Below are 56,415 nucleotides of genomic sequence, written 5' to 3'. Positions count from 1 at the left end.
TCGGGCAGCTCGCGGCGGAGGTCGCGCAGCGTGTCGGTGGTGTACGTCGGCCCGTCGCGGTCGATGTCGACCCGGGAGACCCAGAACCTCGGGTTCGACGCCGTCGCGATCACCGTCATCAGGTAGCGGTGCTCCGCCGGGCTCACCTGGCGGTCGGACTTCTGCCAGGGGTCGCCGGTGGGCACGAAGACCACCTCGTCGAGGCCGAACCAGGCCTGCACCTCCGACGCGGCCACCAGGTGGCCGTGATGGATGGGGTCGAAGGTGCCGCCCATCACGCCGATCCGCCGGGGCCCGTCCTCGGCGGATCGGGCCGCGGTGCCGGGCGTGGGAGGCGGCGAGGCGTCGGACACGCTCAGCTGTGGTCTCGTCCCTTGCCGAACATCAGCAGGACGACGAGCAGGAGCAGCAGGATGGCCAGCACGGTGCCGCCGACGGCGTAGGGGCTGATCGACGTGCTGCTGTGCTCGGTGGTCTCGGCGAGACGGATGACGGCGCTCGACATGGCGCACAGCCTACCGGGCACCGGCCACCGGCCGCCGCGCCCCTCCCCCCGCTCGCGGGTCGCGCACTCAGCGGATGTGGCCGTCTCCGGTGACGACGTACTTCGTCGAGGTCATCTCCGGCAGCCCCATCGGGCCGCGAGCATGGAGCTTCTGGGTGCTGATCCCGATCTCGGCGCCGAAGCCGAACTCACCGCCGTCGGTGAAGCGCGTCGAGGCGTTGACCAGCACCGCCGCGGAGTCGACCGCGGCGACGAACCGGCGGGCGGCGCCCAGGTCGTCGGTGACGATCGCGTCGGAGTGCTGGCTGGAGTAGCGCCGGATGTGGTCGATGGCGGCCTCGAGCGACGGCACCACGCGGGCCGAGATGTCGAGCGAGAGGTACTCCCTCGCGTCGTCGTCCTCGGTCACCTCGACGACCCCGTCGTGGGCCTGGAACGCGGCGTCGCCGTGGATCGTCACGCCCCCCTCCTGCAGGGCCGCCACGACCCGGGGCACGAACTCCGCGGCCACCGACTCGTGCACCAGCAGCGACTCGGCGGCGTTGCAGACCGAGGTGCGGTGGGTCTTGGCGTTGAGCACGATCGCCAGCGCCTTGTCGAGGTCGGCGCCGGCGTCGACGTAGACGTGGCAGTTGCCGACCCCCGTCTCGATGACCGGCACCGTGGACTCCTCGACGACCGAGCGGATCAGCCCGGCCCCGCCGCGCGGGATGAGGACGTCGACCAGGCCGCGGGCACGCATCAGCACCTTGACGCTCTCGTGGGAGTCGCCCGGGACCAGCTGGACCACGTCGGCCTCGAGCCCGGCGGTCACCACCGCCTCACGGAGCGCCTCGACGATCGCCCGGTTGCTGGACCGGGCGCTCGACGAGCCCCGGAGCAGCACGGCGTTGCCCGACTTCAGGCAGATGCCGGCCGCGTCGGCGGTGACGTTGGGCCGGGCCTCGTAGATCATGCCGACCACCCCGAACGGCACCCGCACCTGACGCAGCTCGAGCCCGTTGGCCAGCGTGCCGCCGCGCACCACCTCGCCCACCGGGTCGGGCAGGCCGGCGACGTCGCGCAGCCCCTGCGCCATGGCCTCGAGCCGCTCGGGGGTGAGCCGGAGCCGGTCGATGATGTTGCTCGGGGTGCCCCCGGCCTCGGCGCGCCGGATGTCGTCGGCGTTGGCGGCCAGGATCGACTCCTCGTGGCTCCCGAGGGCGACCGCCATCGCCTCCAGCGCCGCGTCCTTCTGGGCACGCGTGGCGACCGCGAGGGCGTAGCTCGCCGCCCGGGCCCGCTCGGCGGCCGCGATCACCTCGTGCTCGTCGGTCATGGGTCCCAGGGTAGTCACCCCGACACCCGGCGCGGCGGGAGTCCCACACCGCCACGGTGGGCCAGAATCCGGCTCGGACGAGGCAACCGAACCGGTGTGAGGTGCGTCTCACCAGATGACCGTCCGTCACATTCTCAGGGGGAGCCGTGCGCCGATTCCGTCCACTCGCTGCCAGCCTTGCTGTCGCAGCCCTGCCCGCCACCGTGCTCGCCGTCGCGGCGCCCGGTGTGCTGCCGTCCGCCGGCGCCGCTCCCGGCGTCCCGCCGATCACGCTGACCGCACCCGACACGGTCACGGTCAGCAGCTACAACAACTGGATCTACGACCCCCTCGGGGTGCGGGTGACCGCAACCGACGAGGCGTTCGAGGTCTGGTCGCACCGGGCGTCGTACGACGACCCGATCACGTCGGAGTGGCGCAGCGGGACGATGTCGGGCGCCCTCCCCGAGGGCAGCATGACGACGTTCAACGAGCTGTCGCGGTTCTACACCCTGCGGGTCCGCCGCGCCGACGGCACGATGGCCACCCGCCGGACGCCCGGCGCCTGCCTCAACGACGGGGTGACCCGCAACGGTCCGGACTCGCCGCTGGTGTCGCCCTACCCGGAGGGCTGCCCCTACAACCCCTACACCCTGGGCAGCGTGATGGGCATCCAGCGCGGCTGGAGCGCGACGCTCAACAACTGGAGCCACCCGCTGCGCCTCAAGCCCGGCACGTTCACGGTCACGGCCGTGATCGCGCCGGCCTACCGAGCCGCCCTGGGGATCAGCCTGGAGGACGCGCGGACCACGTTCACCATGGTCGTGACGCCCGGCACCGGCTGTCGACCCTCCACCGTCGACCTCCGTGGCTGCCGCACCACCGCTCCGGCGGCGCCACGGCCGGCCGCCGCGCGGCCGCACGCGGCCCGACCCGCGCAGGCGCAGTCCGGCGCCGTCTCCGGACCCCTGATGGACCTGCGCACCCTCCCGGCGTTCGGGATCTCCCTCAACGGCAAGGGCACCGCCCTGCGGTTCGGCGCCACCGTCTGGAACGCCGGCGACAGCCAGCTGCTGATCGACGGGTTCCGCCGGCCGGGTGAGGACGTGATGGACGCCTACCAGTACTTCTTCGACGCCGACGGCAACGAGACCGGCTACCAGCAGGTCGGCCAGATGCACTGGCACGAGGGCAACCACCACCACTGGCACTTCGAGGACTTCGCGCAGTACGAGCTGCTCAACGCCGACATGAGCCTGGCGGTGCGCTCCACGAAGCAGTCCTTCTGCCTCGCGGCCACCGATGCGGTGGACTACACCGTGCCCGGCGCCGACTGGCACCCGTGGAACACCGACCTCTCGACCGCCTGCGGCGGCTTCGAGGCGCAGAGCATCCGCGAGGTGCTGCAGGCCGGCAACGGCGACACGTACTACCAGTTCCGCACCGGCCAGGCGTTCCGGCTCGGCTCGCTGCCCAACGGCATCTACTACATCAGGGTGACCGCCAACCCCGAGGGCAACCTGATCGAGGGCAGCACCGACAACAACACCTCGCTCCGCAAGATCCGGCTCGGCGGGCAGGGGAAGGACCGTCGCGTCAAGGTCTTCCCCGTCGGCCTCGTGGACGAGAGCCTGTCCGGGTTCTTCCGACCGGCCGCGCTGCGAGCGCGCTACGCCGGCTGACGGAGAGCCCGCGCATGACACGGTCCTTCCGGGTGCACCCGGAAGGGCCGTGTCACCTCGACGGGTGGGCGCTCAGCCCTTGCGGGCGGTGACCTTCTCGGTGAGCGCGGGCAGCACGGTGTGCAGGTCACCGACGACCCCGAAGTCGACGAGCTCGAAGATCGGTGCCTCGTCGTCCTTGTTGACCGCGACGATCGTCTTGGACGTCTGCATGCCCGCGCGGTGCTGGATGGCGCCGGAGATGCCGGCGGCGACATAGAGCTGCGGTGACACGGTCTTGCCGGTCTGGCCGACCTGGTAGGTGTGCGGCACCCAGCCGGAGTCGACCGCGGCCCGCGAGGCACCGACGGCGGCGCCGAGGGAGTCGGCGAGGGCGTCGATGGGCTCGAAGTTGCCGCCGGTGCCGCGGCCGCCGGAGACCACGATCGCGGCCTCGGTGAGCTCGGGGCGCCCGGTGGCCTGCCGCGGCTGCGAGGCGATGATCTGCGCCGTCTTGGCCGCGTCGGACACGGTGACGGCGACCTCGGTGACGGCCGCCGCGCCGGCGACCTCCTCGGGCGTGGCGGCGTTGGGCTTGACCGTGATGATCGGAGTGCCCTGGGTGACCTTGGCGGCCACCGTGTAGTTGCCCGCGAACACCGACTGGGTCGTCACCGGTCCACCGTCTCCGGCCTCGACGTCGACCGCGTCGGTGATCAGCCCGGAACCGAGCTTGATCGCCAGCCGGCCGGCGATCTCCTTGCCCTCCGCGGAGGACGTGATCAGGATCGCCGCCGGGCTGGCCGTCGCGGCGACCTGCTGGAGGGCCTCGGCCTTGGGAGCCACGAGGTAGCCGCGGATCTGCGCGTCGTCGATCGCGTAGACCTTCTCGGCGCCGTAGGCACCGAGGGTCGTCGCGGCCGCGGCGGCCTGGCCGGCGGCTCCGATGAACACCGCCGACGGCTCCCCCAGCCGGCGGGCGATGGTCAGCAGCTCGAACGTGGGCTTGCGGACAGCACCGTCGACGTGGTCGACCAGCACCAGGACTTCGGACATGACTGTGCTCCTGCTCGCTCTCGGGCTGCTCAGATGAACTTCTTGGACGCGAGGAAGTCGGCCAGCGCCTGCGCGCCCGAGCCGTCCTCGTCGGGCACGACCTCGCCGGCGCTGCGCGGCGGACGGGCCGTGGTCTCCGCGACCTCGGTCCAGGCCACCGACAGCCCCACCTGCGAGGCGTCGACACCAAGGTCGGCCAGCGAGTAGGTCTCCATCGGCTTCTTCTTCGCCGCCATGATCCCCTTGAACGACGGGTAGCGCGCCTCACCGGTCTGGTCGGTCACCGACACGACCACCGGCATCGTCGCGCCCACCACCTCGGTGGCGGTGTCGCCGTCGCGGCGGATGCGGATCTGGTCGCCCTGGGTCTCCAGCAGCGAGGCGAACGTCACCTGGGGCAGCCCCAGCCGCTCGGCCAGCATCGCCGGCACCACGCTCATCCCGCCGTCGGTCGAGGCCATCCCACAGATCACCAGGTCCGCCCCACCGTTGGCAGAGCCGGCCTTCTTCACCGCCTCGGCGAGCACCAGCGAGGTGGCCACCGCGTCGGAGCCGGCGATCGCGTCGTCGACGACGTGCACGCCCTGGTCGGCTCCCATCTGCAGCGCCTTGCGCACCGCGTCGACGGCCTTCTCCGGTCCGACGCACAGGGCCGTGACCGTCACCTCGTCGCCGTCGCGCTTCTCCTTGACCTGCAACGCCTGCTCGACGGCGTACTCGTCGAGCTCGGACAGCAGGCCGTCGGCAGCGGCCCGGTCGACGGTGTTGTCGGCCTCGAACTTCACCTCACCGGACGCATCCGGGACGTACTTCACACAGACGACGATGTTCAACGGATCATCCAATCGTGCGGCCCGAGCGGGCCGTGTGGTCGGAGGGCCTCGGTCTATGCCGGAGGCCACGGACGTGCTCTGGTGAGGCTACCCGTCGGTATCGCGCCCCCGGTACCTGGCAGCGGGTGGAGTGAGTCACAGGGTCGGCCGTGGCTCAGCGCCCCACGAAGGTCGCCTTGCCGGGGCCGTTCTCGACGAAGGAGCCCATCCCGATGGCTCGGTCCTCGGTGGCGAACAGCGCCGCGAACTGCTGCCGCTCGATCTCCAGCCCGGTGTCGAGGTCGACCTCCAGGCCCCGGTCGATCGCCTCCTTCGCCGCGCGCAGGGCGTACGCCGGCCCGGCCGCGAACTGCCGCGCCCAGGTGAGCGCCTCGCCATGGACCTGGTCGGCCGGCACCACCCTGTCGACCAGGCCGATGGCCAGCGCCTCGTCGGCCGGGACGAACCGACCCGTGAAGACCAGGTCCTTGGCGCGGCTCGGGCCGACCAGCCGGGTCAGCCGCTGGGTGCCGCCCGCGCCGGGGATGATGCCGAGCTGGATCTCCGGCTGCCCGAGCACGGCGTCGTCGGCGGCGATGCGGATGTCGGCGCACAGCGCCAGCTCACAGCCGCCACCGAGGGCGTAGCCGGTCACCGCGGCCACCACCGGCTTCGGGATCCGCGCCACCGCGGTGAACGCCGACTGCAGCACCCCGGAGTGCTTGACCATGTCGGTGTAGGACATGGCCGCCATCTCCTTGATGTCGGCGCCGGCGGCGAACGTGCGCTCCCCGCCGTAGAGCACCACCGCGCGCACGTCGTCGCGCCGGGTGGCCTCGTGGGCCGCCGCCCGGATCTCCTCCTGCATCGCGGCGTCGAGGGCGTTGAGCTTCGGCCGGTCCAGGCGGATCGTGCCCACCCCGTCGGCCACCTCGAGTCGGACGAACTCGCCCATCTGGCTCCACCTCTCACCTGGTCGGCTGTCGCGCCGGGCGGCGTGCCCGGTCCGGTCGCGAGCCTAGCCCGGGGCGGCCTCGTGTCCGCCCGGGCCTGCCGTCGGCCAGAATGTGCCGGTGAGTCCGAACACGTGGAGCTGGCAGAGCCGTGACGAGACCGCTCCCGTGTGGCCGGGAACCCACCAGCAGCTGGGGGCCACCTGGAGTCCCGATGCCACGAACTTCGCCGTCTGGTCGCCCGAGGCGACCGGCATGTGGGTGTGCCTGTTCGACGACGAGGGCACCGAGACCCGCCACCGCCTCACCGAGCACACGCTGGGCGTGTGGCACGGACAGATCCCCGGCGTGCCCGTCGGCCAGCTCTACGGCCTGCGGGCCGAAGGGCCCTGGGACGTCGGTCACGGCCGGAAGTTCAACCCCGCCAAGCTGCTGCTGGACCCCTACGCCCGAGCGGTCACCGGCCAGCCCCGCTACGGGCCCGAGACCCTCCCTTACGTCGTCGGCTCACCCGACAAGCCCAGCCCGCTGGACTCCGCGGCGAGCATGCCCCGCTGCGTGGTCACCCACGACGAGTTCGACTGGGGCGAGGACCGGCGGCTGCGCACCCGGTGGCGCGACACGGTGATCTACGAGCTGCACGTCAAGGGCTTCACCCAGCTGCACAACGAGATCCCCGAGCACCTGCGAGGAACCTACGCCGGCCTGGGGAGCCCGACGGTCATCGACTACCTCAAGGACCTCGGCATCTCCGCGGTCGAGCTGCTCCCGACCCAGCAGTTCTTCACCGAGCCGGCGGTGGCCCAGCGCGGCGATGTGAACTACTGGGGCTACAACTCCATCGGCTTCTTCGCGCCGCACGCGGCCTACTCCTCGTCGGGCGACCGCGGTCAGCAGATCACCGAGTTCAAGCAGATGGTGAAGAGCTTCCACGAGGCGGGCATCGAGGTCTTCCTCGACGTCGTCTACAACCACACCGCGGAGGGCGGCGCCCTCGGGCCGGCGTACTCCTTCCGGGGGCTGGACGACCACGGGTTCTACAAGCGCGCCGGCACGCCGGGCGACGCCTACTGGGACGTCACCGGCTGCGGCAACACCGTCGACACCACCAACCTGGCGGCGCTGCGGCTGATCCTCGACTCGCTGCGCTACTGGGCCGCGGAGATGCACGTCGACGGCTTCCGGTTCGACCTCGCCTCGGCGCTGGCGCGGACCGGTCACGACATCGACATGCGCAGCGCCTTCCTCACCACGATCAGCCAGGACCCGGTGCTGCGCTACGTGAAGCTGATCGCCGAGCCGTGGGACGCGTCGATGGACGGCTACATGGTCGGCTCGTTCCCGCCCCCGTGGGTGGAGTGGAACGACCGCTATCGCGACACGATGCGCGACTACTGGCGGGCCTCCTCGGGCGGCATCCGCGACGTCGCCTCGCGGCTGGCCGGCTCCTCCGACCTGTACGCCGACGACGGCCGGTCGCCGTACGCCTCGGTGAACTTCGTGACCGCCCACGACGGCTTCACGCTGCGCGACCTGGTGTCCTACAACGAGAAGCACAACGAGGACAACGGCGAGGACAACCGCGACGGCTCCGACAACAACCGCTCGTGGAACCACGGTGTCGAGGGCGAGACCGACGACCCGGCGATCCTCGCGCTGCGGCGACGTCAGGCGGCCAACATGATGGTGACGCTGTGCCTGTCCAACGGCTCACCGATGATCACCGCCGGCGACGAGCGCGGCCGCACCCAGCGCGGCAACAACAACGCCTACGTCCAGGACAACGAGGTGTCGTGGGTCGACTGGCGGCCCGACGACGCGTGGCTCGACGTCTATGAGTTCACCAAGGCGGCGCTGCGGCTGCGACGCGAGCACGCGACGCTGCGCCAGCGGCACCACTTCGTCGGCACCCCGACGATCGACGGCGGACCCAAGGACCTGGCCTGGATGCACCCCACCGGGCGGGAGATGTCGGCCAAGGACTGGTACGACGCCGACCTGCACACGGTCGGGATGTTCGTCTCCGGCGACCCGCTGCGCTCCCCCGGCCCGCGCGGCCAGCAGCAGCACGACTGTTCGTTCCTGATGTGGTTCAACAGCGGGCCGGAGCCGGTCGACCTGACGCTGCCGCACAACCAGTGGGTCAACCACGGCGAGGTCGTGCTGTCCACCGACCCGGCCCTCGCGGTCGGTGCCCCCGTGGCCTCCGGGGACGCACTCACCCTGGCCGGCCGGGCGGTGCTGGTGCTCCGGCAGACCGACCACACTCCGTAGGGGTTGCCGCTCAGCCCGGCAGGGCCACCAGCCCCAGCTCGGCGACGGAGGTGAGCGAGGGGTGCCGCGGGACCACTCGGACGGTGTAGCCGAAGGCACCCGAGTGGTCGATCGCCACGGCGGCGTCGAAGCGGAACCGGCCGCCCTCGTAGGTCTCGGCCACCGCCATCGACGTCACCTCGACCGAGTCGTCGAGGAGCAGGTCGTCGGGCGTGGTGGTGCCGGCGACCACCTGGACGTCGACGTCGGCCGGGCCCAGCTCGCCGAGCGCAACGAAGGCGCGGACGGTCAACGTCGCACCCACCTCCGGAGCGTCGCCCACCCCACTCGACTCGACGTGCTCGACCCGCACGCCCGACCATGAGGAGCGGACCCGCTTCTTCCACCCGGTCAGCTCGCGCGCACCGGCGAAGTCGGAGTTCAGGGCTCGCGCGTTGTGGGCGGCGGGGGCGTAGAGGGTGCGGACGTAGTCGCGCACCATCCGGCGCGCCAGCACCTTGGGCCCGAGGGACTTCAAGGTGTGCCGGACCATCTCCAGCCAGCGGGGCGGCACCCCGTCGGCGTCGACGTCGTAGAACTTCGGGGCGACCTCGTTCTCGATCAGGTCGTAGAGCGAGGTGGCCTCGAGGTCGTCGCGCCGGTCGGGGTCGTCCACGCCGTCGGCCGACGGGATCGCCCAGCCGTTGGAGCCGTCGTACCACTCGTCCCACCAGCCGTCGAGGATCGACAGGTTGAGGCCGCCGTTGAGCGCCGCCTTCATGCCGGAGGTGCCGCACGCCTCGTAGGGCCGCAGCGGGTTGTTGAGCCAGACGTCGCAGCCGGGATAGAGCGGCTGCGCCATCGCGATGTCGTAGTTGGGCAGGAACACGATGCGGTGCCGGACCTCCGGGTCGTCGGCGAACCGCACCAGCTCCTGGATCAGCCGCTTCCCGCCGTCGTCGGCGGGGTGCGACTTGCCGGCGATCACCAGCTGCACCGGTCGCTCGGGGTGCAGCAGCAGCGCCTTGAGCCGCTCGGGGTCCGACAGCATCAGCGTCAGCCGCTTGTACGACGGCACCCGGCGCGCGAAGCCGATCGTCAGCACGTCGGGGTCGAGTGCTGCGTCGGTCCAGGAGTACTCCGCGGGGGCGAAGCCGCGCTTGGCGTAGGACTTGGCGAGCCGGCCGCGCGCGTCGAGCACCAGCCGCTCGCGCAGCACCCGCTTGAGGCCCCAGATCTCCTTGCCGGGGATCTTGTCGACCAGGCTCCACAGCTGGTCGGGGTCCTCGTCGACGTCGACGCCGTACTCCGCGGCGAGCTCGAAGATCTCCCGGGCCACCCACGTGGAGGCGTGCACCCCGTTGGTGATGGAGCCGATCGGCACCTCGGCCTCGTCGAAGGCCGGCCACAGCCCGTTGAACATGCCGCGGGAGACGTGCCCGTGCAGCAGCGAGACGCCGTTGGCCCGCTGGGCGAGCCGGAAGCCCATCACCGCCATGTTGAACACGGCCGGGTCGCCGCCGTCGTAGTCCTCGGCGCCCAGCGCCACGATCCGCTCCACCGGCACGCCGGGGGTCGGGCTGTTGCCGCCGAAGTACTGCTCGACCAGCTCAAGCGGGAACCGGTCGATGCCGGCCGGCACCGGGGTGTGGGTGGTGAACACCGTGCCCGCGCGCGACACCTCGAGCGCGGTGTCGAAGTCGAGGCCCGGGCCACCCTCGGCGACCGTGAGCTCGCGGATCCGCTCCAGGCCGAGGAAGCCCGCGTGTCCCTCGTTGGTGTGGAACACCTCGGGGTCGGGGGCGCCGGTGAGCCGGGAGTAGACACGCAGCGCCCGCACGCCGCCGACGCCCAGCAGCAGCTCCTGGCGCAGCCGGTGCTCGCTGGTGCCGCCGTAGAGCCGGTCGGTGACCTCGCGGAGGTGCTGCGGGTTCTCCTCCATGTCGCTGTCGAGGAGCAGCAGCGGCACCCGGCCCACCTGGGCCACCCAGATCCGGGCCACCAGGTCGGGGCCGTCGGGCATCGCGATCGTGACCGTGGCCCGGGAGCCGTCGGCCTCCCGCAGCGGCGTGATCGGCAGCTCGTCGGGGTCGAGCACGGGGTAGGTCTCCTGCTGCCAGCCCTCACGGGAGAGCGACTGCTTGAAGTAGCCGTACTTGTAGAGCAGACCGACGCCGACCAGCGCCACGCCCAGGTCGGACGCCGCCTTGAGGTGGTCGCCGGCGAGGATGCCGAGACCGCCGGAGTACTGCGGGAGCACGTGGGTGATGCCGAACTCCGGGGAGAAGTAGCCGATCGCCGCCGGGGCGTCCTCGCCTCCGCGCTGGTGGTACCACCGCTCGTCGGTGAGGTACGCCGTCAGGTCGGCGTGCGCCGCGCCGAGGGCGGCGAGGAACTCCCCGTCGCCGGCGAGCTCCTCGAGCCGGGCCCGGCTCACGGTGCCGAGCAGGCGGACCGGATCGTGGTTGACCTGCTCCCAGACCTCGGGGTCGACCGTCCGGAACACGTCCTGCGTGGGTGGGTGCCACGACCACCGCAGGTTGGCGACCAGCTCAGCCAGCGGCTGCAGCTCGGCAGGAAGGACGGGGCGGACGGTGAATCGTCGGATCGCTCGCACGAAGGGACGTTAGCCGAATGTTTGGATCGTTCCAAGCCCGTCCCGGGCCCAGGGCGGGATTTTGCCGACCCCGACGGCGGGCGGCCCCGGTCGCCTTGCATCGGGCGTCGGACTTCGCAAGGGTTGTCGCATGGTCGGCCGCATCCCCGTCATGCACGTGACACCCCTCGTCGACCGGGGTCGGCTGCCCGCCAAGGCCACGGTCGGCGAGCCGTTCCCGGTCACGGCGAGCGTGTTCCGCGAGGGGCACGACAAGCTCGCCGCCGAGGTGGTCCTGACCGGCCCCGACGGCAAGCGGCGCGACCCGGTGCGGATGGACCCCGACGGCGGTGTCCCCGACCTCTACCGCGCCTGGGTCACCCCCGACGCCGAGGGTGCCTGGCAGTTCGAGGTGCAGGCCTGGTCCGACCCCCTCGCCACCTGGGCGCACAACGCGGGCATCAAGGTCCCTGCCGGCGTCGACGTCGACCTGATGTTCACCGAGGGCCGGCTCCTGCTCCAGCAGGTCCAGAAGCGCCTCCCCCGCAAGGACGACGCGTGCCGGGCCATCGTCAAGGCGGCCCTCGAGGCGGCGCGCGACACCAAGAGGCCGGTCGAGGCGCGGCTGGCGGCACTGCTGGCGCCCGAGGTGCGGGCACTGATGCGCAAGCACCCGATCCGCGAGCTGGTGACCGTCGAGGGCCCCTTCCCGGCGTACGCCGACCGGTCGCGCGCCCTCTACGGCAGCTGGTACGAGTTCTTCCCCCGCTCGGAGGGTGCGACGCGCGACGCGGCGACCGGCGCCGTGACCAGCGGCACCCTGCGCACCGCCGCCGAGCGGCTGCCCGCGGTCGCGGCGATGGGCTTCGACGTGATCTACCTGCCGCCGATCCACCCGATCGGCGAGGTCAACCGCAAGGGGCCCAACAACACGCTCACCCCCGGGCCCGACGACACCGGCTCGCCGTGGGCCATCGGCAGCAAGGACGGCGGCCACGACGCCATCCACCCCGACCTGGGCGACTTCGACGACTTCGACGCATTCGTCGCCCGCGCCCGCGACCTGGGTCTCGAGGTGGCCCTCGACCTGGCGCTCCAGGCGGCCCCCGACCACCCTTGGGTCACCTCCCACCCCGAGTGGTTCACCACGCGCGCCGACGGCACCATCGCCTACGCCGAGAACCCGCCGAAGAAGTACCAGGACATCTACCCCGTCAACTTCGACAACGACCCCGAGGGCATCCGCGCCGAGGTGCTCCGGATCGTCCACCTGTGGATGTCCCACGGGGTCCGGATCTTCCGCGTCGACAACCCGCACACCAAGCCGGTGGAGTTCTGGGAGTGGCTGCTGGGCGAGGTCCGCCGCACCGACCCCGACGTGGTGTTCCTCTCCGAGGCGTTCACCCGACCGGCCATGATGCACGCGCTGGGCTCGGTCGGCTTCCACCAGTCCTACACCTACTTCACCTGGCGCACCGCCAAGTGGGAGATCGAGGACTACCTCCGCGAGCTCTCGGGCGGCTCCGACCACCTGATGCGGCCCAACTTCTTCGTCAACACCCCCGACATCCTGCACGCGTTCCTGCAGTACGGCGGCCCGCCGGCGTTCAAGATCCGCGCGGTGCTGGCCGCGACCGGCTCCCCCAGCTGGGGCGTCTACGCCGGCTACGAGCTCTACGAGCACGTGGCGGTCCGCCCCGGCAGCGAGGAGTACCTCGACTCCGAGAAGTACCAGATCCGGGTCCGCGACTGGGCGGAGGCGGAGGCCAGCGGCCACACGCTGGCGCCGTACCTCACCCGGCTCAACGAGATCCGCCGCGCCCACCCGGCACTCCAGCTGCTGCGCAACCTCACCGTCCACGGCAGCGACGACGACTCCGTGCTGGTCTTCAGCAAGCGCGCGCCCCGTGACGCCGGCGACGACGACGTGGTGATCGTGATCATCAACCTCGACCCCCACGGCACCCGCGAGACCTCGGTCCACCTCGACCTGCCCGCGCTCGGCCTCGACTGGCAGGACTCCTTCGTCGTCCACGACGAGATCACCGGGCAGTCGTGGACCTGGCACGAGCACAACTACGTGCGGCTCGACCCGCACCACGAGCCCGCCCACGTGCTGACCGTGCGGAGACACACGTGAGCCAAGCCACCGGCCAGACCGGTCTGTCGACGACCGACGAGGACCAGCCGGAGTGGTTCAAGACCGCGGTGTTCTACGAGGTCCTGGTCCGCTCCTTCCGCGACTCCAACGGCGACGGCGTCGGCGACTTCAAGGGCCTGATCGAGAAGCTCGACTACCTCGCCTGGCTCGGCGTCGACTGCCTGTGGGTGCCGCCGTTCTTCACCTCACCGCTGCGCGACGGCGGCTACGACGTCGCCGACTACACCAACACCCTGCCCGAGGCGGGCAGCGTCGACGACTTCAAGGCGTTCGTCCAGGCCGCCCACGACCGCGGCATCCGGGTGATCATCGACTTCGTCATGAACCACACCAGCGACGCGCACCCGTGGTTCCAGGCCTCTCGCAGCGAGCCCGACGGCCCCTACGGCGACTTCTACGTCTGGTCCGACACCGACGACCTCTACCAGGACGCCCGGGTCATCTTCGTCGACACCGAGCCGTCGAATTGGACCTGGGACCCAGTCCGCCAGCAGTACTTCTGGCACCGCTTCTTCAGCCACCAGCCCGACCTCAACTTCGACAACCCCCGGGTCCACGACGCGATGCTGGAGGCGCTGTCGTTCTGGCTCGACATGGGCCTGGACGGCTTCCGGCTCGACGCCGTCCCCTACCTCTACGAACGTCCCGGCACCAACGGGGAGAACCTCCCGGAGACCCACGACTTCCTGCGCAAGGTGCGCTCCTACATCGACGAGCACTACCCCGGTCGGGTGCTGCTCGCCGAGGCCAACCAGTGGCCGGCCGACGTGGTCGACTACTTCGGCGGTCAGCACACCGACGACGGCGCCTGGGTCGGCACCGAGTGCCACATGTGCTTCCACTTCCCGGTGATGCCGCGCATCTTCATGGCGGTTCGACGCGAGTCGCGCTATCCCATCTCGGAGATCCTCGAGCAGACGCCGGCGATCCCCGACGGCTGCCAGTGGGGCATCTTCCTGCGCAACCACGACGAGCTCACGCTCGAGATGGTCACCGACGACGACCGTGACTACATGTGGGCCGAGTACGCCAAGGACCCCCGGATGAAGGCCAACATCGGCATCCGCCGACGGCTGGCGCCTCTGCTCGACAACGACACCAACCAGATCGAGCTGTTCACGGCCCTGCTGCTCTCCCTGCCCGGGTCGCCGGTCCTCTACTACGGCGACGAGATCGGCATGGGCGACAACATCTGGCTCGGCGACCGGGACGGCGTACGCACGCCGATGCAGTGGACCCCCGACCGCAACGCCGGGTTCTCCTCGGCCACCCCGGGCCGACTGCACCTGCCGCTCGTGCAGGACCCGGTCTTCGGCTACCAGAGCGTCAACGTGGAGTCGCAGCTCGAGAACGCCTCGTCCTTGCTGCACTGGACCCGCCGGATGATCCATGCCCGTCGGCAGCACCCGGCCTTCGGCCTCGGCGAGTTCCTCGACCTCGGCGGCTCCAACCCGTCGGTGCTGTCCTACGCCCGCGAGTACACCACCGCCGACGGCCACCTCGACGTCATCCTGTGCGTCAACAACCTCTCCCGCTTCCCACAGCCCGTGGAGCTCGACCTGCGCCGTTACGAGGGCCGCCGGCCCGTCGAGCTGCTGGGCGGCGTGCCGTTCCCCCCGATCGGCGAGCTGCCCTACCTGCTGACCCTCTCGGGCTACGGCTTCTACTGGTTCCGACTCACCCGGCCGGCCGGCGCCGAGGAGGGTGCCACCCCGTGACCGACGACCTGACCCCCTATCTCGAGAACGCCCGCTGGTTCGGCGGCAAGGGCCGGCCTTTCACCGTGGCGGAGCCGCTCCACCTGGGCACCCTCGACGGCGACGCCGAGCCCCTGGTGTCGGTCCACCTGGTGCCGGTGCACTACGACGACGACGAGGGCGGCGTGGACTACTACCAGCTGCCGTTGGCCCTCTACCGCGACCCGCAGCCGCACCTCGACCACGCCTTCGTCGGGTGGTGGGACCGCGGCGACGGTGAGTACGTCCACGCCTACGACGCGGTGCACGACCGGGCGGCGATGGCCAGGTACCTCCACGCGTTCCTCGCAGCGGACCCGGAGGCCGACGGCGGGACCGCACCCGACTCCGGGCTGCGCTTCCGTCGGGTCCCGGGCCACGACCTGGACGCCGAGGCCCGATCGACGCTGTTCTCCGGGGAGCAGTCCAACTCTTCGGTGGCCTTCGGGGACGACTCGCTGCTCAAGCTGTTCCGCAAGGTCACACCGGGCGAGAACCCCGACATCACGCTCCACGAGACGCTCACCCGGGGCGGCAGCGAGCACATCGCCGCGCTCTACGGCTGGGTCGAGGCCGACGGCGCCGGCCGGGCCGAGGCTCCCGACGGGATGATGCACCTGGCCATGCTGCAGCAGTTCCTGCGCACCGCCAGCGACGGCTGGGACCTGGCGCAGGCCAGCGTGCGCAACCTCTACGCCGAGGCCGACCTGCACGCCGACGAGGTGGGCGGCGACTTCGCCGGCGAGGCGGCGCGGCTGGGCGAGGCCGTCGCCGAGGTCCACGCCACGCTGCTCGAGCAGCTCGGCTCCGAGGTGAGGTCGGCCGACCAGCTGGCCCAGCAGATGGTCGCCCGGCTCGAGGCCGCGCTGCCCGTAGTGCCCGAGCTCGCCGCCCACGAGGCGATGCTGCGCGACTCCTATGCCCGCTTCGGCGCGCTGGGCCGGCTGGAGACCCAACGCATCCACGGCGACCTGCACCTGGGCCAGACGCTGCGGACCGTGCGCGGCTGGAAGCTGGTCGACTTCGAGGGGGAGCCCGCCAAGCCGCTCGCCGAGCGCACCCTGCCCGACTCGCGCTGGCGCGACGTGGCGGGCATGATCCGCTCCTTCGACTACGCGGCCCGGGTCGTGGAGCGCACCACCGGCGGCGAGAACCCGGCCAGCGACGACCAGCTCGCCTTCCGGGCAGCGGAGTGGGCCGACCGCAACCGCGACGCCTTCCTGACGGCGTACGCCGGCCGGGAGCTGACCGACGACGAGCACGTGACCCTGACCGCCTATGTCGCCGACAAGGCCGTCTACGAGGCGGTCTACGAGGCCCGCAACCGGCCGACCTGGGTATCCATCCCGGTCGACGCCCTGGCACGGTGGCACCAGCGACGGCCATCCGGGTCGGAGGAACCCCCGCGGAGGAAGAGGGAGTCATGAGCGAGATCCACCCCATCGACCGCGCGGAGCTCGAGCTGGTCGTCCGCGGCGAGCACGGCCACCCCCACGCCGTGCTCGGGCCGCACGTCTACGACGGGGCGGTGACGGTGCGGGTCTTCAAGCCGCTCGCCGCGAGCGTGGTGGTGCGCTGGACCGCGGGCGAGGAGACCGGCGAGGTCACCCTCGCCCACGAGCACGGCGGCATCTGGGCCGGGGTCCTGCCGGTGTCGGAGGTGCCCGACTATCGCATCGCCGTCGCCTACGACTCCGAGCCCACCCTGATCGACGACCCCTACCGCTTCCTGCCGACCCTCGGCGAGACCGACCTCCACCTGTTCAACGAGGGCCGCCACGAGCAGCTGTGGAAGGTCCTGGGTGCGCACGTGCGCACCTACGACTCCCCCACCGGTGCCGTCACGGGGACCTCGTTCGCGGTGTGGGCGCCCGCGGCGCGCGGCGTGCGGGTGAAGGCCGACTTCAACAACTGGGACGGGCGCGAGCACCCGCTGCGCCAGCTCGGCACCTCCGGGGTCTGGGAGCTGTTCGTGCCCGACGTCGGCTCCGGCAGCCGCTACAAGTTCCTGCTGCTCGGCGCCGACGGCGAGTGGCGCGAGAAGGCCGACCCGATGGCGTTCCACACCGAGGTGCCGCCGTCGACCGCGTCGGTGGTCTATGCGTCGCACTACGACTGGGGCGACGACGAGTGGATGGCCCATCGCGGCGACCACGCGGCGGTGCAGCGGCCGATGTCGGTCTACGAGCTGCATCTGGGGTCGTGGCGCAAGCCGTGGGGGACGACGCTCAACTACGGCCAGCTGGCCGACGAGCTGGTCGCCTACGTCGTCGACCTCGGGTTCACCCATGTGGAGTTCCTGCCGGTGATGGAGCACCCGTTCGGCGGCTCCTGGGGCTACCAGGTGACGTCGTACTACGCGCCGACGGCGCGCTTCGGCGACCCCGACGGGTTCCGCTACCTGGTCGACCGGCTGCACCAGGCAGGGATCGGCGTGATCGTCGACTGGGTGCCGGCGCACTTCCCCAAGGACTCCTTCGCGCTGGCCCGCTTCGACGGGACCCCGCTCTACGAGGACCCCAACCCGACCCGCGGCGAGCACCCCGACTGGGGCACCTACGTCTTCAACTTCGGGCGCCACGAGGTGCGCAACTTCCTGGTCGCCAACGCGCTCTACTGGCTGCAGGAGTTCCACATCGACGGGCTGCGCGTGGACGCGGTCGCCTCGATGCTCTACCTGGACTACTCCCGCGAGGAGGGACAGTGGTCGCCCAACGTCTACGGCGGTCGCGAGAACCTCGAGGCGGTCCAGTTCCTGCAGGAGATGAACGCCACCGTCTACAAGCAGGTGCCGGGCGCGATCACCGTGGCCGAGGAGTCGACGTCGTGGCCGGGGGTGACCCGTCCGACCTCGGTCGAGGGGCTCGGCTTCGGGTTCAAGTGGAACATGGGCTGGATGCACGACTCGCTGGCCTACATGGAGCACGACCCCGTGCACCGGTCCTACCACCACGGCGAGATGACGTTCTCCACCGTCTACGCGTGGTCGGAGAACTTCGTGCTGCCGCTGAGCCACGACGAGGTCGTCCACGGCAAGGGGTCGCTGCTGCGCAAGATGCCGGGCGACCGGTGGCAGCAGCTGGCCAACCTCCGGGCCTACCTCGCCTTCATGTGGGCCCACCCCGGCAAGCAGCTGCTGTTCATGGGCGCCGAGCTCGGCCAGGAGTCGGAGTGGGCCGAGGCGCGCGAGCTCGACTGGTGGCTGCTCGACCACCCCGAGCACCGCGGCATGCAGTCGCTGGTCCGCGACCTCAACCGGGTCTATCGCGACACCTCGTCGCTGTGGGCCCGCGACAACGAGCCCGGTGGCTTCGACTGGATCGACGCCAACGACGCCGGACGCAACGTCTTCTCCTTCGTGCGTCGCGGCGGCGACGGCCCCGACCTGGTCTGCCTGGCCAACTTCGCCGCGCTGCCGCACGACGGCTATCAGCTCGGCCTCCCCTCCGCCGGTCGCTGGGAGGAGGTGCTCAACACCGACGCCGAGGCCTACGCCGGCTCGGGCGTCGGCAACCTGGGCGGGACCGAGGCGGTCGCCGGCGAGTTCTCCGGCCAGCCGGCCAGCGCCACGATCGTCGTACCTCCTTTGGCCACGGTGTGGCTCCGGCGGGCGTGACGGGTGTGGAGGTTCACCATGCTGAGTAGGTGAGACCGCACTTCGCACGCCCAGTTCGTCGTGCCAAGTGCACCGGCACCTACTCAGCATGGTGAAGCAACCCTGCACCCCGGCTCGGCGTGCCCGTCGTCGTACACAGGCGAGTCGATCGTGCGCCTGTCCACCGGGCGGCGAGTACGCCGGTGCGGCCGTGACGTGCACCGTGACGCCCAGGGTGGGCGCATCCTCCAGGACCGCGACTCCTGACGTTCTTCACCCGCGTCCGACGCGCGGGCGATCGGACTCCACGAGCGGGCCATCGACCGAGCCGTCCGCTCGGGCGAGTGGCACCGGATCCGCCGCGGCTACTACACCGGCACCGAGGCCTGGCTCGCACTCGACGAGCTGCAACGACACCGTCTCCGCGCCCGCGCGGTGATCCACTCGCTCGGCAGCCGCGTCGCCTTGAGCCATGTCTCGGCTGCGCTCGAGCACGGCATCGCGACCTGGCGGGTCCCCCTCGACCGCGTCCACGTGACGCGGCTCGACGATGGCGGCCGATCGAGAACGACGTCGTTCACCACGTCCGAGGCTGGCGGACGTCGTCCAGGTCAGGGACTCTTCTTGCCAACGGGCTCACGGCCGCCCGCTGTGCGCTCGAGGCCGGGACGCTGGTCACCCCCGAGCGCGCACTGGTGATGCTCGACTCCGCGCTCGCCACGGGCGCTGACCAGGAGCAAGTGCTCTGGATGGCCCAGTTCCGCAGCTCATGCGCCAGTGGCCCGCGCACCCAGCACCTGCACCTTCCGGTCCGGATGGCAGATCGGGGCGGTCAGAGCCCGGGCGAGTCCGGGTCGCTGGCTGTTCCGCTGGGCGGGCATTCGGTGCTCCCGTGACGCAGTACGAGGTTCGCGGTCCGGACGGTGTGCTCATCGGCTACAGCGACTGGGGCTGGCCGAGCTCGGGCGCTGGGCGAGTTCGACGGGCGGTGGAAGTACGGCCGCCTGCTCCGCCCCGGACAGGACCCGGGCGAGGTCGTCTTCGCCGAGAAGCGGCGAGAAGACCGCATGCGTGAGGCAACCGGCTTCTCGGAATGATCCGACTCACGTGGTCCGACCTCGACCGTCCCCGTGAGACCGCCGCCGACCGCCTGCGTCGCTACCTTCGCCGCCGGGCCGCCTGAGTCCGGCTGCTGCTCACGTCCCGGCTGGTTTGGGTTGGAGGTTCACCATGCTGAGTCGGCGAAGCGTCGCTTGGCATGCCCAGTTCGTCGTGCCAAGTGCACCTACACCCTTCAGCATGGTGAAGCAACCAACCCGCACCACCCCGTAGGCTGCGCCAGATGAGCCCCGACGTTCCCACGCTGACCGACGGCGACGTGACGCTCCGGGGATGGCGCGAGGACGACTACGAGGCCGCGGCGGCCGGTCACGACCAGGAGATCGGCTACTGGAACCACCAGGAGGGCCCGCCGACGGCCGCCGACTATCGCGCCCTGGTCGAGGAGTGGCGACGAGCCAGGCGCGCGGGTGTCGCCGTCGCCCCGTTCGTGATCGAGCACGAGGGGCGACCGGCCGGCTCCGTGGAGCTCACGCCGGGCACCGAGAGCGGAGTCGGCCGCGTCTCCTGGGCGCTGTGGGCGGGCGAGCGGGGGCGCGGCCTGGCGGCCCGCGCGACCCGGCTGGTCACCGACTGGGCGCTCACCCCTCACGACGACGGCGGCGCCGGGCTGCGCCGTCGAGGCCGTCATCGACGCGCGCAACCTGCCCTCCCTGCGGGTGGCGAGCCGGGCCGGCCTGCGCCGCGAGGGAGTACGCCGCGTCGAGAGCGGGATGGGTGACCGCCCCGACGCCACGGAGTACGTCGTCCTGGCCAGGCTCGCGGCCGACCCGCCGATCAGCGACCCGGAGGGTTCCGGGCGTTGCTGAACTCGATCCTGCCCCGCAAGCGTGGCATCAGCCAGCTGCTGGTCTGCGACCCCGACGATCGGGTCCTGCTGTGCCAGCTCACCTACAAGCGCGACTGGGACCTGCCGGGTGGCGTGATCGAGGTGGGCGAGTCGCCACGCGACGGGCTCGCCCGCGAGGTCGTCGAGGAGCTCGGGCTCGACCTCGAGCCGGGCCCGCTGCTGCTGACCGACTGGCTGCCTCCGTGGGGCGGCTGGGACGACGCGATCTGCCTGGTCTTCGACGGCGGCACCCTGGACCCGGTCTGCTCGACCTGATCGTCAAGGACCCGCGGGAGATCAAGGACGTCGCCTTCTGCAGCCGCGAGCAGGTCGCCGACCGGGCCGCCGACTTCACCGCGCGGCGGATCTCGGCGGCCCTGGAGGCCCGACGTCGCGGCGGCGGCGCGGCGTACTCCGAGTCGGGTCGCGGCTGACCCGCCGCACGGGCCGACGTCGGCGACCGACAGGGGCCACCCGAGAGCGTGGTCCGCCTCACCCCGCCGGGCGTGCCCTCGGCACCGAGGCCGCGGGGTGCTTAGATCGGAACGTGACCACTTACGTGTACGACTTCGCGGACGGCAACAAGGACCAGAAGGATCTCTTGGGTGGCAAGGGCGCCAACCTCGCCGAGATGACCAATCTCGGCCTCCCCGTGCCCCCGGGGTTCACGATCACGACCGAGGCCTGTCAGGCCTACCTCCGGGAGGGCAGCGAGCCCGCCGAGCTCGCCGACCAGGTCACCGAGCACCTGGCCACGCTCGAGCAGGCGATGGGTCGCACGCTGGGCGACCCGAAGGACCCGCTGCTGGTCTCGGTCCGGTCCGGTGCGAAGTTCTCGATGCCCGGCATGATGGAGACCGTCCTCAACATCGGGCTGACCCACGAGTCGATCCGCGGCCTGGCCACCCAGAGTGACAACGAGCGGTTCGCCGCCGACTCCTACCGCCGCCTGCTCCAGATGTTCGGCTCGACCGTGCTCGGCGTCGACTCCGAGCTGTTCTCCGAGGCGCTCGACGAGGCCAAGTCCGCCAAGGGCACGACCGCCGACCTCGACCTCGACGTGGCCGACCTGCAGGCGGTCGCCGAACGCTACGAGGCGATCATCCAGCAGGAGACCGGCCGGCCGTTCCCGCAGGACCCGCGCGAGCAGCTCGATCTGGCCGTCCGCGCCGTCTTCGACTCCTGGAACACCGAGCGTGCGGTGCTCTACCGCCGCTCCGAGCGGATCCCGGAGGACCTCGGCACCGCCGTCAACGTCCAGGCCATGGTCTTCGGCAACCGCGGCATGACCTCGGGCTCCGGCGTGGGCTTCACCCGCGACCCCGCCTCCGGCCACCAGGGGGTCTACGGCGACTACCTCGCCAACGCCCAGGGTGAGGACGTCGTGGCGGGCATCCGCAACACCGTCTCCCTCGACGACATGGCCGAGCTCGACCCGACGTCCCACGACGAGCTGATGCAGATCATGGACAAGCTCGAGAAGCACTACCGCGACATGTGCGACATCGAGTTCACCGTCGAGCAGGGCAAGCTCTGGATGCTGCAGACGCGCGTCGGCAAGCGCACTCCCGAGGCGGCGTTCCGGATCGCCGTCCACATGGCCGACGAGGGTCTGATCTCGATGGACGAGGCGCTGCAGCGGGTCACCGGACAGCAGCTGGCCCAGCTGATGTTCCCGCGCTTCGACGACAGCGCGCAGCGCAACCTCATCGCCACCGGCATGAACGCCTCCCCGGGAGCCGCCGTCGGCAAGGTCGTCTTCGACTGGGCCACCGCCGTCGACTGGGCCGAGCGGGGCGAGGACGTCATCCTCGTGCGCAAGGAGACCAGCCCCGAGGACCTCCACGGGATGATGGTCGCCAAGGGCATCCTCACCAGCCGCGGCGGCAAGACCTCGCACGCCGCGGTGGTGGCCCGCGGCATGGGCCGGACCTGCGTCTGCGGCGCCGAGGCGCTCGACGTCGACACCCGGCACGGCCGGTTCTCGGTGCGCGGCGGCCCGACGATCCACGAGGGCGACCTGATCTCCATCGACGGCACCACCGGGGAGATCTTCGGTGGCGCGGTGCCCGTGGCCGACTCCCACGTGGTGCGCTACTTCGAGGGCCAGGACGTCGACGACCCGCTGGTCGACGCCGTACGCCGGCTGATGGAGCACGCCGACGCCACCAGGCGGCTCGAGGTGCGCACCAACGCCGACACTCCCGAGGACGCCGCCCGGGCCCGCCGGTTCGGAGCCCGCGGCATCGGCCTGTGTCGCACCGAGCACATGTTCCTCGGCGACCGGCGCGTCCTCGTCGAGCACCTGATCGTGGCCGAGAACGACGAGGAGCGCGAGACCGCACTGGGCGAACTCCTGCCGCTCCAGCGTCAGGACTTCACCGAGATCCTCGAGGCGATGGACGGCCTGCCCGTCACCATCCGGCTGATCGACCCGCCGCTGCACGAGTTCCTCCCCGACTTCACCGAGCTGTCGGTGTCGATGGCGGTCGCCGATGTCCGGGGCCACCGCAAGAAGCACCAGCGCAAGCTCCTCGACGCCGTCCGCCGCCTCCACGAGCAGAACCCGATGCTCGGCCTGCGCGGCGTCCGGCTCGGCATCGTGATCCCGGGGCTGTTCACCATGCAGGCCCGAGCGGTGCTCGAGGCCGCCGCCGCCCGCATCAAGGCCGGAGGTGACCCGCGACCCGAGATCATGATCCCGCTGGTCGCCTCGGTCAGGGAGCTCCAGCTGGTGCGCGCCCAGATCCTCGAGGTCGCCCACGACATCCAAGAGACCGAGGGCGTGGAGCTGCCGGTGCACATCGGCACCATGATCGAGCTGCCGCGAGCGGCGCTCACCGCCGACCAGATCGCGCCCGCGGCGGAGTTCTTCTCCTTCGGCACCAACGACCTCACCCAGATGACCTGGGGGTTCTCGCGCGACGACGTCGAGGCGGCGTTCTTCTCGCAGTACCTCGATGCGGGGGTCTTCCAGGTCTCGCCGTTCGAGTCGATCGACCGCGAGGGGGTGGGGGCCCTGGTGCGGCACGCCGCGAAGGCCGGCCGCGAGGCCCGACCCGAGATCCACCTGGGTGTCTGCGGTGAGCACGGTGGTGACCCGGACTCGATCCACTTCTTCGACGAGGTCGGGCTCGACTACGTGTCGTGCTCGCCGTTCCGGGTCCCGGTGGCCCGGCTCGAAGCAGGCAGGTCGGCGCTCGACAAGGCCTGAGTCGGACCCCGGTGGCGCCGGGGCCGGCCTGCACCCGGGCCCGGCTCGCCAGCAGCACCCCGGCGAGCAGCACCAGCCCGCCGAGGAGCTCGGTCGGGTCCGGCCGCTCGCCCTGGAGCAGCCACGCCGAGCTCATCCCGAAGACGGGCACCAAGAGGATCCACGGCACCACCACCGCGGACGGGTACTTCGCCAGCATCGAGTTGAAGATCCCGTAGCCGACGAACGACGCCAGCACCGCGGTGTACGCCGTCGACAGCGCCGCCCGCGGTCCGAAGGCCGCGAACCCGTCGGCGACCGCGCCCGGCCCGTCGACCACCAGCGCCAGCGCGAGCAGCGGCACCGGCACGACCACCGCCGACCAGACGGTGAGCGACAGCCCGCCGCGCACGCCGGCGGCCCGGGCCACCACGTTGCCGATCGCCCACGACAGCGCCGCGAGCACACAGGTCGCCAAGGCTGCCCAGCCCAGCCCGGTGGCCCCTCGGGTCCAGCCGATCACCACCAGCCCGAGGCTGCCGACCAGGACCCCGGCGAGCTGCCAGGGCAGCGGCCGCTCCCCCAGCGCGAGCGCCGCCACCACCACCGTGAAGACGACCTGGGCCTGGAGCACGAGCGAGGCGAGCCCGGGCGGCATCCCGAGGTCGAGCGAGACGTAGAGCAGGCCGAACTGGCCCAGCGACATGAACGCGCCCACCGCGACGACGTAGCGGAACGGCACGGCGGGACGGGGCAGCCAGAGCGCCGGCAGCATCACCAGCGAGACGCGCACGGCCGCGAACACCAGGGGCGGCACGCCGACCATCCCCCAGTCGATCACGACGAAGTTGAGCCCCCAGATCAACGTGACCAGCACGAGGCCGGCCCGGTCACGAGAGGTCACACGACGAGCATGCCCGGTCCACAGATGAAGCACCAGCGAATGATCGTTGACACTTCTCGGTAGCATCGCTTCATGATCGACCTGGCCACCCTGCGCTCGCTGCGGTCCGTCGCCACCACCGGCTCGGTCTCCGCCGCCGCCCTCGAGCTCGGTTTCACCCCGAGCGCGGTCTCCCAGCAGGTCAAGCGCCTGGAGCGCGACACCGGCGTGCGCCTGCTCGAGCGGGTCGGCCGCGGCGTCGCGCTGACCCCCGCGGGTCGGGAGCTGGCGGCGCGCAGCGGCCGCCTGCTGGTGGAGCTCGAGACGCTCGAGTCCGAGCTGCAGTCCCGGTCCGAGGCGGTGTCCGGCACCTTGCGGGTGGTGGCCTTCTCGACCGCCATGCGCGGCCTGGTCGCCGACGCCGCGGCCCGGGTGACCTCGCAGCACCCCCGGCTACGGCTCGAGCTCGACGAGGGCGAGCCCTGGGCCGCGGTCAGCCAGGTGGCCGGCGGGGGCTATGACCTCGGCGTGGTGCACAGCTGGGGTGATGTCCCGATCGACGTCCCGGAGGCGCTCGTGCGCCACGACCTCGGCACCGACGTGGCCGACGTCCTGGTGCCGTCGGGCCATCGGCTGGCCACCGCTCCGGTCCTGCGGCCCGCCGACCTGCTGACCGAGAGCTGGGTCGCGACCCCCGAGGGGACCATCTGCCGGCAGTGGCTCGAGCGGATGTACGACGGCACCGGGGCCGCCCCGCGGATCGGGCACCGCTGTGCGGAGTTCGACTCCCAGATCGCGCTGGTCGCCCGGGGGCTCGGCATCGCCCTGGTGCCGCGGCTGGGCCGCAGCCCGCTCCCCGCCTCGGTGATCGCCGTCCCGGCGACCGAGCCGGTGCCGAGCCGGCAGATCGTCGCGGTCCATCGGCGGAGCATGCACGCGGCGCCGGCGGTGCAGGCGGTGCTGGCGGCCCTGACGGCGCCGCCCGCCCGGAGCTCAGAAGAGCGCTGAGGCGAGGTTCTGCCGGCCGCGCAGCACCCGGGGGTCCTCGTTGCCGACGGCGGCGAACAGGTCGAGGAGGTGCTGGCGAGCACGGTCACGGTCATCGCCCGCGCTCCGCGCCACCAGGCCGACCAGCCGGGCGAAGGCGTCCTCGACGTGACCGCCGAGCATGTCGAGGTCGGCCACCAGGGTCTGGGCGGCGACGTCGTCGGGAGCCGCGGCCGCGGCGGCGCGCGCGCTGTCGAGGTCGACGCCCTGGGTCCGCTTCAGGATCGAGGCCATCGCGAGCCCGGCCGACGCCTCGGTGTCGGCCGGGTTGGCGTCGACGAGCTTCTGGAACTCCGCGATCGCGGTGTCCACCTCGCCGGCCTCCAGCGCGTCGTAGGCCGGGGCGTAGCGGGGGTCGACCTGGTCCGCTCCCTCGTCGTCGGCGGTGGCGGTGGCCCGCGGCGTGTGTCGACCGGTGATCCCCTGCGCGGTCAGCTGCTGGAGCACCTGGGTGAGCGCCGCGCGGAGCTCCTCCAGGGGCACCGCCGACTGCAGCAGCGGCATCGGCCGCCCCTCCAGGACCACCACGACCAGCGGCACGCTCGGGATCTGCATCGCCTGGGCGATCTGCGGGGTCGCGTCGATGTCGACCAGCCCGGCGAGGAAGCGCCCCTCGAACTCGCCGGCCAGCGTCTCGAGGTCGTCGGCGAGCTGCCCCGACTCCGGCATCCGGCTGCGCGAGAAGAAGACCAGCAGCACCGGCGCCGTCATCGACGACTCCAGGACGGCCTGGAAGTTCTGCTCGTCGATCGGCAGGGAGTACGCCGACCCGGCGGCCCCCGTGGTCGCGCCGGCCGCGGCCGGGGCGCTCCCGAGACCCGTGAGGTCGACCGCTCCGGGGCGGCTGAAGGGCTGCTGCGTCATGGCCGCCATCCTAGGAGAGCGCCCCAGCAGGACGCCGCGGCGGTCGCTTCCTGGGGCGAGCTCATGGGGCCAGGCCCAGCGCCTCCGCCTCCTCCCAGAGCTCCTCGCGGACCTGCGGGTGGGCGCAGTTCTCGATCAGCTGGCGGGCCTGCGTCTTCTGGTCGCTGCCGAACACCTGGGCGGCCCCCTGCTCGGTCACCACCGCGCTCATCTGGAACGACGTGACCGGCTCGTCGACCAGCGGCACGATCGTCGAGCAGTCGGCCTTGGGGTGCCACGAGCGCAGCGCGATCATCGCCTGCCCCCCGTGGCTGTGCAGCGCCCCGACGATGAAGTCCGTCTGGCCGCCGAACCCGGAGAAGATCCGGGTGTTGATCCGCGAGGCGTTGGCCTGGCCGAACAGGTCGACCTGGAGGGCGGTGTTGACCGACACCATGGCCGGGTTGCGCGCGATCAGCGCCGGGTCGTTGGTCACCTCGGTGCGCACCATGTGGATCCGCTCGTTGCGGTCGACCCACTCCATCAGCTCGGGCGACCCGAACAGGAACGACGCCGTGATCGGGACCTGCCGGTCCAGCGCGCCGGCCCGCTCGAGGGCCAGGATGCTGTCGGAGAACATCTCGGTCCAGACCCGCAGCCCGGAGCGGGTGGTGAGCCCGCGCAGGCTCGCATCGGGCACCGCCCCGATGCCCGCCTGCAGCGTCGCGCCGTCGGGCACCCGGGCCGCCACCAGCGCGCCGATCCGGGCGGAGTCGTCGTCGATCGCGGTGACCGGAGCGGTGGGCAGCGGGCCGTCGGCCTCGACGAACAGGTCGATGTCGTCGACGGAGAGCTCGGCGTCGCCGTACGTCCAGGGCATCGAGGCGTTGACCTGCGCGATGACCTTGCCGCCGTGCCGGCGGCAGGACTCCACCGCGGCGGGCAGCACGTTGACCTCCGTCCCGAGCGACACCTTGCCGCCCTCGGGCGGCGTGGTGTGCAGCAGCACCAGGTCGGGCACCTGCGGTCCCTGGAACAGCAGCGGCACCAGCGACAGCCGGCACGGCACGTAGGACATCTGGGGGGAACGGCGCTGTGCGGGGCCGACGAACGACGTCTCCAGGGTCACCCCCTCGCGTTGCGGGAGCCCGGCCTGCCCGTTGAGCACCCACAACCGGTACGCCGGCAGCGCGGCGTCCAGCATCCCGAGGGTGTGCCACGGCGTCACGTGGTTGCCGGTCGCGACCACCCGCGGGTTCTCGGGAAGATCGGCCAGCAGCGTCGACAGGTTCACGCACCCATTGCACCAGTCCCGCGGGGCCCATGTCAGCCGGGGTCCCCGGGTGGCCGAGGGTTGGCCGCTTCCCCTACGTTGAAACCCGGGTGTCGACTCGGCACCATGGACGACGAGGGCGACGAAGAGGAGAGCCGTGGGCCTAGCCAGCTACGACTTCTCGGGTCGTCGGGCTCTCGTCACGGGGGGCACTCGCGGACTCGGCCTGCAGGTGGCCGCCTCGCTGGCCGAGGCGGGCGCCGAGGTGACGGTGACCGGCACCGCCTCGCTGGTCTCCTTCTACGATCCGATCGTGGCCCGGTTCGGCTACCACCAGGTCGACCTGACCGACGGTGACGAGATCGCCGCGCTCGCCGAGCTGCTCGGCCCGGTCGACATCCTCGTCAACGCCGCCGCCCCGCGGATCAGCACCGCCGCCGACGACAGCGAGCGCGAGTTCCTGGGCCAGGCCGCTCGCCTCACGCTGATCGGGCCGCTCCAGCTGGCCACCCGGCTCCGGCACCGGATGGCGAGCAGCGAGATGCGTGGAGGCGGGAGCATCGTCAACCTGCCGGCCACCCGCGGCTGGTTCGCCCTGGCCGCGGGCGGGCCCGGGCCCGACGCCGAGCTCGAGCGGACCACGCACCGCCTCGGCAGCACCTGGGGCCGGCTCGGCGTCCGCGTCAACAGCATCACCGCGCCGGTCGCCGTGCCCGCTCCCCGCAGTGGCGCCGGCTGGTCAGCGCGCCCGGGTGCCGACGGCGCGACGGGCCAGCTGCTCACCCGCACGACCGGCCTGACCATCGTGCAGGAGCAGGTCCTCGACCTCACCCTGTTCCTGGCCAGCAGCGGTGCCGCCGGACTCAGCGGGCAGACGCTGCCGGTGGGTGGCACCCTCGGCTGAGGCTCCGGCCGCCGGCACCTCAGCGGTTGACGCGGGGGCCACCCCTGATGCCGGAGCGCTGCAGCATCCGCTGGATCTCCAGGTCGCGGACGTCGGGGCGCGCGACGAAGCGGATCTCCCGGAGCCCCTGTTCCTGGGCCGCCGACTCGAAGACGAAGTGGCCGTAGCCCAGCAGCCGACCGGTCAGTGGCTTCTCGACGGTGATGTCGAGGATCCGGATCAGCGGCACCGTGGCCATCTGCCGGTTGAGCACACCGTGGATCCGGAACACCCGCATGTTGGTGACGACGAAGCGGTCGACCTTCAGCTGGAGCGAGCGCCACACGGCGTGCGCCAGCACGGCCAGGCAGAGCACCAACGGCACCCAGGCGAGGTCGAGGTCGACGAACGGGATCGTCGCCAGCAGCACCAGGGCGACGGCCGCCTCCACCAGCGGGCGGGTGTAGGCCGCCCAGTGCTTGGTGATCACGTCGACGACGTCCTCACCCTCGTCGCGCAGCAGATGCCTGCCGATGTCGGGCTCGAGTCTGGCGAGCAGGCTCATCGCACGGCCCCGGTCAGGTGAGAGCCGCGATGAAGTCGATGACGGCCGAGAAGAGCTGGGTCGCGAGGTCCCAGACCTGCCCGACCCCGGCGCGGGCGGCCTGGGCGAGCCCGTTGGGGTCGGTGAACATCCAGAACCCCAGGAACACCACGACCACGATGAGGAACAGCTTCTTCGCGTTCATCGTGGTCGCTCCCGGCATGGCGATGCGGACATGTCGGCTCTTTCCTAGCAGCAACGCCGCCCCGAGTGCGTGAGGCGCGCGGTCAGCCACTCTCGGGGGCGGTGGGGCCGGTGAGCAGCCTGTCGGCGGCGGCGTAGGGGTCCAGCACGCCCTGCGCCACCTCGGCCGCCAGCAGCTCCAGGTGGTCGTGGCCGACGCCGCCCCAGCGGGTGCGCAGGCCCGCCACCGCGATCGCCTCGACCTCCGCCGACGCCCGGCGGGTACGACGCCGGGCCAGCTCTCCGCTGCCGGTCAGCCAGGCGTGGTGCGACTCGACCGCGTCGAGGAGGTCGGCGACGCCCTCGCCCCGGGAGGCCACGGTGGCCAGCACCGGGGTGGTCCAGCCAGGATCGGGACGATCGGCGAGGGACAGCATGCCGCGCAGCTCGCGACGCAGCCGGTCGGCGCCGTCACGGTCGGCCTTGTTGACGACGTAGACGTCGCCGATCTCCAGGATGCCCGCCTTGGCGGCCTGGATGCCGTCCCCCATGCCGGGGGCCATCAGCACCACCGTGGTGTCCGCCAGCGCCGCCACCTCGACCTCGCTCTGGCCGACACCGACGGTCTCGACGAGGACCACGTCGAAGCCGGCGGCATCGAGGACCCGCAGCGCCTGGGGGGTGCTCCACGCGAGACCTCCGAGATGGCCGCGCGAGGCCATCGAGCGGATGAACACGCCGGGGTCGACGGCGTGCTCGCCCATCCGCACCCGGTCACCCAGCAGCGCGCCGCCGGAGAACGGCGAGGACGGGTCGACCGCCAGCACGCCCACCCGCCGCCCGGCGCGGCGCAGCGCCGCGACCAGGGCGGAGGTCGTGGTCGACTTGCCCACGCCGGGTGGTCCGGTCACCCCCACGACGTGGGCGCGGCCGGTGTCCGGGGCGAGCGCCGCCATCACCTCGCGCAGCGCGGGCGTCTCGTCCTCGACCCAGGAGATCAGCCGGGCCACGGCGCGGGCGTCACCCGCACGGGCCCGTGCGACGAGCTCCCCGACCGGCGCGGAGCGGGCCACCGGCCGGCGGGTCTCAGGAGGCGGGGACGCGGACGATGAGGGCGTCGCCCTGGCCGCCGCCGCCGCACAGGGCCGCCGCGCCGACGCCACCGCCGCGGCGCTGGAGCTCCAGGGCGAGGTGCAGCACGATCCGCGCGCCGGACATGCCGACCGGGTGGCCGAGCGCGATGGCGCCGCCGTTGACGTTGACGCGGTCCTCGTCGATGCCGAGCTGCCGCGCCGACTCGATGCCGACGGCGGCGAAGGCCTCGTTGAGCTCGAACAGGTCGATGTCGGAGACCGCGATGCCCTCCTTGGCGGCAGCCTTCTCGATGGCCCGCGCCGGCTGCAGCTGCAGGGTGGAGTCGGGACCGGCGACCTGGCCCGAGGCGCCGATCTCGGCCAGCCAGGTGAGCCCGAGCTCCTCGGCCTTGGCCTTGCTCATCACCACGACGGCGCAGGCACCGTCGGAGATCTGGGAGGCCGACCCTGCGGTGATGGTGCCGTCCTTGCCGACCGGCCGGAGGCCGGCCAGGCTCTCGGTCGTGGTGTCGCCGCGCACCCCTTCGTCCTGGGAGACGACGACGTCGCCGCGGCGGCTGGAGATGGTGACCGGCACCACCTCGTCGTCGAACAGGCCGTTCTTCCACGCCTCGGCGGCCCGCTGGTGGGATCGGGCCGAGAAGGCGTCCTGCTCCTCACGGGTCAGCTTCGCGCCCGCCGCGTTGCACGCGTCGGTGAGCCCGATCATCGCCTGGTCGGTGAACTGGTCGTAGAGCGCGTCGTAGGCCATCGAGTCGACCAGCGCGGTGTCGCCGTACTTGAAGCCCTCACGGGACTTCGGCAGCAGGTGCGGGGCCTGGGTCATCGACTCCATGCCGCCGGCCACGACGATCTCGTGCTCGCCGGCGCGGATCAGCTGGTCGGCCATCGCGATCGCGTTGATGCCGGACAGGCAGACCTTGTTGATGGTGATGGACGGGACCGTCATCGGGATGCCGGCCTTGACGGCGGCCTGACGAGCGGTGATCTGGCCGGCACCGGCCTGGATCACCTGGCCCATGATGACGTACTCCACCTGGTCGGGGGCGACCCCGGCCTTCCCCAGCGCCCCTTCGATGGCCACGCCGCCCAGGTCCGCGGCCGACAGGTCCTTCAGCCCGCCGAGCAGGCGGCCGATCGGGGTGCGGGCACCGGCGACGATCACGGATCCGGACATGCTGACCTCCAGGGCGAGTGACAGAAGGGCCGAGGGAGCGGGCCTCAGGCCGCCTCGGCCGACACCGGCGACCCTACCCACCGGGTCCGCACGGGGCGAGGGGCACGGACCCGCCGATGATGAGGAACAGGTCACATGCACTCGCGCGCCGGGAGGGCGGCGTACGAACATGTCCGCCATGACCGGCGCCCCCTCCGCCCCCGAGCCCGGCGGGACTCTCCCCGCGCACCTGTTCACCGCGATCGACCACGTCGGCATCGCCGTGCCCGACCTCGACGCCGCCATCGCGTTCTACCGCGACGCCTACGGCATGCGGGTGGTGCACGAGGAGACCAACGAGGAGCAAGGGGTGCGTGAGGCGATGGTCGCCGTCGGGGACACCGACTCGTGTCTGCAGCTGCTCGCGCCGCTCACGCCGGAGTCCACCATCGCGAAGTTCCTCGACCGCTCGGGACCCGGCATCCAACAGCTGGCCTTCCGGGTCGCCGACGTGGCGGCGGTGTCCGACGAGCTGCGTGCCCGCGGCCTGCGGCTGCTGTACGACGCCCCGCGACGCGGGACCTCCGGCTCGCGGGTGAACTTCATCCACCCCAAGGACGCCGGCGGCGTCCTGGTCGAGCTGGTCGAGCCCGCCGCCTCCGCCCAATGACGCCCCCAGCGAGACCCACCGACACCAGGAGACCCCGTGCAGCAGATCCTCGACGCCATCCTCGCCGGAGACACCCCGACCGCCGACTTCGCCGCCCTGGAGGTGCCTGAGTCCTACCGCGGCGTGACCGTCCACAAGGACGAGGCCGACATGTTCGAGGGGGTGCCGAGCAGCGAGAAGGACCCGCGCCGGTCGCTGCATGTCGACGAGGTGCCGGTGCCCGAGCTCGGCCCCGGTGAGGCGCTGGTGGCCGTGATGGCCAGCGCGATCAACTACAACACCGTGTGGACCTCGATCTTCGAGCCGGTGTCGACCTTCGGCTTCCTGGAGCGCTACGGCCGGCTCTCGCCGTTGGCCAAGCGTCACGACCTGCCCTACCACGTCGTCGGGTCCGACCTGGCCGGCGTGGTGCTCGCCACCGGCCCCGGTGTCCACCTCTGGAAGGCCGGCGACGAGGTCGTGGCCCACTGCCTCTCGGTGGAGCTGGAGTCGCCCGACGGCCACAACGACACGATGCTCGACCCCGAGCAGCGGATCTGGGGCTTCGAGACCAACTTCGGCGGGCTGGCCGAGATCGCGCTGGTGAAGTCGAACCAGCTGATGCCCAAGCCCGGCCACCTGACCTGGGAGGAGGCCGCCTCGCCCGGGCTGGTCAACTCCACGGCCTACCGCCAGCTGGTCTCGCGCAACGGCGCCGGCATGAAGCAGGGCGACAACGTCCTGATCTGGGGCGCCTCGGGCGGCCTCGGCGGCTTCGCCACGCAGTACGCCCTCAACGGCGGCGCCGTCCCCGTCTGTGTCGTGTCCAGCGAGGAGAAGGCCGACATCTGCCGCTCCATGGGCGCAGAGCTGATCATCAACCGGTCCGAGGAGGGCTACCGCTTCTGGAAGGACGAGCAGACCCAGGACCCCAAGGAGTGGCGCCGGTTCGGTGCCCGGATCCGTGAGCTGACCGGCGGCGAGGACGTCGACATCGTCTTCGAGCACCCGGGGCGCGAGACCTTCGGCGCCTCGGTCTACGCCGCCCGCAAGGGCGGCACCATCGTCACCTGCGCCTCGACCAGCGGCTACCTGCACCAGTACGACAACCGCTACCTCTGGATGAACCTGAAGAGCATCATCGGCTCCCACTTCGCGAACTACCGCGAGTCCTGGGAGGCCAACCGGCTGGTCTCGAAGGGGATGATCCACCCGACCCTGTCGCAGACCTACCCGCTCGAGGAGGTCGGCCAGGCGGCCCTCGACGTGCACCGGAACGCCCACCAGGGCAAGGTCGGCGTGCTGTGCCTGGCTCCGGAGGAGGGGCTCGGCGTGCGCGACCACGAGATGCGCGACCGGCACCTGGAGGAGATCAACCGGTTCCGCGGGGTGTGAACCTTCTCGGGCTCCGAGATTCCGGTTTGCACCCCCGACCCGGGGTGTCCTGTGGTCGGATGATCCGACAGACTGGGAGGCGGTCTTTACGATCGACCCCACAACCCCCCACGGAAGAGGATCACCACCGATGAGCGAGCAGGGCCTGTCCATCTTCGACGACGGCGATGGGGACGCCGGCACCAAGACCGCAGCAGCGCCAGGTGCGCCGTCGGCATCCGCGGGGGGGCTGCCGCTGGTGCGTCGCGGTGGCTACGACACCGCGGCGGTGGATGCCCGGCTGCGCCAGCTGGCCAGCGAGCGGGCCGGCGTCGACGCCCGGCTCGCCGACTCCGAGAAGAGCGTCGCGTCGCTGCGCAAGGAGCTGGAGCAGCTCCGCCAGGAGCTGACCGAGAACCAGACCCCGTCCTATGCCGGCCTCGGCGGCCGGGCCTCGGCGATGCTCCGGCTCGCCGAGGAGGAGGCGGCCGACGTCCGCGACGCCGCCGCCAAGGCGGCCGCCGAGGTCAAGGAGCAGGCCGAGCGCGACGCCCGCGCCCTGCGCTCCGACGCCAAGCGCGACATCGAGGCCGACCGGGCCGCGATGACCAAGGAGGTCGAGGACTCCCGCGCCCGGCTGATCTCGGAGGCCGAGCAGGAGCGCGAGCTGGCCAAGGCGGAGTCCGACGACCTGCGCGCCACGGCGCAGCGCGAGGCCGACCAGCTCAAGCTGGCCGCCGAGCAGGAGGCCAGTGAGCTGCGCACCAACGTGCAGCGCGAGGCCGACCAGATGCGCGCGGCCGCCGACCGCGAGGTGCAGGAGGCCCGGCGCACCCTCGCGGTGGAGAAGGAGCGGCTGGCCAAGGAGGCCACCGACCACCACGCGCAGGCCACCGCCGAGACCAAGCGCCTGGTCGACGAGGCCGAGCAGCGCGCCGCGGCCGCCGAGCAGCGCGCCCGCGAGACCACCCACCAGGCCACCCAGCACCGCCAGTCCGCCCAGCAGGAGTCCGAGACCCTGCTCACCCGCGCCCGTCGCGAGGCCGAGCAGATCGTGGCGGCGGCCCAGGACCAGGCCGAGTCGATCAAGTCCTCCGCCACCGTCGACGCCGACAAGGCGCTGGCGGCCGCCAAGGCCGAGCTTGCCAAGGTCAGCCGGCGTCGCGACGCGATCGGCGCCCAGCTGGCCTCCCTCAAGGACGTGGTGGCGGGCTTCACCAGCCGCGACGACGAGGATGACAGCGACGAGGCCGACACCGACACGGCCGACGAGGCCGAGCCGACCACCGAGGCCGACGACAGCGACGAGTGACTCGGGGCCTGGGGCGCCCGGTCACCGACCGGGCGTCTCACCCAGCTTCACCACGACGACGCCGGCCACCACCAGCACGCCGCCCAGCAGCTGCACCGGGTGCGGGAGCTCCCCCACCAGCAGCCAGGCCCAGACCACCGCGGCCAGCACCTCGCTGAGCGCCACGAACGACGCCAGCCGTGACCCCAGTCTCCGCGTCGCGGCGATCCCCGCGGTGTAGGACAGCGCGGCCGTCAGCACGCCCAGGGCGAGCACCACGACCCACCAGGGCACCACGCCGGGGCTGAAGGACACCGCGGCCGTGCCGACGGTGAGCGGCAGCAGCCCGACCAGCCCCGCGACGGCCAGCGCCGCGGCGCCGACCACCAGACCGCCACCGGCGAGCGCGATCGGCGGCAGCGAACCGGTCCGCTGCGCGCCGAGCACGAAGTACGACGACACGGCCAGCATCGCCAGCAGCGCCCAGCCGAGGCCGACCAGGCTGACCGAGGCGCCGCCGGTCAGGTCCAGCACCAGCACCAGCCCGAGCAGTGCGAGCCCTCCGCCGGTGACCGTCAGCCGTCCGGGCCGGTGGTCGTAGCGGAGCCAGAGCCATCCGACGATCGCGACGGGCGCGGTGTACTCCACGAGGAGTGCGACGCCCACCTGCAGCTCGGTGACGGCGAGGAAGAAGGCCAGCTGGCAGCCGGCGACGGAGACCAGCCCGAAGAGCGCCAGGAAGGCCAGGTTGTCGCGCAGCAGGTGCCAGCGACCCCGCAGCGCCCGCAGGCTGGCCGGCAGCAACGCGAGGGCACCGACGCAGACCCGCGCGGTGACCGCCGCACCGGGGCTCCACCCCGCGTCCATCAGGCCGCGCCCCAGGGCCCCGGAGAGGCCGAACGTCGCGGCCGCCACCAGGGCCAGCAGCATCCCGGCGGAGAGGTCCGCACCGGCCGCCGGAGCCGGGACCCTGGCCGCCTCGTCATGACTCAAAGCCGTCATGACTGATGACAGTAGGCGGCCAGTGTAAGGTGTCAACATGCGCTTCGCTCATGACACCGCGACCGCACTGGCGTCGGCGGCGGAGCTGGCCAACTCCGCCCTGGAGCCCGACACCCTGACCACCGTCGAGCAGCTCGACGAGTTCTACTCCCGGCACGCCTACAGCGGGTCACGCAGCCACGACGCCGCGGAGCTGGCCGCCGTCCGGGCACTGCGTCCTGCGCTGCGCGCCCTGCTGCTGGCCGATCGCGACGAGATGGCGAGGCTGGTCAACCAGACCTTCGCCGAGAGCCGAGCGCTCCCCCGCCTGGTGCGCCACGACGGCTGGGACTGGCACCTGCACCTGGTCGACCCCGAGCGGCCGCTGGCGACCCGGATCGCCGTCGAGACCGCGATGGCCGTGGTCGACCTGCTCCGCGCCGAGGAGCTCTCCCGGATCTCCACCTGCGCCAACGACGACTGCGTCGGGGTGGTGGTCGACATGTCCCGCAACCGGTCACGGCGCTTCTGCTCCACCGCGTGCGGCAACCGCACCGCCGTGGCGGCCTACCGTGCCCGGAGGGCCGCGGCCGCCTCCGAGCCGTCGGCGCCCGCCTGAGCACCTAGCAGTAGCGGTGGATGCCCTGCGGGGTCAGGTCGAGGTCGCGCAGCACGATCGGCAGCTTGGCGCCCCACTTCTTGCAGGCGTAGCGGAAGTCCTTCTTGCGGTACTCCACCACGATCACGTGGTTGCCGTAGTGGGAGCGGTAGCGCCCGCACTCCTTCCAGCGTCCGCACTCCTCGGCGATCGCGAAGTCGTAGCCGACCGTCGTACCGTCCCAGCCGGCGCGGTTCTTCTGGGCCGCGGCCAGACCCGCCTCATGGGCCGCGGACACCAGCAGCCGCGCGTAGTTCTTGGCGTGTCGGGCCTTCAGCAGCCCGCCGCTGCGGGTGAAGGAGTCCAGGTTGTCGAACTCCACCCCCTCGTAGCCGTCGTCCGCGCAGCCGGCCACCCAGCGACCCATGATCCGCGCCAGCTTCTTGCGCTTGGCGGGGGTGCGGATGTCGAGCAGCCACTCACCCCAGGCCGAGTCGACGACCGCCTTGCCGTCCTTCTTCAGCACCAGGCCCCAGTGCTTGTTCCGCCAGAAGCTCCGCTCGTTCGGCTGGGTCTGGAACCCGTTGACGTAGCACACCGAGTAGGCCCGCTTCGACGGCTTGGCCGTCCGGTCGCGCACCACGATCCCCACGTGCTTCGGCAACGCCTTGTTGCCGCCGAGCTGGTAGTCGACGTCGGTCTTGGGCGAGGGCAGCGTGACATCGGCCGCCGCCGGAGCTGCTCCGACGGCGAGGGTCGCAGCGAGAGTCAGAGAGAGGACGAGACCGCGCATGGGCCCACCCTGCCCGAGTGGCCGCCCCGCTCCAAGGTCACAGCGACGGGCGGTCATGGAAGGACGGCGAATGGACCGATCAGGCGGTGGTGTAGTCGCGGAAGCCGCGCTTGGTCTTGCGACCCAGGTAGCCGGCCGTGACCAGGTGCTCCAGCAGCGGAGCGGGCGCGAAGCCCGGCTCGCGGAACTCGAGGTAGAGCTCGCGCTGGATCGCCAGCGAGACGTCGTTGCCGACCACGTCGAGCAGCTCGAAGGGCCCCATGGGGAGGGCGCAGCCAAGCTTCATCGCGGTGTCGATCTCGTCGGCGGAGGCATAGTGCGCCTCGAGCATCCTCACCGCGTCGTTGAGGTAGGGGAACAGCAGGGCGTTGACGATGAACCCGGCCCGGTCACCGCACGACACCGCGACCTTGCCGACCTGCCCACACAGCGCGCGCACCGTCTCCGCCACGTCGTCGGCGGTCGAGACGGTCGAGACGACCTCGACCAGCTTCATGATCGGCGCCGGGTTGAAGAAGTGCATGCCGACGACGTCCTGCGGGCGCGAGGTGACCTTCGCCAGCGCGATGATCGGCAACGAGGAGGTGGTGGTCGCCAGGATGGTCCCGGGCTTGCAGATCTCGTCGAGGTTCTCGAACAGCGTCGTCTTGACCTGCAGGTCCTCGGCGATCGCCTCCACGACGAGGTCGACCTCGGCCAGGTCGTCGAGCGAGCTGGTGCCCCGCAGCCGGCCGAGCACCTCGGCCTTGGCCGACTCCTCCAGCTTGCCGCGCTGGATCGCCTTGTCCAGGGAACGCTCGATGGTGGCCCGCACCCCGTCGACCTTGGCCTGCGAGCGGCCGGCGTAGACGACGTCGTAGCCGGCCTTGGCGAACACCTCGACGATCCCCGAGGCCATCGTGCCGGTGCCGACGACGCCGACCACCGAGATGTCGCGGCGCAGCTGCGGGGCGTCGTCGGCCGACGGCGTGAGGTGGTCGTCGACCACCTGCGAGCTGTCGGGCTCGGCGTAGGTGTAGAAGCCGCGACCGGACTTCCGGCCGAGCAGCCCGGCGGTGACCATCTGCTTGAGGATCGGCGCGGGCGCGTGCAGCCGGTCGCGCCCCTGCTTGTACATCGTGTCGAGGATCTCGTACGCCGTGTCGAGGCCGATCAGGTCGAGCAGCGCCAGCGGACCCATCGGATAGCCGCAGCCGAACCGCATCGCCGCGTCGATGTCCTCGCGGGTGGCGTAGTGACCCTCGTACATGGACACCGCGTGGTTGAGGTAGCCGAACAGCAGGGTGTTGGCGATGAATCCGGCCTTGTCGCCGCAGACCACCGGGGCCTTGCCGAGCCGCGCCAGCACCGCCTGCACGTCGGCGAGCACCTGCGGCTCGGTGACCACGGTGCGCACCACCTCGACGAGGTTCTGCACCGGCGCCGGGTTGAAGAAGTGCACCCCGATCACCCGGCCCGGCTTGGCGTTGGCGGTGGAGATCTCGGTGACCGAGAGCGAGGAGGTGTTGGTGGCCAGCAGGGTGTCGTCGCGCACGATGTCGTCGAGCCGCCGGAAGATCTCCTTCTTGACCTCGAGGGACTCCACGACCGCCTCGACCACGAGGTCCGCGACCTTGAGGTCCTCCATGGTGGTCGTGAAGGTGATCCGCCCGAGGAGCTCGGCCTGCTCCTCCTCGCTCATCTTGCCGCGGGCCACCGCCCGGCCGGTCGAGTGCTCGAGGTGGCCGCGGCCGCGCTCGACCCCGGCGTCGTCGACCTCCACCCCGATCACGTCGAAGCCGCTGCGCGCGAACACCTCGGCGATGCCGGCGCCCATGGTGCCGAGGCCGATCACCCCGATCGTGCTGACCTCGCGGCTGGCGGTGACTTCGGGCTCGGGGGTGCTGGTCATGGCGGGATCATGTCACGCAGCGGGGCTCCGGTGCCGTGAGGTAGGCAACAGCCGGAGCACCGCCTCATCCCTCCGCCGGGCCGGTGTCGGCGAGGTCGACCAGCAGCAGCCCGGCCAGCGTGAACGCGTCCTCGATCTCACCGGCGGCCACCCGGCCTCGCAGCTCCTCCAGACCCACCCACGCGGTCTCGGAGACCTCGCGGAGGTCGGTCGGCTCGCCGACGCCCTCGACGTCCGCGAGGAAGACCGCGACCCGGGTGCTCTGCACGCCCGAGTCGGGCGTCACGTGACCCAGCAGCGTCCACCGGGACGCGGTCGCGCCGAGCTCCTCTCGAAGCTCCGCCTCCGCGGACGCCCGCGGGTCCGGCCCCTGCGCGAACCCCCGCGGGAACCCCCACTGGTGCTCGCCGACGGGGTAGCGGAACGTGCGCACCAGTCCGTACGCCGGAGCGCGGGGCGGGTCGAGGCGGCGCGGCACCACCACGACGCCGAGCCCCTCGCCGCGCGGGCTGACCTTGATGTAGGTGCCGGGGTGGCCGTCCGGGAAGACCACCTCGTCGTCGTGCACGACGATGAACCGGTTCTGGTAGGCGACCCGCTCGCGGACCCGCTGGATCTTCGTCATCCCCGGTAGTCTGCACCACCGTGAGACTCGTCGTGGCGCGCTGCCAGGTGGACTACGCCGGCCGGCTGACCGCGCACCTGCCGATGGCCACCCGGGTGCTGATGCTCAAGGCCGACGGCTCGGTCCTGGTGCACTCCGACGGAGGCTCCTACAAGCCGCTCAACTGGATGTCGCCGCCCTGCTCGGTGCGCGAGGCGACCACCGACGAGGGCCAGGTCGAGTGGGTGGTGACGTCGAAGGGCGACGACACGCTCCGCATTCTCATCGAGGAGATCCACCACGACTCCGAGCACGACCTCGGCATCGACCCCGGACTGCAGAAGGACGGAGTCGAGAAGCACCTCCAGGAGCTGCTGGCCGAGCACCCGGCGTCACTCGCCGACGGGCTGACCCTGGTCCGACGCGAGTTCCCGACCGCGATCGGACCGGTCGACCTGATGTGCCGCGACGCCGAGGGGCTCTCCGTGGCCGTGGAGGTCAAGCGCCGCGGGGAGATCGACGGGGTCGAGCAGCTCACCCGCTACCTCGAGCTGCTCAACCGCGACCCCGCACTGACCCGCAAGGGTGCCGTCCGCGGCATCTTCGCCGCCCAGGAGATCAAACCTCAGGCCCGGGTGCTGGCCACCGACCGGGGCATCGCCTGCGCCGTCGTCGACTACGACGCGCTGCGGGGCATGGACGACTCCGAGCATCGGCTGTTCTGACTCGGCCATGGAGATCTTCCACATCGCCACCGCCGCGGACTGGGAGGCGGCCCGCCGCGCGGGTCGCTACACCACCTCCACCCTGGGTCGGACCCTCGACGAGGAGGGCTTCCTCCACGCGTCCTACCGACAGCAGGTGCCCACCGTCTTCGGGAGGTACTACCGCGACGCCGGCGTCCCGCTGGTGCTGCTGACCATCGACACCGAGCGGCTCGAGGTGCCGTGGCGGGAGGAGGCGGTCGACGACGGCGCGGGCGGCGAGGCTCGCTACCCGCACATCTACGGCCCCCTCGACCCGGCCGCCGTCGTCCGCGCCCAGGAGCTGACCCGCGACGGTGGCACCGGCTCGTTCACGACGCTGTTCTTCCAGGAGATGCTGGTGCGGGTCTTCCTGGCCCTGGGGGCGATGCTGCTGATCGCGCTCGGGGTGACCCTGGGGCGTCGCGCCGACGCCGCCTGGGCCCCGGGGGCCGGGGCCCTCGCCGGGCTGCTCGTCGGCGGGTCGGCCTGGTGGCTGGTGATGCGCCGCCGCTGAAGGGCCTCAGCCGAGCACCTCGGCGGCCAGCGCGGCCACCTCCGCGGCACAGCCCCAGCTCACGGTCACCCCGGAGCCGCCGTGGCCGTAGCAGTGGATCACCGAGCCCTCGCGCTCCAGCCGGATGCCGCTGCGGGCGGGGCGCAGCCCGACCCGGTGGCCGACCACCCGGGCCTCGGCCAGGGCGGGGACCCGGGCGCGGGCCGTGGCGAGGAGGCGCTCGGCGGTCTCCGGGTCGGGCGTCGGGCTCCACTCCCCCGGCTGCTCGGTCCCGCCCACGACGATGTCGCGGCTGCGCGGGATGACGTAGGTCAGGCCGGACCCGTCCAGCCACCACTCCTCGAGGCCCACCTGCTCGAGCAGCACCACCTGGCCGCGCACCGGCACCACCTCACGGTCGCCGGCCAGCAGGCGAGCGCCGAGCCCCGAGCAGTTGACGACCAGGTCGGGGCCGGTCGGAAGGCCGCCGACGGTGAGCCGGGTGAGCGTGCCGCCGTGCGCCTGCACCCGCTCGGCCAGCCAGCGGAGATAGACCGGCATCTCGACCACCGGGGCGGTGAACGTCCAGCCGCCGTGGAAGCCCTCGGGCAGCCGTTCGGCGGGCGCCAGGTCGGGCACCGCGTCGGCCCACCAGGGGCGTGGGCCGGCCTCGCGGAACGCCTCGGTGCCGTGGCGCAGGACCACACCGGTGTCGGGGCGGCCGGCGAGCCGCTCGAAGACGGCGTACGCCGTGGTGCCCCAGGCCAGCACCCGGTCCCGGGGCTCGGCGAGGTAGGGGTACCAGATGGCCGCGGCGACGGCCGAGGTCGTCTCCGGCGGGAGCTCGCGGGCCAGCACGTCGACGCGATGCCCGGCCTCGAGCAGCCGCACCGCACAGGAGAGCCCGACCACCCCCGCGCCGACGACGGTGACCCGGGCCATGGGCGTGGCTCAGGCGCCGGCGATCCGGGGAGCCGTCGGGTCGGCGCCGTCGCGCGCCTGCTCGCGGGCGACGTACTCCTCGATGTCCTCGAGGTCGTCGGTGTTGCGGGTGACCACCGCGAGCAGGTCGCTCATCGTGGCGATCTCCTCGACCTGCTCCTTGATGAACCACTGCATGAACTGCTCGGAGGCGAAGTCCATCTCCTCACGGGCGATCCGCAGCAGCCCGTTGATCTGGTCGGTGACCCGCTTCTCCTGCTCCAGCGCCAGGGCGACCGGGGCGATGACGTCCTCGAAGTCACCGTCCGGAGCCTCGATCTCGGGGATCGTCACGTCGGCATCGCTGTCGAGGAGGTACTGGACCATCATCATCGCGTGGTCGCGCTCCTCGAGCGCCTGCGTGTAGAAGAAGGCCGCCATCTGCGGCATCGTCAGGGCGTCGTAGTGGATCGCACAGGCGAGGTACTGGTTGTGGGCCGCCAGCTCGTTGCCGATCTGCACGTTGAGCTGGTCGACGAAACGGGACGCGGGCACCTGGCCTCCTGCCGGGTCTGCTCGCCGGTCAGGCGGCGAGGTTCTTGGTCTTGACGAGCTTGCGCTTCTTGACCGTATACCCCGGAGGGAGGGTGCCTTCCTTCAGCATCCGGAGTGGGCAGCGGCGGCAGCGCGGACGGTCGTTGCAGCACTTCGACTTCGGCTTGCGCTCCTTGCCCACGCCGAGGAGCCTAGCATCGTCGACTTAGGTGTGCCTAACCTTCTTTGAGGAGCCAGTGCGGTCGAGACCGTGGGCCGCGCGGATCACGTCGACGATGCCGTCCATGATCTCGGTCAGCCCGAAGTCCTTCGGGGTGTAGACGGCGGCCACACCGCGCTCGGTCAGCGCCGTCGCGTCGGACTCGGGGATGATCCCGCCGACGACGACGGGTACGTCGTCGAGGCCGGCCGCGCGGAGTCCGTCGAGCACCGCGGGCACCAGCTCCATGTGGGAGCCGGACAGGATCGACAGGCCGACGCAGTGCACGTCCTCGGCCACCGCCGCGGCGACGATCTGCTCGGGGGTCAGCCGGATCCCCTGGTAGATCACCTCGAAGCCGGCGTCGCGGGCCCGTACGGCGACCTGCTCGGCGCCGTTGGAGTGGCCGTCGAGGCCGGGCTTGCCGACCAGCAGCCGCAGCCGACCGCCCAGCTCCTCGCCGGTGGTCCGCACCCGCTCGCGGACCCGGGTGAGCTCGGCACCGGCCTGGGCGACGCCGAGGGCGCCGGTGACGCCGGTGGGTGCGCGGTACTCGCCGAACACCTCCCGCAGGGTCGCGGCCCACTCCCCCGTCGTCGCGCCCGCCCGGGCGGCGGCGAGGGTGGCCGGCATCAGGTTGGCGTCGGTCTTGGCGTCGGCGGCCAGCCGGTCCAGCGCCTCGAGGACCGCCTCCGGGTCGCGCTCGGTGCGCCAGGCCCGCAACGAGCTGATCGCGGCCCGCTCGGCCTCCGGGTCGGGTGTCTGGATCGCCGCGTCGAGGTCGGCGGTGAGCGGAGACGGCTCGGTGGTGGTGAACGCGTTGACGCCGACGATCTGCTCCTCGCCCGACTCGATCCGCGCCCGGCGCGCGGCGTGGGAGGAGACGAGCGCCTGCTTCATGTAGCCGGCCTCCACCGCCGCGATCGCGCCGCCCATCGCCTGGATGCGGTCCATCTCCTCGCGCGCCCCGCTGACGAGCTCGGCGACCTTGGCCTCGATCACGGGAGAGCCGTCGAACAGGTCGTCGTACTCCAGCAGGTCGGACTCGAACGCGAGCACCTGCTGGAGCCGCAGCGACCACTGCTGGTCCCACGGCCGGGGCAGCCCGAGCGCCTCGTTCCAGGCCGGCAGCTGGACGGCGCGGGCGCGGGCCTTCTTGGAGAGCGTGACGCCGAGCATCTCCAGCACGATCCGCTGGACGTTGTTCTCCGGCTGCGCCTCGGTGAGTCCGAGCGAGTTGACCTGGACGCCGTAGCGGAACCGCCGCATCGCCGGGTCGGTGACGCCGTATCGGGTGCGGGTGATCTCGTCCCACAGCTCGACGAAGGCGCGCATCTTGCACATCTCCTCGACGAACCGCACGCCCGCGTTGACGAAGAAGGAGATCCGGCCGACGACCTTCTCGAAGTCGGCCTCGTCGACCTGGCCGGACTCGCGCACCCGGTCGAGCACCGCGATCGCCGTCGACAGCGCGAACGCGAGCTCCTGCACCGGCGTGGCGCCGGCCTCCTGCAGGTGATAGCTGCAGATGTTGACGGGGTTCCAGGTCGGGATCGCGTGGACGGTGTAGGCGATCAGGTCGGCGGTCAGGCGCAGGGAGTGCTCGGGCGGGAAGACATAGGTGCCCCGGGAGAGGTACTCCTTGATGATGTCGTTCTGGGTGGTCCCGGCCAGCTGTGCGGCCACCTCGGTCGGGTCGAGCTCGGGATGCTGCTCCTCGGCGGCGACCTGGTAGAGGGCGAGCAGCCACATCGCCGTGGCGTTGATGGTCATCGAGGTGTTCATCGCGGTCAGCGGGATGTCCTCGAAGAGCCGGCGCATCTCACCGAGGTGGGGCACCGGGACGCCGACCTTGCCGACCTCGCCGTGGGCGAGGGCGTCGTCGGGGTCGTAGCCGGTCTGGGTGGGCAGGTCGAAGGCCACCGAGAGACCCGTCTGCCCCTTGGCGAGGTTGGTGCGGTAGAGCTCGTTGGAGGCCGCGGCGGTGGAGTGGCCGGCGTACGTCCGCATCACCCAGGGGCGGTCCTTCTGGGGACGTTCCGTCTCGCTCATGCGCTCACGGTAGGCGGCGGGCAGCCGGTCTGGTAAGGCGTGCGGCGTGTGGGAAGTCCAACACGCGGCCGACGAGCGTCAGGCAGGCACCGGGGTGCGCTCGACCTCGACGAGCCGGATCAGCCGGGTCATGTGCAGCATCCGCATCACGTGCGGGCCGCAGCCGCGCAGCGTGAGGTGGCCGCCTCGGCGGTTGGCCTCGCGACTGGCCACCGCCAACACCTTCAGCGCGGTGACGTCGATCGCGACCACGCCAGACAGGTCGACGACGAGATGGGACTGGTGCATCGCCAGCTGTTCGTAGAGGGCGCGCCGGACGTCGCCGGTGCAGCGCACGTCGAACTCGCCGCCGAGGAGCAGCGTGGGTCCCTCGCTCACGATGTCCATGTCCAGCCCCCGTTCTGTCGGTGTCGCCGTGGACCGAGATGGTGGGGCGGGGCCCCCCGACCCCGCCTCACCCACCGCAGTCGTGTCCGACTCGACACGTCAACTATGACGCACGTCACCCCGAAACGGTTGCCACGTTTTCGTAACGGTGTGTCCGTGCGAGAAGGGGGCATCCGCCTCGGCTCGGCCGATAGCCTCGCCCCATGGTCAACCTCACCCGGATCTACACGCGCACCGGCGACGCCGGGACCACCCGGCTGGGCGACTTCAGCGAAACCACCAAGACCGACCTGCGGTTGGCGGCGTACGCAGACGTCGACGAGACGAACGCCCAGCTCGGCGCCGCGATCGCGCTCGGCGGGCTGCCCGACGACGTCGTCACGGTGCTGACGCGCGTGCAGAACGACCTGTTCGACGTGGGCGCGGACTTCTCCACCCCCGTGGTGGAGAATCCCGAGCACCCGCCGCTGCGCGTGCTGCCGGAGTACGTCGACCGACTGGAGTCGCTGTGCGACGCCTACAACGAGGGGCTCGACCCGCTCCGGTCGTTCATCCTCAGCGGCGGCACCCCCGGCGCGGCGCTGCTCCATGTCGCACGGACCGTCTGCCGGCGCGCCGAGCGGTCGGCCTGGGCGGCCTACGCCGAGCACGGCGACACCATGAACCTGGTGGCGATCCGCTACCTGAACCGGCTGTCGGACCTGCTGTTCATCCTCGCGAGGCACGCCAACAAGGAGCACGGTGACGTGCTGTGGATACCTGGCGGTGAGAGAGAGTAGCCGGCGACCCTCAGACCTGGTTGGGGTTCTGGAACCGCAGCGCGTCGCTCCGGGCGGCGTGGTAGTCCACGGCCTCGTGCGGCCCTGACGGCATGCTCTCCCCGCTGGGACCCGGGGGTGGCTGCCGGCGCCCGCTGCGACCGACGACGACCGCAATGACGATCAGGGCCACCAGCATCACCAGCAGGAACGCCGCTGCCGCGATCAGCCCACCTGCAGCCATGGTTGCCCCTTTGCTCGATCGGCACGCCCGTTCGCACCTGTCTGCTCGCCAGGATACCGGTGCGCCGGCGCCGGCCCGCTGGGTCCGGCGAGGGCCCCTCACCCGTCGGCGCGCTGCTCCCGGGCCGCGGGCACCACCAGCGCAGCGGGGACCAGCAGCACGGCAACCACGAGCAGGGCGTGCAGGGTGCCGACGTGGTCGGCGACGAACCCGACGAACGGGGGGCCGACGAGGAAGGCGGTGTAGCCGATGGTCGAGACGACCGCGACCCGCGCGGCGCTGTGCGCCTGGTCGTCGCTGGCAGCGCTCATGCCGACCGGGAAGCCCAGCGAGGCGCCGATCCCCCACAGCGCGATCCCCAGCACGACGAGTGCGGGCAGCTGGCCGTAGGCGATCAGCAGCACCCCGACGGCGGCCATCGCCATCGTCGCCCAGAGCACCGGCAGCCGGCCGAACCGGTCCAGCAGCACCGGTCCGACGACCCGGCCGAGCGTCATCGCCGCGACGAAGCCGGCGAACCCGAGGACCCCGATCGGGCGCGAGACGTCGTAGCCGTCGATCAGCGCCACCCCCAGCCAGTCGTTGGCGGTGCCCTCGGTCATCGCCAGCGCCAGTACCATCACCCCGATCAGCAGCGTGCGCGGCTCCAGCCAGGCCCGCCAGGCGGAGCGACGCTCGCTCTCGGCGAGCTCCTCGGACGCCACCGGGAGGAACCGGCCGGCCGACCACCACGCCAGCGTGCCCATCGCGGCGGCGGCCACCCCCAGGTGCGCCACCATGGGTACGCCGACCGCGGTGGCCAGCGCGCCCACCCCGGCACCGGCCACGGTCCCGAGCGAGAAGCCCGCGTGGAACCGCGGCATGATGGTGCGGCCCAGGCCTCGCTCGACCGCGGCGCCCTCCACGTTCATGGCGACGTCCCAGACACCCACGCCGAGGCCGTAGGCGAACAGCCCCGCCGCCGTCATCGGGACCGATCCGACCACGGCGACGCCGAGTGCCGTGACGATCAGCCCGGCGACGTCGGCCGTCGCCCCGGCGCGCACCACCGCGGCGGCGCCGAACCTGGCGACCAGCGCCCCGGTGCTGGGCATGGCCACCAGCGACCCCACGGAGATGGCCAGGAGCAGCAGCCCGAGCCGGCCGTTGCTCAGCGCCAGGGTATGGCGCGCCTCCGGGATCCGCGACACCCAGGTCGCGAAGCCGAACCCGTTGAGCAGGAACGACAGCATCACGGCGTCGCGAGCGCGCCGCACCACGAGGTCCGGGGTCAGGGCCGGCACGGTCGCCTCAGAACAGACCGGGGGCGTCGCCCGGGCGCACGCCCCGAGTGCCGGGGGGCATCGCCTCGAGCCAGGACTGGAAGCCCATCAGCGAGTCGGGGCTCATCGCCAGCTCCAGCGGGCCGCTGGGGGTGTCCAGCGAGACGACGACGTGGTCGGCGTAGAGGGACAGCTCCTCACCGCCCTCCGGCTCGCGGCGCCCGGCGAGCTCCAGGTCGCGGCGGTCCCAGACCCGCTTCGGCCGCGGGGCCACCGAGAAGATCCGGAACCACTCGAGCCGCTCACCGGAGTAGCGACCCATGCCGAGAAGCCAACCGCGCCCGGCCTTGGCGGACCGGGCGCGATAGCTGAGCTCGAAGGTGCCGCCGTGGCGGGCCAGGGCACGACGACGTACGACGAGCGCGAGGGCGTAGAGCAACACGCACAGCAGGGCCAGCCCGACCACGTCGAGCAGCAGCTGCCACGCGGGCATCTACCCCTCCCCTCGGGGGATCGTCGTCAGCGGACCCGCTCGGCCGCGCGGATCTTGGCCTCGGCCAGGCGAACGGCCTCGGCGGCCTCGTCCTGGCTCTCGCCCGCCGCCTGGGCACGCTCGAGGTCCTGGCGAGCCTTCTCCAGGTCGATGTCGTGCGACGCCTCGGCGTACTCGGACAGGATCGAGACCCGGTTGTGGGCCACGGAGATGAAGCCGGTGCTGACCGCGGCCACCCAGGTCTCGCCCTCGGCGGTCAGCACGTCCACGACCCCGTCGACGAGCAGCGACAGCAGCGGGGCGTGCCCCGGCAGGATGCCGACGTCACCCTCGCTGGTGCGCGCGATCACCCGGGTCGCGTCCCCCGACCAGACCGTTCGGTCGGCGGACACGACCTCGACGTGGAGTACGTCGGCCATCAGAGGTCCTTCTGGATCTCGGTCCACTTGGCCTCGACGTCCTCGAGACCGCCGCACATGAAGAACGCCTGCTCGGCCACGTGGTCGTACTCGCCGTCGGCGATCTTGTTGAACGCCTCGATGGTGTCCGCCACCGGGACGGTGGAACCCTCGATGCCGGTGAACTGCTTGGCGACGTAGGTGTTCTGGGACAGGAACCGCTGGATCCGGCGGGCCCGGTGGACGATGATCTTGTCCTCCTCGGACAGCTCGTCCACGCCCAGGATCGCGATGATGTCCTGGAGCTCCTTGTTGCGCTGCAGGATCTGCTTGACCCGGATCGCCGCGTTGTAGTGGTCGGCCCCGATGTACTGCGGGTCGAGGATCCGCGAGGTCGAGGTCAGCGGGTCCACCGCGGGGTAGATGCCGAGCGAGGCGATCTCACGCGAGAGCTCGGTGGTCGCGTCGAGGTGGGCGAAGGTGGTCGCCGGCGCCGGGTCGGTGTAGTCGTCGGCGGGCACGTAGATCGCCTGCATCGAGGTGATCGAGTGACCGCGCGTCGAGGTGATCCGCTCCTGCAGCTGGCCCATCTCGTCGGCCAGGTTGGGCTGGTAGCCCACCGCGGACGGCATCCGGCCCAGCAGCGTGGAGACCTCGGAGCCGGCCTGGGTGAACCGGAAGATGTTGTCGATGAACAGCAGCACGTCCTGCTTCTGCACGTCGCGGAAGTACTCGGCCATCGTGAGGGCGGAGAGCGCCACCCGCAGCCGGGTGCCCGGCGGCTCGTCCATCTGACCGAACACCAGGGCGGTCTGCCCGATGACGCCGGCCTCCTCCATCTCGGCGATCAGGTCGTTGCCCTCACGGGTGCGCTCACCCACGCCGGCGAACACCGACACACCGCCGTGGTCCTTGGCGACGCGGGCGATCATCTCCTGGATCAGCACGGTCTTGCCGACACCGGCGCCGCCGAACAGGCCGATCTTGCCGCCCTGGACGTAGGGGGTGAGCAGGTCGATGACCTTGATGCCGGTCTCGAACATCTGCGTCTTCGACTCGAGCTGGTCGAACGCCGGCGCCTTGCGGTGGATGCCCCAGCGCTCGTTGATCTCGAGCTTCTCGCCCTCCTCGAGGTTGAGGCAGTCGCCGGTCACGTTGAACACGTGGCCCAGCGTCACGTCGCCGACCGGCACCGTGATGGAGTCGCCGGTGTCGGTGACCTGCGCGCCCCGCACCAGGCCGTCGGTGGGCTTCATCGAGATCGCCCGGACCATGCCGTCACCGATGTGCTGGGCGACCTCGAGCGTGATCCGGTGGGTCTCGCCGGACAGCTCGAACTCACAGGTCAGCGCGTTGTAGATCTCCGGCATCGCGTCGACGGGGAACTCGATGTCGACGACGGGGCCGATCACCCGGGCGATGCGGCCGACGCCGCCACCGCTGTCGGTGCCGACGGTCTCTTCAACAACTGCAGTCATGGGTCTTCCTCACTCGTTCCCGGCTTGGGCGTCGGCCAGGGCGTTGACGCCGCCGACGATCTCGCTGATTTCCTGGGTGATGCCGGCCTGGCGGGCCTGGTTGGCGATGCGGGTGTACTTCTTGATGAGCTCGTCGGCGTTGTCGGTCGCGGACTTCATCGCCTTCTGGCGAGCGGCCAGCTCGGAGGCGGCGGCCTGCAGGAGGGAGTAGAAGATCCGGCTCTGGACGTAGCGCGGCAGCAGCGAGTCGAGCACGTCGGCCGGGGAGGGCTCGAACTCGTAGAGCGGCAGCAGGTCGGCCTCGGCCGGGGGCTCCTCGCCCTCGACGACCTCCAGGGGCAGCATCCGGCGCGCGACCGGCTCCTGCGACAGCATCGACACGAAGCGCGTGTAGACCACGTGCACCTCGTCGACGCCGGGTGGCAGCTCCTCGCTGGCGTCCAGCGGGCGACCGTCGGCGTCCTTGTTGAGGAACGCCGAGATCAGGGTCGCGCCGATGTCGCTGGCGACGTCGTAGGTCGGCTGGTCGGAGAAGCCCGTCCAGGCCTGCACCACCGGGCGCTGGCGGAACTTGAAGTAGGCCTCGCCCTTGCGGCCCGAGATGTAGATGTCGACGTCCTTGCCCTCCGAGCGCAGCGTCTCGGTGAGCCGCTCGGCCTCCTTGATGACGTTGGAGGAGTAGGCGCCCGCCAGACCCCGGTCGCTGGTCACCAGCAGGATCGCCGCGCGGGTCGGGTTGTCGGGCTCGGTCGTCAGGGCGTGCTCGACGTTGGAGAACGTCGCCACGGCGGACACCGCACGGGTGAGCTCACGGGCGTAGGGCGTCGCCGCCTGGGCCCGCTGCTGCGCCTTGATGATGCGCGACGCAGCGATGAGCTCCATGGCGCGCGTGATCTTCTTCATCGACTCCGTCGACTTGATCCGCGCGCGGTACTCACGCAGCGAGACGGCCATCCGTGCTCACCTCCCCTCGGCTGGTCTCGATCACGGTCAGCCCCGCTTCTGCTTGACGATCTGCTCCTGCTCGATGTCCTCCTCGGGAAGAGCCTCGTGCTCCTCCTTGCCCGCCTTGATCGGCTGGCCGTCGGAGGTCTCGAACTGCCGGAGGAACTCGTCGTAGGCCGCGGCTGCCTCCGCCTCGGCCTCGTCGCCGAACTGCAGCGTCTCGCGGATGCCGTCGAGGATGCCGGCGTGGGAGCGGCGCAGGAAGTCGAGGAACTCCTGCTCGAAGCGGAGCACGTCGTCGGTGGGGACGATGTCGAGCCGCCCGGAGGTGCCGGTCCACAGCGAGATGGTCATCTCGTCGACGGGGTAGGGGGAGTACTGCGGCTGCTTGAGCAGCGCCATCAGCCGCTGGCCACGGTCGAGCTGGCGCCGCGAGGCCGCGTCGAGGTCGGAGGCGAACATCGCGAAGGCCTCCATCGCGCGGTACTGGGCCAGGTCGACCTTGAGCGAGCCGGTGACGTTCTTCATCGCCTTGGTCATCGCGGCACCACCCACCCGCGAGACCGAGATGCCGACATCGATCGCCGGCCGCTGGTTGGCGGCGAACAGGTCGGACTGCAGGAAGATCTGGCCGTCGGTGATCGAGATGACGTTGGTCGGGATGAACGCCGACACGTCGTTGGCCTTGGTCTCGATGATCGGCAGCCCGGTCATCGAGCCGGCGCCCATGTCGTCGGAGAGCTTCGCGCAGCGCTCGAGCAGCCGGCTGTGCAGGTAGAACACGTCACCGGGGTAGGCCTCGCGGCCCGGCGGGCGGCGCAGCAGCAGCGACACGGCGCGGTAGGCCTCGGCCTGCTTGGTCAGGTCGTCGAAGACGATCAGCACGTGCTTGCCGTCGTACATCCAGTGCTGGCCGATGGCCGAGCCGGTGTAGGGGGCGAGGTACTTGAAGCCGGCCGAGTCGGAGGCGGGGGCCGCCACGATGGTGGTGTACTCGAGCGCGCCGGCCTCCTCGAGAGCGCCGCGCACCGAGGCGATCGTGGAGCCCTTCTGACCGATGGCGACGTAGATGCAGCGGACCTGCTTGGTCGGGTCGCCCGAGTCCCAGTTCTGCTTCTGGTTGATGATCGTGTCGATCGCGATCGTGGTCTTGCCGGTCGCGCGGTCGCCGATGATCAGCTGGCGCTGGCCGCGACCGATCGGGGTCATCGCGTCGATCGCCTTGATGCCCGTGGCGAGCGGCTCGTGCACCGACTTGCGCTGCACCACCGTCGGCGCCTGGAGCTCCAGCGCGCGCCGCTCGCTGCTCTCGATCTCGCCGAGGCCGTCGATCGGCTGACCGAGCGGGTCGACGACCCGGCCCATGTAGCCGTCGCCGACCGGCACCGAGAGGATCTCGCCGGTGCGCTTGACCGCCTGGCCCTCCTCGATCTTCTCGAAGTCACCCAGGACCACGACACCGATCTCGCGGGTGTCGAGGTTGAGGGCGATGCCCAGCGTGCCGTCCTCGAACTCCAGCAGCTCGTTGGCCATCACCGAAGGCAGGCCGGACACCCGCGCGATGCCGTCGGCGGCCTCGGCGACCGTGCCGACCTCCTCGCGGCTCGCGGTCTCGGGCTGGTAGTCAGCCACGAAGCGCTGCAGCGCGTCCCGGATCTCCTCCGGACGGATCGAAAGCTCCGTCATTTCGTCGTTCCTCACTGTGTGTCTGCTGAAGTTCTGGTTGGTGGCGGCCGGTGGCCGTGGGGTACGTCGGTCAGCCGGCCAGCTTGCGTCGGGCCTCGTCGAGTCGGCTCACGACGGTGCCGTCGATCACGTCGTCGCCGATCTCGACGCGGATGCCGCCGATGACACCCGGGTCGACGACGACGTTGAGGTGCACGTCGCGGTCGTAGCGCTGCGACAGCGCGTCGGCGAGCCGGCTCTGCTCGCTCTCGCTCAGCGCTCGCGCCACCCGGACGGTGGCGACCTTCTGCTCGTGGACGTCGGCGGCGACCTGCTGGAACGCCTGGAGGGCGACACCGACGGTGCGGTAGCTCCCGGCCAGCGCCTGCTCGGCCAGGGTCACCGTGGCCGGCAGCGCCTTGCCGTCGAGCAGGCCGTGCAGCAGCCCGGCCTTGTCGGCGGTGGAGCGGGCCGGGTCGGACAGCGCGTCGCGCAGCGGCGGGTTGTCGGCGACCACCCGGCCGAACTCGAACAGCTCGTCGGACAGGCGGGCCGAGTCGGCGTCGGCCGACCGGACCACCGCGACGACACCGAGGTGCTCCAGGACGTCGGCGAGGTCACGGGTGGCGGTCCACCGGTGCCCGACCGCCGCCGCCACGACGCCGAGGGCGGCCGCGTCGACCTTGTCCCCGAAGATCTCCGTGACCAGGCCCTGCTTGGCAGCGGTGGCGACGGAGACGTCGGTGGCGACCCGGCGCAGCGCCGGCTCGGAGCGCAGCACCTGGGCGACCGAGAACAGCCCGCCGCCCACCGCGGCGGCGTCGGCGTCGCCCGCCAGGGCGGCGTCGAGCTCGCCGGACAGGTTGCGCAGCGCCTCGGCGGAAGCACCCCGGAACGTCATCCGCCGACCCCGCTCTGGTCGTTCTCGATCTCGGCGAGGAACCGCTCGACGACCCGGCTCTGCCGAGCCTCGTCGTCGAGGCTCTCACCGACGATGCGGCCGGCCAGCCCGGTCGCCAGCGCACCGACCTCGGCACGGAGCGAGGTCACGGCCTGCTGCCGCTCCGCCTCGATCTGGGCCTTGCCGTGCTCCACGATGCGGGAGGCCTCGGCCTGCGCCTGGTCGCGCATCTCGGCGACGATCTGGGCACCCTGCTCACGCGCCTCCTCGCGGATGCGCGCCGCCTCGTGACGGGCGTCGGCGAGCTGGGCCTCCAGCTGGGCGAGCTTGGCGTCGGCCTCGGCCTGCTTGGTCTCGGCCGCCTCGAGGCCACCCTCGATCGCCGCGGTGCGGTCGGCGAAGGTCTTCTCGAAGTTGGGGACGACCCACTTGCGCACGGCGAAGTAGAGGATCCCGAACACGACCAGCGCGAGCAGGAACTCGACCCACACGAAAGCGAGCGGGTTGGGTTCCTCACCACTGGCTTTGATGATCACACTCTGCATGAGCAGGTCCTTCGTCGATGCGGGTTACTTGAGGACGAATGCGAGCGCGATACCGATGATGGCGAGCGCCTCGGCGAGCGCGAAGCCGAGGATGGCGATCGACTGCAGGCGGCTCTGGGCCTCGGGCTGACGGGCGACGCCGGAGATGTAGGCCGCGAAGATCAGGCCGATGCCGATGCCGGGGCCGATGGCCGCGAGGCCGTAGCCGATCATGTTGGCGGAGCCGTTGGGCCATTGCGAGCACGGCAGGTTCCTTTCGGTTTGTTGTGGTGCTGTGAGTTGGTGGGCGTGCGGTGGACGGGTGGAGCGGGGTCTCAGTGCTCGTCTGCGAGAGCACCGGAGATGTACATGGCGTTGAGCAGGGTGAAGACGTAGGCCTGCAGGAACTGCACCAGCAGCTCCAGGAAGGCGATGGCGATGAACAGCAGCCAGGCCACCGCCCCGACGGGCTTGGTGAGGGCCGCGGTGTGCTGGAGGAGGTAGAGGCCGCCGGTGGCGAACAGGATCGCGAGCAGGTGGCCGGCGAGCATGTTGGCGAACAGACGCAGCGCCAGCGTGACCGGGCGGACCAGGATGTTGGAGAAGAACTCCAGCGGCACCAGCAGCGGGTACATGAACGGGGTGACGCCGCTGGGCACCGTCTGCAGCTTGAGGTAGCCGAGGAAGCCGTGCTTCGCGATGCCGACGTAGTTGTAGATGACCCAGCTCAGGCCGGCCAGGGCGTAGGCCATCGACGCGCGGGAGAACGTCGGGAACTGGATGCCGGGGATCGACCCGAAGAGGTTGTTGACCAGGAGGAAGAAGAACAGGGCCACGAGGTAGGGCACGAACCGCATGAAGTCGTGGCTGCCGATGATGTCGCGGGCCATCGAGTTGCGGACCATGCCATAGGCCGACTCGCCGGCGAACTGCAGCCGGCCCGGCACCATCGCCCGGTTGCGCGACGCGGCCCAGAAGAACCAGAAGACCAGGATCGCCGCCAGGAAGAGCTGGGCCATCGGCTTGGTGAACTCGAAGCTGCCGATGTGGAACAGCGGCGGCAGGTCGAACTCGGCCGGTCCGGGGGCGGTGTAGCCGCCCTCGGTGACACCCTCCTCGTCGCCCGCCGAGGCCAGCGCACCGATCACGTGGATGATCCCGGTCACTGCATCTCCTGTGTCGTCGTCACTGTCGTCTGTCCGTTCCCGCGGGGTGCTCGTCCTCCGGCTCGACCCGCTTCCAGGTCATGTAGAGACCGAGCACCGCGCCCAGCACCACGCCGACCGCAACCAGCCACGAGGTCCCGAGCCACTGGTCCAATCCAAACCCGATCAGGCCGTAGAACGCCACTCCGGCCACGAGATAGCCGAAGGCGTGCCAGGGATCGGTTCGAGGACGGGAGTCGGGAGGGGGTGGGGGCGAGGTCATCGCGCCCCGGACAATAGCAGCCGGTGCCGGTCATGACTCACCCCCGGTGGGGTCTCCGGACGGCAGGTCGAAGGCGGGGATCCGGGCCCGGGTCGCCTGGCGGATCTGGACCGTCAGCCACACCATCGTCCCGGCGATCACGGTGCCGGCCAGCCAGCGCTCGTCGACCTGTTCGCCGAGGGCGCCGGAGGTGCTCAGGGTCCAGAACAGCAGCCCCATCAGCACCACCTGCAGCGTGTAGGTGAGCAGCGCCACCAGCAGCGAGGCGGCCGGCATCATCGAGGCCACGGCGTTGACGGCGAACGCCCCCATCCCGAAGACGAGGAGCACCAACAGCGCCCCCACCAACGCGCCACCAGCGGCAGCCGAGCCGGCGACGAACAGCGCCAGCAGCGCCGCTCCGAGGGTGACGACCGTGGCCGCCGCCGCCGCACCGAGGAGCACCCGGGCACCCGTGTCGCGGGTGCGGTGCAGCGTCTCGGTCGTCATCATCGGCGGCCTGATCTTCTGGAGGTGGGGTGGCGGTTCCGGGGGTCCTGAGGTGCCATGTCCGGGCGCTCGTGAAAACTATCACAAAGTCCCGGAGGGCCCCGAATCGGGCCTCCGGACCCCAGGCTTCCAGACCTCGGCCTCCCTGTCATGCCCCGGTCGCCTCCGTCATGGCCCGGTCGCCTCCGTCATGGCCCGGTCGCCGCCCTGCGGCCCGCTCGCGGGGGCGGCCGGCCCACTCCCCTCCCGCGAAGGATCGGTCAGCTCGCGGACGCCGACAGCTCCGGCCGGCGTACGACGGGGAGGACGAAGGTCGCCACGACCGTGAGGAGCAGGGCCGAGGCCAGCAGGATCCACATCATCGGGCCGGTGTAGAGGCTGATCGCCACCGTCCCGAACGCGATCAGCGCCGCCCAGAGCCACAAGATGAGCACCGCACGGCGGTGCGAGTGGCCGATCTCGAGCATCCGGTGGTGCAGGTGCTGCTTGTCGGGCGCGAACGGCGACCGCCCGGCGCGGGTCCGCCGGAACACCGCCAGCACGAGGTCGGCCAGCGGCAGCATCAGCCAGGAGATCGGCAGCGCGAGCGGCAGCAGCATCGGGACCAGGCTGGCGTCGGAGCCG

55 protein-coding genes and 2 pseudogenes (2 of these 57 only partly in view) are annotated in these 56,415 nt (G+C 71.5%); 20 read left to right on the top strand and 37 right to left on the bottom strand.

Annotated features, from left to right (window positions below):
- The 3 genes from nadD to R2740_RS09715 form a co-directional block, all read right to left on the bottom strand.
- On the bottom strand, window positions 1-284 hold the start of the coding sequence (gene nadD, locus R2740_RS09725; RefSeq protein ID WP_371302641.1) for a nicotinate-nucleotide adenylyltransferase. Its footprint begins 364 nt before the window's first position; the window shows 284 of its 648 coding nt (coding positions 1-284); its start codon is at window positions 282-284; its stop codon lies beyond the left edge, outside the window.
- A gap of 71 nt (window positions 285-355) precedes the next feature.
- The gene (locus R2740_RS09720; protein WP_371302484.1) at window positions 356-505 is read right to left on the bottom strand and encodes a hypothetical protein; all 150 of its coding nucleotides are present in this window, start codon (window positions 503-505) and stop codon (window positions 356-358) included.
- Window positions 506-572: 67 nt separating this feature from the next.
- Entirely contained in the window at window positions 573-1,823 is a 1,251-nt protein-coding gene (locus tag R2740_RS09715; protein ID WP_371302483.1) for a glutamate-5-semialdehyde dehydrogenase, read from the bottom strand.
- A gap of 146 nt (window positions 1,824-1,969) precedes the next feature.
- On the opposite strand from R2740_RS09715, the gene R2740_RS09710 reads away from it, so the two are divergent.
- Window positions 1,970-3,484: a lysyl oxidase family protein gene (locus tag R2740_RS09710; protein WP_371302482.1), complete on the top strand. Its 1,515-nt coding sequence runs from the start codon at window positions 1,970-1,972 to the stop codon at window positions 3,482-3,484.
- 72 nt (window positions 3,485-3,556) lie between these two features.
- Here the strand turns inward: R2740_RS09710 and R2740_RS09705 are convergent, their stop codons facing one another.
- From R2740_RS09705 to R2740_RS09695, 3 genes are all read right to left on the bottom strand, one after another.
- Entirely contained in the window at window positions 3,557-4,519 is a 963-nt protein-coding gene (locus tag R2740_RS09705; RefSeq protein WP_371302481.1) for an electron transfer flavoprotein subunit alpha/FixB family protein, read from the bottom strand.
- A 29-nt stretch (window positions 4,520-4,548) separates the two neighbouring features.
- The gene (locus R2740_RS09700) at window positions 4,549-5,352 is read right to left on the bottom strand and encodes an electron transfer flavoprotein subunit beta (RefSeq protein ID WP_371302480.1); all 804 of its coding nucleotides are present in this window, start codon (window positions 5,350-5,352) and stop codon (window positions 4,549-4,551) included.
- Between the two features lie 154 nt (window positions 5,353-5,506).
- The gene (locus R2740_RS09695; RefSeq protein WP_371302479.1) at window positions 5,507-6,286 is read right to left on the bottom strand and encodes an enoyl-CoA hydratase/isomerase family protein; all 780 of its coding nucleotides are present in this window, start codon (window positions 6,284-6,286) and stop codon (window positions 5,507-5,509) included.
- A gap of 118 nt (window positions 6,287-6,404) precedes the next feature.
- Between R2740_RS09695 and glgX the strand changes: the two genes are divergently transcribed.
- Complete coding sequence (gene glgX / locus R2740_RS09690; protein ID WP_371302478.1) at window positions 6,405-8,558, top strand: glycogen debranching protein GlgX; 2,154 nt, start codon at window positions 6,405-6,407, stop codon at window positions 8,556-8,558.
- Between the two features lie 10 nt (window positions 8,559-8,568).
- Here glgX and glgP read toward each other — a convergent pair whose 3' ends face one another.
- Window positions 8,569-11,154: an alpha-glucan family phosphorylase gene (glgP, locus tag R2740_RS09685; protein WP_371302477.1), complete on the bottom strand. Its 2,586-nt coding sequence runs from the start codon at window positions 11,152-11,154 to the stop codon at window positions 8,569-8,571.
- A 130-nt stretch (window positions 11,155-11,284) separates the two neighbouring features.
- Here glgP and R2740_RS09680 point away from each other — a divergent pair, with 130 nt between their 5' ends.
- The 9 genes and pseudogenes from R2740_RS09680 to ppdK all read left to right on the top strand — a co-directional run bounded on the left by R2740_RS09680 (window position 11,285) and on the right by ppdK (window position 23,787).
- Entirely contained in the window at window positions 11,285-13,273 is a 1,989-nt protein-coding gene (locus R2740_RS09680) for an alpha-1,4-glucan--maltose-1-phosphate maltosyltransferase (RefSeq protein ID WP_371302476.1), read from the top strand.
- Window positions 13,270-15,012 (top strand): maltose alpha-D-glucosyltransferase, encoded by a 1,743-nt coding sequence (gene treS / locus R2740_RS09675; RefSeq protein ID WP_371302475.1) that lies wholly within the window; start codon window positions 13,270-13,272, stop codon window positions 15,010-15,012. The genes R2740_RS09680 and treS overlap by 4 nt, the downstream gene beginning before the upstream one ends.
- A complete protein-coding gene (locus R2740_RS09670; protein WP_371302474.1) occupies window positions 15,009-16,457 on the top strand; it encodes a hypothetical protein in 1,449 nt (482 codons plus the stop codon). Before treS ends, R2740_RS09670 begins: the two co-directional genes overlap by 4 nt.
- Complete coding sequence (gene glgB / locus R2740_RS09665) at window positions 16,454-18,646, top strand: 1,4-alpha-glucan branching protein GlgB (RefSeq protein ID WP_371302473.1); 2,193 nt, start codon at window positions 16,454-16,456, stop codon at window positions 18,644-18,646. Before R2740_RS09670 ends, glgB begins: the two co-directional genes overlap by 4 nt.
- Window positions 18,647-18,919: 273 nt before the next feature.
- Window positions 18,920-19,324, top strand: a pseudogene (locus R2740_RS09660) (hypothetical protein); the annotation flags it as partial.
- A 643-nt stretch (window positions 19,325-19,967) separates the two neighbouring features.
- Window positions 19,968-20,465 carry a GNAT family N-acetyltransferase gene (locus R2740_RS09655; RefSeq protein ID WP_371302472.1) on the top strand — a complete coding sequence of 166 codons (498 nt, stop codon included), beginning with the start codon at window positions 19,968-19,970 and terminating at the stop codon, window positions 20,463-20,465.
- A gap of 81 nt (window positions 20,466-20,546) precedes the next feature.
- A complete protein-coding gene (locus R2740_RS09650) occupies window positions 20,547-20,849 on the top strand; it encodes an NUDIX domain-containing protein (RefSeq protein ID WP_371302471.1) in 303 nt (100 codons plus the stop codon).
- Window positions 20,777-21,007 carry a hypothetical protein gene (locus tag R2740_RS09645; RefSeq protein WP_371302645.1) on the top strand — a complete coding sequence of 77 codons (231 nt, stop codon included), beginning with the start codon at window positions 20,777-20,779 and terminating at the stop codon, window positions 21,005-21,007. The genes R2740_RS09650 and R2740_RS09645 overlap by 73 nt, the downstream gene beginning before the upstream one ends.
- Window positions 21,008-21,120: 113 nt before the next feature.
- Complete coding sequence (gene ppdK / locus R2740_RS09640; RefSeq protein ID WP_371302470.1) at window positions 21,121-23,787, top strand: pyruvate, phosphate dikinase; 2,667 nt, start codon at window positions 21,121-21,123, stop codon at window positions 23,785-23,787.
- A 103-nt stretch (window positions 23,788-23,890) separates the two neighbouring features.
- On the opposite strand, the pseudogene R2740_RS09635 reads toward ppdK, so the two are convergent.
- Window positions 23,891-24,592, bottom strand: a pseudogene (locus R2740_RS09635) (EamA family transporter); the annotation flags it as partial.
- A 150-nt stretch (window positions 24,593-24,742) separates the two neighbouring features.
- Here R2740_RS09635 and R2740_RS09630 point away from each other — a divergent pair.
- On the top strand, window positions 24,743-25,657 hold the full coding sequence (locus R2740_RS09630) for a LysR family transcriptional regulator (protein WP_371302469.1): 915 nt from the start codon (window positions 24,743-24,745) through the stop codon (window positions 25,655-25,657).
- On the opposite strand, the gene R2740_RS09625 is transcribed toward R2740_RS09630, so the two are convergent.
- Both R2740_RS09625 and R2740_RS09620 read right to left on the bottom strand, forming a co-directional pair.
- Window positions 25,643-26,560: a co-chaperone YbbN gene (locus R2740_RS09625; protein WP_371302468.1), complete on the bottom strand. Its 918-nt coding sequence runs from the start codon at window positions 26,558-26,560 to the stop codon at window positions 25,643-25,645. The genes R2740_RS09630 and R2740_RS09625 overlap by 15 nt on opposite strands.
- Before the next feature lie 61 nt (window positions 26,561-26,621).
- On the bottom strand, window positions 26,622-27,788 hold the full coding sequence (locus R2740_RS09620; protein WP_371302640.1) for an acetyl-CoA hydrolase/transferase family protein: 1,167 nt from the start codon (window positions 27,786-27,788) through the stop codon (window positions 26,622-26,624).
- Window positions 27,789-27,969: 181 nt separating this feature from the next.
- Between R2740_RS09620 and R2740_RS09615 the strand changes: the two genes are divergently transcribed.
- Entirely contained in the window at window positions 27,970-28,716 is a 747-nt protein-coding gene (locus tag R2740_RS09615) for an SDR family NAD(P)-dependent oxidoreductase (protein ID WP_371302467.1), read from the top strand.
- Window positions 28,717-28,735: 19 nt separating this feature from the next.
- On the opposite strand, the gene R2740_RS09610 is transcribed toward R2740_RS09615, so the two are convergent.
- From R2740_RS09610 to R2740_RS09595, 4 genes are all read right to left on the bottom strand, one after another.
- Window positions 28,736-29,260, bottom strand: coding sequence for a PH domain-containing protein (locus R2740_RS09610; RefSeq protein ID WP_371302466.1), 525 nt, complete (start codon window positions 29,258-29,260; stop codon window positions 28,736-28,738).
- Window positions 29,261-29,273: 13 nt separating this feature from the next.
- A complete protein-coding gene (locus tag R2740_RS09605; protein WP_371302465.1) occupies window positions 29,274-29,444 on the bottom strand; it encodes a hypothetical protein in 171 nt (56 codons plus the stop codon).
- Window positions 29,445-29,526: 82 nt separating this feature from the next.
- The gene (gene meaB, locus R2740_RS09600) at window positions 29,527-30,495 is read right to left on the bottom strand and encodes a methylmalonyl Co-A mutase-associated GTPase MeaB (protein ID WP_371302464.1); all 969 of its coding nucleotides are present in this window, start codon (window positions 30,493-30,495) and stop codon (window positions 29,527-29,529) included.
- Between the two features lie 13 nt (window positions 30,496-30,508).
- Window positions 30,509-31,693 carry an acetyl-CoA C-acetyltransferase gene (locus tag R2740_RS09595; RefSeq protein WP_371302463.1) on the bottom strand — a complete coding sequence of 395 codons (1,185 nt, stop codon included), beginning with the start codon at window positions 31,691-31,693 and terminating at the stop codon, window positions 30,509-30,511.
- A gap of 178 nt (window positions 31,694-31,871) precedes the next feature.
- On the opposite strand from R2740_RS09595, the gene mce reads away from it, so the two are divergent.
- The 3 genes from mce to R2740_RS09580 all read left to right on the top strand — a co-directional run bounded on the left by mce (window position 31,872) and on the right by R2740_RS09580 (window position 35,007).
- The gene (mce, locus tag R2740_RS09590) at window positions 31,872-32,342 is read left to right on the top strand and encodes a methylmalonyl-CoA epimerase (protein WP_371302462.1); all 471 of its coding nucleotides are present in this window, start codon (window positions 31,872-31,874) and stop codon (window positions 32,340-32,342) included.
- Window positions 32,343-32,378: 36 nt separating this feature from the next.
- Window positions 32,379-33,716: a crotonyl-CoA carboxylase/reductase gene (gene ccrA / locus R2740_RS09585; protein WP_371302461.1), complete on the top strand. Its 1,338-nt coding sequence runs from the start codon at window positions 32,379-32,381 to the stop codon at window positions 33,714-33,716.
- 130 nt (window positions 33,717-33,846) lie between these two features.
- A complete protein-coding gene (locus tag R2740_RS09580) occupies window positions 33,847-35,007 on the top strand; it encodes a hypothetical protein (RefSeq protein WP_371302460.1) in 1,161 nt (386 codons plus the stop codon).
- Window positions 35,008-35,028: 21 nt separating this feature from the next.
- Here the strand turns inward: R2740_RS09580 and R2740_RS09575 are convergent, their stop codons facing one another.
- Window positions 35,029-35,988 (bottom strand): EamA family transporter, encoded by a 960-nt coding sequence (locus R2740_RS09575; RefSeq protein ID WP_371302459.1) that lies wholly within the window; start codon window positions 35,986-35,988, stop codon window positions 35,029-35,031.
- A gap of 37 nt (window positions 35,989-36,025) precedes the next feature.
- Here R2740_RS09575 and R2740_RS09570 point away from each other — a divergent pair, with 37 nt between their 5' ends.
- A complete protein-coding gene (locus tag R2740_RS09570; RefSeq protein ID WP_371302458.1) occupies window positions 36,026-36,586 on the top strand; it encodes a CGNR zinc finger domain-containing protein in 561 nt (186 codons plus the stop codon).
- A 4-nt stretch (window positions 36,587-36,590) separates the two neighbouring features.
- Here R2740_RS09570 and R2740_RS09565 read toward each other — a convergent pair whose 3' ends face one another.
- From R2740_RS09565 to R2740_RS09555, 3 genes are all read right to left on the bottom strand, one after another.
- Entirely contained in the window at window positions 36,591-37,358 is a 768-nt protein-coding gene (locus tag R2740_RS09565) for an endo alpha-1,4 polygalactosaminidase (RefSeq protein WP_371302457.1), read from the bottom strand.
- Window positions 37,359-37,437: 79 nt separating this feature from the next.
- A complete protein-coding gene (locus R2740_RS09560; RefSeq protein ID WP_371302456.1) occupies window positions 37,438-39,249 on the bottom strand; it encodes a 3-hydroxyacyl-CoA dehydrogenase family protein in 1,812 nt (603 codons plus the stop codon).
- A gap of 64 nt (window positions 39,250-39,313) precedes the next feature.
- A complete protein-coding gene (locus tag R2740_RS09555; protein WP_371302455.1) occupies window positions 39,314-39,874 on the bottom strand; it encodes an NUDIX hydrolase in 561 nt (186 codons plus the stop codon).
- A 20-nt stretch (window positions 39,875-39,894) separates the two neighbouring features.
- On the opposite strand from R2740_RS09555, the gene nucS reads away from it, so the two are divergent.
- Together nucS and R2740_RS09545 are read left to right on the top strand one after the other, a co-directional pair.
- The gene (gene nucS, locus R2740_RS09550; RefSeq protein WP_371302454.1) at window positions 39,895-40,578 is read left to right on the top strand and encodes an endonuclease NucS; all 684 of its coding nucleotides are present in this window, start codon (window positions 39,895-39,897) and stop codon (window positions 40,576-40,578) included.
- Window positions 40,579-40,585: 7 nt separating this feature from the next.
- Window positions 40,586-41,113, top strand: a complete 528-nt coding sequence (locus R2740_RS09545) for a DUF952 domain-containing protein (RefSeq protein WP_371302453.1) — start codon at window positions 40,586-40,588, stop codon at window positions 41,111-41,113.
- A gap of 6 nt (window positions 41,114-41,119) precedes the next feature.
- On the opposite strand, the gene R2740_RS09540 is transcribed toward R2740_RS09545, so the two are convergent.
- The 5 genes from R2740_RS09540 to R2740_RS09520 all read right to left on the bottom strand — a co-directional run bounded on the left by R2740_RS09540 (window position 41,120) and on the right by R2740_RS09520 (window position 45,206).
- The gene (locus R2740_RS09540; RefSeq protein WP_371302452.1) at window positions 41,120-42,034 is read right to left on the bottom strand and encodes an FAD-dependent oxidoreductase; all 915 of its coding nucleotides are present in this window, start codon (window positions 42,032-42,034) and stop codon (window positions 41,120-41,122) included.
- 9 nt (window positions 42,035-42,043) lie between these two features.
- A complete protein-coding gene (locus R2740_RS09535) occupies window positions 42,044-42,568 on the bottom strand; it encodes a ferritin (protein ID WP_371302451.1) in 525 nt (174 codons plus the stop codon).
- A gap of 28 nt (window positions 42,569-42,596) precedes the next feature.
- The gene (locus tag R2740_RS09530) at window positions 42,597-42,749 is read right to left on the bottom strand and encodes a hypothetical protein (protein ID WP_371302450.1); all 153 of its coding nucleotides are present in this window, start codon (window positions 42,747-42,749) and stop codon (window positions 42,597-42,599) included.
- 24 nt (window positions 42,750-42,773) lie between these two features.
- Window positions 42,774-44,819 carry a protein meaA gene (locus tag R2740_RS09525; protein ID WP_371302449.1) on the bottom strand — a complete coding sequence of 682 codons (2,046 nt, stop codon included), beginning with the start codon at window positions 44,817-44,819 and terminating at the stop codon, window positions 42,774-42,776.
- 78 nt (window positions 44,820-44,897) lie between these two features.
- Window positions 44,898-45,206 (bottom strand): STAS domain-containing protein, encoded by a 309-nt coding sequence (locus R2740_RS09520; protein ID WP_371302448.1) that lies wholly within the window; start codon window positions 45,204-45,206, stop codon window positions 44,898-44,900.
- Window positions 45,207-45,409: 203 nt separating this feature from the next.
- Between R2740_RS09520 and R2740_RS09515 the strand changes: the two genes are divergently transcribed.
- Window positions 45,410-45,985 (top strand): cob(I)yrinic acid a,c-diamide adenosyltransferase, encoded by a 576-nt coding sequence (locus R2740_RS09515; RefSeq protein ID WP_371302447.1) that lies wholly within the window; start codon window positions 45,410-45,412, stop codon window positions 45,983-45,985.
- Window positions 45,986-45,995: 10 nt separating this feature from the next.
- Here the strand turns inward: R2740_RS09515 and R2740_RS09510 are convergent, their stop codons facing one another.
- The 14 genes from R2740_RS09510 to R2740_RS09445 form a co-directional block, all read right to left on the bottom strand.
- A complete protein-coding gene (locus R2740_RS09510; RefSeq protein WP_371302446.1) occupies window positions 45,996-46,208 on the bottom strand; it encodes a hypothetical protein in 213 nt (70 codons plus the stop codon).
- A 98-nt stretch (window positions 46,209-46,306) separates the two neighbouring features.
- Window positions 46,307-47,491, bottom strand: coding sequence for an MFS transporter (locus R2740_RS09505; protein WP_371302445.1), 1,185 nt, complete (start codon window positions 47,489-47,491; stop codon window positions 46,307-46,309).
- Window positions 47,492-47,498: 7 nt separating this feature from the next.
- A complete protein-coding gene (locus R2740_RS09500) occupies window positions 47,499-47,963 on the bottom strand; it encodes a DUF2550 domain-containing protein (protein WP_371302444.1) in 465 nt (154 codons plus the stop codon).
- Between the two features lie 26 nt (window positions 47,964-47,989).
- Complete coding sequence (locus R2740_RS09495; protein ID WP_371302443.1) at window positions 47,990-48,382, bottom strand: F0F1 ATP synthase subunit epsilon; 393 nt, start codon at window positions 48,380-48,382, stop codon at window positions 47,990-47,992.
- The gene (gene atpD, locus R2740_RS09490; RefSeq protein ID WP_371302442.1) at window positions 48,382-49,839 is read right to left on the bottom strand and encodes a F0F1 ATP synthase subunit beta; all 1,458 of its coding nucleotides are present in this window, start codon (window positions 49,837-49,839) and stop codon (window positions 48,382-48,384) included. The genes R2740_RS09495 and atpD overlap by 1 nt, the downstream gene beginning before the upstream one ends.
- A gap of 9 nt (window positions 49,840-49,848) precedes the next feature.
- Entirely contained in the window at window positions 49,849-50,793 is a 945-nt protein-coding gene (locus R2740_RS09485) for a F0F1 ATP synthase subunit gamma (RefSeq protein ID WP_371302441.1), read from the bottom strand.
- Window positions 50,794-50,829: 36 nt separating this feature from the next.
- Window positions 50,830-52,470 (bottom strand): F0F1 ATP synthase subunit alpha, encoded by a 1,641-nt coding sequence (atpA, locus tag R2740_RS09480; RefSeq protein WP_371302440.1) that lies wholly within the window; start codon window positions 52,468-52,470, stop codon window positions 50,830-50,832.
- A gap of 70 nt (window positions 52,471-52,540) precedes the next feature.
- On the bottom strand, window positions 52,541-53,350 hold the full coding sequence (locus R2740_RS09475; protein WP_371302439.1) for a F0F1 ATP synthase subunit delta: 810 nt from the start codon (window positions 53,348-53,350) through the stop codon (window positions 52,541-52,543).
- Complete coding sequence (locus R2740_RS09470; RefSeq protein WP_371302438.1) at window positions 53,347-53,895, bottom strand: F0F1 ATP synthase subunit B; 549 nt, start codon at window positions 53,893-53,895, stop codon at window positions 53,347-53,349. Before R2740_RS09470 ends, R2740_RS09475 begins: the two co-directional genes overlap by 4 nt.
- A 24-nt stretch (window positions 53,896-53,919) precedes the next feature.
- Window positions 53,920-54,108, bottom strand: a complete 189-nt coding sequence (gene atpE / locus R2740_RS09465) for an ATP synthase F0 subunit C (protein ID WP_371302437.1) — start codon at window positions 54,106-54,108, stop codon at window positions 53,920-53,922.
- Between the two features lie 101 nt (window positions 54,109-54,209).
- Window positions 54,210-55,040 (bottom strand): F0F1 ATP synthase subunit A, encoded by an 831-nt coding sequence (atpB, locus tag R2740_RS09460; protein ID WP_371302436.1) that lies wholly within the window; start codon window positions 55,038-55,040, stop codon window positions 54,210-54,212.
- A gap of 19 nt (window positions 55,041-55,059) precedes the next feature.
- A complete protein-coding gene (locus R2740_RS09455; protein ID WP_371302435.1) occupies window positions 55,060-55,233 on the bottom strand; it encodes an AtpZ/AtpI family protein in 174 nt (57 codons plus the stop codon).
- 99 nt (window positions 55,234-55,332) lie between these two features.
- Complete coding sequence (locus R2740_RS09450; RefSeq protein WP_371302434.1) at window positions 55,333-55,794, bottom strand: hypothetical protein; 462 nt, start codon at window positions 55,792-55,794, stop codon at window positions 55,333-55,335.
- A gap of 257 nt (window positions 55,795-56,051) precedes the next feature.
- Window positions 56,052-56,415, bottom strand: partial view of a glycosyltransferase family 4 protein gene (locus R2740_RS09445; protein ID WP_371302433.1) — the final stretch only. 773 nt of this gene lie beyond the right edge of the window; the window shows 364 of its 1,137 coding nt (coding positions 774-1,137); its start codon lies beyond the right edge, outside the window; the stop codon is at window positions 56,052-56,054.

The sequence above is a fragment of the Nocardioides sp. genome, from assembly GCF_041393715.1.
Lineage (GTDB): Bacteria > Actinomycetota > Actinomycetes > Propionibacteriales > Nocardioidaceae > Nocardioides.
This window is presented reverse-complemented; position numbering and strand designations above follow the sequence as displayed.

Coding starts and splice junctions, on each gene's coding strand:
- R2740_RS09720 (WP_371302484.1), bottom strand. CDS start 505: ATGTCGAGCGCCGTCATCCGTCTCGCCGAGACCACCGAGCACAGCAGC.
- R2740_RS09715 (WP_371302483.1), bottom strand. CDS start 1,823: ATGACCGACGAGCACGAGGTGATCGCGGCCGCCGAGCGGGCCCGGGCG.
- R2740_RS09705 (WP_371302481.1), bottom strand. CDS start 4,519: ATGTCCGAAGTCCTGGTGCTGGTCGACCACGTCGACGGTGCTGTCCGC.
- R2740_RS09695 (WP_371302479.1), bottom strand. CDS start 6,286: ATGGGCGAGTTCGTCCGACTCGAGGTGGCCGACGGGGTGGGCACGATC.
- R2740_RS09680 (WP_371302476.1), top strand. CDS start 11,285: ATGGTCGGCCGCATCCCCGTCATGCACGTGACACCCCTCGTCGACCGG.
- glgB (WP_371302473.1), top strand. CDS start 16,454: ATGAGCGAGATCCACCCCATCGACCGCGCGGAGCTCGAGCTGGTCGTC.
- R2740_RS09655 (WP_371302472.1), top strand. CDS start 19,968: ATGAGCCCCGACGTTCCCACGCTGACCGACGGCGACGTGACGCTCCGG.
- R2740_RS09630 (WP_371302469.1), top strand. CDS start 24,743: ATGATCGACCTGGCCACCCTGCGCTCGCTGCGGTCCGTCGCCACCACC.
- R2740_RS09625 (WP_371302468.1), bottom strand. CDS start 26,560: ATGACGCAGCAGCCCTTCAGCCGCCCCGGAGCGGTCGACCTCACGGGT.
- R2740_RS09610 (WP_371302466.1), bottom strand. CDS start 29,260: ATGAGCCTGCTCGCCAGACTCGAGCCCGACATCGGCAGGCATCTGCTG.
- R2740_RS09605 (WP_371302465.1), bottom strand. CDS start 29,444: ATGAACGCGAAGAAGCTGTTCCTCATCGTGGTCGTGGTGTTCCTGGGG.
- R2740_RS09595 (WP_371302463.1), bottom strand. CDS start 31,693: ATGTCCGGATCCGTGATCGTCGCCGGTGCCCGCACCCCGATCGGCCGC.
- mce (WP_371302462.1), top strand. CDS start 31,872: ATGACCGGCGCCCCCTCCGCCCCCGAGCCCGGCGGGACTCTCCCCGCG.
- R2740_RS09580 (WP_371302460.1), top strand. CDS start 33,847: ATGAGCGAGCAGGGCCTGTCCATCTTCGACGACGGCGATGGGGACGCC.
- R2740_RS09575 (WP_371302459.1), bottom strand. CDS start 35,988: ATGACGGCTTTGAGTCATGACGAGGCGGCCAGGGTCCCGGCTCCGGCG.
- R2740_RS09570 (WP_371302458.1), top strand. CDS start 36,026: ATGCGCTTCGCTCATGACACCGCGACCGCACTGGCGTCGGCGGCGGAG.
- R2740_RS09565 (WP_371302457.1), bottom strand. CDS start 37,358: ATGCGCGGTCTCGTCCTCTCTCTGACTCTCGCTGCGACCCTCGCCGTC.
- R2740_RS09560 (WP_371302456.1), bottom strand. CDS start 39,249: ATGACCAGCACCCCCGAGCCCGAAGTCACCGCCAGCCGCGAGGTCAGC.
- R2740_RS09555 (WP_371302455.1), bottom strand. CDS start 39,874: ATGACGAAGATCCAGCGGGTCCGCGAGCGGGTCGCCTACCAGAACCGG.
- R2740_RS09545 (WP_371302453.1), top strand. CDS start 40,586: ATGGAGATCTTCCACATCGCCACCGCCGCGGACTGGGAGGCGGCCCGC.
- R2740_RS09540 (WP_371302452.1), bottom strand. CDS start 42,034: ATGGCCCGGGTCACCGTCGTCGGCGCGGGGGTGGTCGGGCTCTCCTGT.
- R2740_RS09525 (WP_371302449.1), bottom strand. CDS start 44,819: ATGAGCGAGACGGAACGTCCCCAGAAGGACCGCCCCTGGGTGATGCGG.
- R2740_RS09520 (WP_371302448.1), bottom strand. CDS start 45,206: ATGGACATCGTGAGCGAGGGACCCACGCTGCTCCTCGGCGGCGAGTTC.
- R2740_RS09515 (WP_371302447.1), top strand. CDS start 45,410: ATGGTCAACCTCACCCGGATCTACACGCGCACCGGCGACGCCGGGACC.
- R2740_RS09510 (WP_371302446.1), bottom strand. CDS start 46,208: ATGGCTGCAGGTGGGCTGATCGCGGCAGCGGCGTTCCTGCTGGTGATG.
- R2740_RS09500 (WP_371302444.1), bottom strand. CDS start 47,963: ATGCCCGCGTGGCAGCTGCTGCTCGACGTGGTCGGGCTGGCCCTGCTG.
- R2740_RS09495 (WP_371302443.1), bottom strand. CDS start 48,382: ATGGCCGACGTACTCCACGTCGAGGTCGTGTCCGCCGACCGAACGGTC.
- atpD (WP_371302442.1), bottom strand. CDS start 49,839: ATGACTGCAGTTGTTGAAGAGACCGTCGGCACCGACAGCGGTGGCGGC.
- R2740_RS09485 (WP_371302441.1), bottom strand. CDS start 50,793: ATGGCCGTCTCGCTGCGTGAGTACCGCGCGCGGATCAAGTCGACGGAG.
- atpA (WP_371302440.1), bottom strand. CDS start 52,470: ATGACGGAGCTTTCGATCCGTCCGGAGGAGATCCGGGACGCGCTGCAG.
- R2740_RS09475 (WP_371302439.1), bottom strand. CDS start 53,350: ATGACGTTCCGGGGTGCTTCCGCCGAGGCGCTGCGCAACCTGTCCGGC.
- R2740_RS09470 (WP_371302438.1), bottom strand. CDS start 53,895: ATGCAGAGTGTGATCATCAAAGCCAGTGGTGAGGAACCCAACCCGCTC.
- atpE (WP_371302437.1), bottom strand. CDS start 54,108: ATGATCGGCTACGGCCTCGCGGCCATCGGCCCCGGCATCGGCATCGGC.
- R2740_RS09450 (WP_371302434.1), bottom strand. CDS start 55,794: ATGATGACGACCGAGACGCTGCACCGCACCCGCGACACGGGTGCCCGG.